The sequence below is a fragment of the Phenylobacterium sp. genome (assembly GCF_030681155.1).
In the GTDB taxonomy this organism is placed as follows: domain Bacteria; phylum Pseudomonadota; class Alphaproteobacteria; order Caulobacterales; family Caulobacteraceae; genus Phenylobacterium.
The window spans coordinates 56,291-110,249 of record NZ_JAUXXE010000071.1; the positions used below are offsets into that span (position 1 = coordinate 56,291).

The following is a 53,959-nucleotide window of genomic DNA, read 5'->3' on the forward strand; positions in this document are numbered from 1 at the left end:
CGAACAACTGACCTTGGGCGTCGAACGCGGCGAGCTTTCCCAAGAAGCAGAAGCCAAGCTTCGCAGTCAGATGCTGTTCGACTGCTATCTGTCCAATTTCAACGAAGCGATCTTCGGCGGCTGGAGCCTTGAAGCGCTTCAAGCCAAGGCGAAAGATCAGATTCGCGTGATCCTGGCCGGCGCTCGTCGCGGCTGAAAACTAGATTAGCTGAGGCCAGGGCGAGATTTGATCCAGCGAGATCAGATCTCGCTCTTGGTTTGCTCAGCAATTTCGGGCTTTTGCCCCGCGACGAACTGTCGCATCAATATCCACACTGCATTCCTGAGCCGGATTCGCCGTAACCAACAGGCGGGAGCGCACGCTTTTGATGTGGGCCGGGGAAAATACTTGAGCGCACGAAAGTCTCAGAAAGAAGCGACGCGTCAGCGCGTTCTCGACGCCGCCAGGGAGCTGTTCGAGTCGGACGGCTACGAGGCGACGACCGTGCGTGAAATCGCCAAGCGCGCCTTGGTGTCCGTGGGCAGCGTCTTCACCACCTTCTCGTCCAAGGGCGACATACTCAGCCAGGTCATGGCCGACCGGCTGGACGCGCTCTACGCCGAGCTCGACCGGGTCGTACCCCACCTGCGCGGCTCTACGCCCGACCGCCTGCGCTCGATCTTCGCGATCCACTACGCCTTCGAGACCCGCCGTACGCGGTTGTTCCTGGCCCATATCGCCGCGGCCTATAATTGGACGCTCAGCCCTACCAGCCGGCCCTATGGGCGCACGCCGCGCCTGAAGCAGGTCATCCGGGACTGCATCGCCGAAGGCGTGACCCGCGGCGACGTCGGCCCCAACATCAATCTCGACCTGGTGGTAGACGCCCTGCTGGCCTCCTACGCCTGGACCTACCGCCTGGCCGCCTGGGAGGACGCCGACGCCGAAACCATGAGCGCGGTGATGGACCGCCATATCGGCCTGCTGGCGGACGGATTCCGCCCGGCCCCAGCTTAAGCCGATAGGCCCGAGGCGGTGTTCCAGGCTAAACTAGCGGCATGAACCTCTTCACCTACCTCATTCCGATCAGCCTGGCGGCGGTGACCCTTACGCTGTTCGTCGGCCTCTTCGCCCTGTTCCGAGGCGGCGATTTCGGGCGTTCCTATTCGAACAAGCTGATGCGGCTGCGCGTGCTGCTGCAGGCCGTCGCGATTCTCGTCCTGGTCGGCGCCGTCTGGTGGCGGCACAACGCCGGCGGCTGATGTGGTCACGCTGAATAAAATCTACACCCGGACCGGCGACGCCGGCGCCACCCGTCTGGCCAGCGGCGAGCAGGTCTCCAAATCGTCGCTCCGGGTCGAGACCTACGGCGCGGTGGACGAGGCCAACGCCTGCGTCGGCATGGCGCGGTTGCACACCGCCGCCGACCCTGAGTTCGACGCCATGCTGGCGCGCATTCAGAACGAGCTGTTCGACCTGGGCGCAGACCTGGCGACCCCGCCGCTGAAGGACGAAACCCACACCCTGCGCATGGTCGATAGCCAGATCGAGCGGCTGGAGCGCGAGATCGACACGATGAACGCGCAACTGCCGCCGCTCACCTCGTTCATCCTGCCGGGCGGCACCGCCGCGGCCGCCAACCTGCACCTGGCGCGGACCGTCTCGCGACGCGCCGAGCGCGCCGCCGTCGCCCTGGCGGAGTCCGGGCAGCAGGTCAGCCCAGCCGCCATGAAGTATTTGAACAGGCTATCGGATTTCCTGTTCGTGGCCGCGCGTCACGCCAACGATCAGGGCCGCGCCGAGGTGTTCTGGAAGTCCGGCGCGACCCGCTAGTTCTTGGCGGCGGGCGCGGCCTCGGCCGCCTTGGCGGCCGGACGAGCTTCGGTATCGCCAGCGGCGCGCGCCTTGGCGGCGTCGGCCTTCGCCGCGTTGCGGGTCTCGTCGTTCTTGATGACCCGGCCGGTGATGTCGGAGATCAGCACCGGGCTCGCGCAGGTCCGGCTGCGCCAGTCCCACCAGTCACCCGCAGCTTCGCACTTCTGGCCCGGCCAGACCCAGCCGATGTGATAGGCGAAAGCGCCTGCGCTCAGGATGGCGAAAGCGGCGAGGAAGATCAGCTTAAGCCGGTCGATCGTACGGTTCATGGCGTCGTTCTATTCATCGATTAAGGCGGCTGCTAGCGATGCGATCCGCCGAAATTGGGGCGAAGTGTGACCCGCCACCGACTTGCAAAGCGCGTCGGAAGCGTTATGCCGCATCCGACCGATTTTTTCGCAATGCAAATTTGAGGCGCTAGCAACCCATGAAGGTGTTGGTCCCGGTCAAACGGGTGATCGATTCAAACGTCAAGGCTAGGGTGAAGTCCGACCAATCGGGCGTCGACCTCGCCAACGTCAAAATGTCCATTAATCCCTTCTGCGAAATCGCAGTCGAAGAGGCTGTTCGCCTCAAGGAAAAGGGCGTCGCCACGGAAGTGGTCGTCGTCTCGATTGGACCGGCACAGGCTCAAGAAACCCTGCGTCAAGCTCTGGCCATGGGCGCCGACCGTGGCGTCCTGATCCAGTCGGACCAGGATCTGGAGCCGCTGGAAGTCGCCAAGGTGCTCAAGGCGGTCATCGCCGAAGAAGCCCCCGGCGTCGTCATCATGGGCAAGCAAGCCATCGATGGCGACAACAACGCCACCGGCCAAATGCTGGCGGCCCTGCTCGACTGGCCCCAGGCGACCTTCGCCTCGGCCATCGAACTGTCGGCCGACAAGGCCAAGGTGACTCGCGAAGTCGACGGCGGTCTGCAGACCATCGAAGCGACCCTGCCGGCGATCATCACCGCCGACCTGCGCCTCAATGAGCCGCGCTACGCTTCGCTGCCGAACATCATGAAGGCGAAGAAGAAGCCGCTGGACGTCAAGGAAGTCGCCACGCTGGGCGTCGACCTGAAGCCGCACCTGAAGGTCCTGAAGGTCGCTGAGCCCGCCAAGCGCTCGGCCGGGATCAAGGTCGAAACTGCTGGCGACCTGGTCGCTAACCTGAAGACCGCGGGGGTGCTCTAATGGCTGTTCTCGTCATCGCCGATCACGACAACGCGTCGCTGAAGGACTCCACCAACAAGACCGTCACCGCCGCGCTGGTCCTCTCGGGCGACGTGGACGTGCTGGTCGCTGGTAAGGACGCCAAGGCAGCGGCCGACGCCGCCGCCAAGATCGCCGGCGTCCGCAAGGTGCTGCTGGCCGAAAGCGACGAGCTGGGCCAAGGCCTGGCCGAAGCTGTCGAAGCCACGGTCCTGCCGCTGATGGGGGGCTACGACGCCGTCCTGACCCCGGCCACCTCGCAAGGCAAGAACTTCAGCCCCCGCATCGCGGCCAAGCTGGACGTCGCGCAGATCTCGGAAATCGTCGAAGTCGTCAGCAACGACACCTTCGTGCGCCCGATCTACGCCGGCAACGCGCTGGAAACCGTCCAGTCGTCCGACGCCAAGAAGGTGATCACCGTCCGCGCCACCGCCTTCAAGGCGGCTGGTGAAGGCGGCTCGGCCTCGGTCGAGAACGTCGCCGCCGGCGCCGCTTCGGCCAAGATCAAGTTCGTCGATCAACAACTGGTCAAGTCGGCTCGTCCCGAGCTGGCCGGCGCCAAGATCGTCGTCTCCGGCGGCCGCGCCATGGGCTCGGCTGAAGAGTTCTCCAAGGTCATCGAACCGCTCGCCGACAAGCTCGGCGCGGCGGTCGGCGCCAGCCGCGCGGCGGTCGATGCGGGCTACGCCCCCAACGATTACCAAGTCGGCCAGACCGGCAAGGTCGTGGCTCCCGAGCTCTACGTGGCCATCGGCATCTCCGGCGCGATCCAGCATCTCGCCGGCATGAAGGACTCCAAGGTGATCGTTGCGATCAACAAGGACGCCGACGCGCCGATCTTCCAAGTGGCCGATTTCGGTCTGGTGGCGGACTACAAGACCGCCGTGCCGGAACTGATGGACGCCCTGACCGCGGCCGGAAAATAGCCGACAGCGCTCAACTACATTTTTGAAATGCGATCAGGGGCGGCTCCGCAAGGAACCGCCCCTTTTTCGCGCCTGCGCTGGTGTGGGGTCAGCGCTTTGCGATGGCAGATGTCGTCGCCGGCTGGCCGAGGGTGAGCATGACCTCGCGCCCGACAAGCTCCGGCGGCGCCTTGGTGGTGCGGACATTGCGCAACGCCGCAGCGACCTGGTCGTCGAGTTCGGCCGAACCGCTGGCGCCGACCACCTGGGCGCCGTTGAGGCGGTCAAGACCGACCCGAGCGCGCACGGTCACGGTCCGGCCGCCAAGGTCCACGCCACGGTCGGCCAGACGTTCATTGGCGTCGCCGGCCGCGGTCGCGACATATCGTTCGACATTGGCCGGCGCGGCCTGAGCAAGGAGAGGCGCGGCGGACAGCAGGCCAGCCACGCTCAGCAGGAGAAGCTGGGCTTTCATGAGGTCGTTCCTGGTAAACGAGGAGGGGAGCGGCGCCGCCCCATCGATATCGGCCTGATCGCCCCCTGTTACGAACGATGGTTATTGCCCAGGGCTGTTAGCGAGACTAACAACCCGACATGGCTCGCCTACCGCCGTTCTTCGCACTTCGCGCTCTCGCCATCGCTGCGCGCCTGCGCAGCTATAGCCGCGCGGCTGAAGAACTGTCGGTCACCCACGGCGCGGTCAGCCAGCAGATCCGGCGGCTGGAGGAAGACCTCGGCGCGCGGCTGTTCGCCCGCAAAGGCAACGCTATGATCCCGACGCCCGAGGCCGACCGGCTGGCAGGGGAAATCGAACGGGCGATGCACATCCTGCAGAATGCAGTCGAAGCATTTTCCCAGGCCGCCGAGCGTGACCCGCTGGTCGTCAGCCTTGATCCGCAGTTCGCCGCCCGCTGGTTGCCCACTCGCCTGCCGCGGCTGACCGCCGATCCGTCCGGGGCGAATGTCGATCTCGTGGTGGAATCCCGGCTGGCGAATTTCGTCACCGACGGGGTCGATATGGGGATTCGCTACGGGCCAGGCCCCGGACAGGACGTCGAAAGCGTCCTGCTGCTGCGGGAACAACTCTTCCCGGTCGCAAGCCCGGCCTTGGCGGCGAGGCATGATTTCCGGACCCCAGCCGACTTGCTCAAGGCGCCGCTGCTACGCCACCGCCACCGCGCCTGGAACCTCTGGTTCTCGGCCTATGGCCTGACCGATCCAGGCGACGGCCTGGAGTTTGAAGACTCCATCCTTGTGGTGGAATCCGCCGCTCACGGCATGGGGGTGGCCCTTGCCCGCAGCGGGTTGGTCGAACAGGATTTGGCCACCGGACGTTTGGTCCGACTGCTGCCGCACGCGGTTGAGAACGACCACGCCTTCTTCATCGCGTGGCGCTCGGATAACCCGAAACTTCGGCGCATACACGCCCTGCGCGACTGGTTGCGGGCTGAGGTCGAAGCCTCAGCTTCCTAAGGCTATTTTCACCGCCGCAGTTACGCTGCGACGCAGCAAAAACCTTGGCGACAGCGCCGCTCCCCATGTTAGAAACCCGTCACAAGCGGCTGCGGCTGAGACCGTATCCGTGTCATTCGAGGCAGTTTTCGGCATGGTTCAGATCAAGTCGGTCGGCGTCATCGGCGCGGGCCAAATGGGATCGGGCATAGCGCATGTTTGCGCACTCGCGGGCTACGACGTGCTGCTGCACGATGTCAGCGAAGACAAGATCGCATCGGGCCTGTCGCTGATCGAGCGCAATCTCAGCCGGCAGGTCGTGCGCGGCATCATCGACCAGGCCGCCATGGACGGCGCCATCGCCCGCATCAAGGGCGCCCCCGAGCTCCAGGCCATCGGCGCGACCGACATGGCCATTGAGGCGGCGACCGAAAATGAAGAGGTCAAGAAGGCCATCTTCAAGGCGCTGACCCCGCACCTCGGCCCGGACACCATCCTGGCCTCGAACACCTCCTCGATTTCGATCACCCGCCTGGGCGCGGCGTCCGACCGTCCCGAGCGCTTCATCGGCCTGCACTTCATGAATCCAGTGCCGCTGATGAAGCTCGTGGAAATCATCCGCGGCATAGCGACCGACGCGCCGACCTACGAGACCGCCGTCAACTTCGCCAAGTCGCTGGGCAAGACCACCGCCAACGCCGAGGATTTCCCCGCCTTCATCGTCAACCGCATACTGGTTCCGTTGATCAACGAGGCGATCTACACCCTGTACGAAGGGGTGGGCACGGTGGACGCCATCGACACCGCCCTGAAGCTGGGCGCCAATCATCCGATGGGTCCGCTGGAACTCGGCGACTTCATCGGGCTCGACACAGTGCTGTCGATCATGAACGTGCTCTACGAAGGCCTCGCAGATTCGAAGTACCGTCCCTGCCCGCTGCTGGTGAAGTACGTCGAGGCCGGTTGGCTGGGCCGCAAGGCCGGCCGCGGCTTCTACGACTATCGCGGCGAGACGCCGGTTCCGACGCGATAGAGGCGCCTTGGCGCCCAGGTTGGGCGCAAAGCCGTTAATCCATTCGACTTGTCCAGCTTCGCCGTCCGATACTCCGGGTGATTCGGACACGCGGGCTCATGCGGCAGTTCACCTCGGTGGCGCTTTCGGCCACCTACCTCTGTCTCGCTCTGATCGTCGCCCTGCTGCTGTGGCGGAACGGAGGAGGCTGGGCTGCGGGCGTCGCCGCTCTGGTCGGCGGTCTTGGCCTCTGCTTCGCCGTCCATGGTCTGGTCGCCCAATCCCTGAAATTGCGCGCCGTCCGCAAGGAATTGGAATCGCTGCGCGACGCCCAGCGGATCATGCTCGGCCAAATGGAACTGGTGGACGCGCGAATGAGCGAAGTCGCTGACGCGGTCAGCGACGACGTGAACCGTTCCGAGGCGCTGTCCGACGAAGTCCACATGCTGGAGGACTTGGTCGAGCGCATGGGCCACCGGCTGGAAGAGCGCGTCACGGTCGCGCCCTTCGCCGCTCGTCAGGACGCCAATACCCGGGCCCGCCAATCGGCGGCCCTGCTCGACACCGTTCGCGCGGCCCTGGCCGAGAACCGCGTCGATCTCTACCTGCAACCCATCGTCGGCCTGCCTCAGCGCCGGACCGTCTTCTACGAAAGCTATTCGCGGCTGCGCGATGAAAGCGGCCGCGTCTTGATGCCGGCCGAGTATCTGGCGGTCGCCGAGCCCGAAGGCCTGGTCACCTCGATCGACAACCTGCTGCTGTTCCGTTGCGTGCAGATCGTACGCCGGCTGGCCAAGCAGGACCGCAAGGTCGGCATCTTTTGCAACATCTCGATCGCCAGTCTCGCGGACGAGACCTTCTTCCCGCAGTTTCTGGAATTGCTCGCCGACAACCGTGACCTGGCCGGCGCCCTGATCTTCGAATTGGGACAAGCCGCCTTCGACGCGCGAGGCGCGGTCGAGGCCCGCAACATGGGCCGGCTGGCCGAGCTCGGCTTCCGCTTCTCCCTCGACAAGGTCCACGACCTCGACATCGACTTCCACGACCTGGCCCGCGCCGACGTGAAGTTCCTGAAGGTCAGCGCGCCCTTCCTGCTGGAAGAGCTGCTCGAGACCGAGGATGGCCTGGTGTTCCGCTCGATGCCCGACCTCGCGGCCCAGGATTTCGCCTCGCTGACCCGCCGCTACGGCGTCGATCTCATCGCCGAGAAGGTCGAGAGCGAGCGCCAGATCGTCGACATCCTCGAACTCGACATCGCCTTTGGCCAAGGCCACCTGTTCGGCGAGCCCCGCGCCATCCGCGACGCGGTCCTGGCCGAGACCGATCCCCCGGCTGAGTTCCTGCATCCGAACCCGCGCAGGCGGGTCGGGGCCAGGGGCTGACCGGCTTCGGCGCATTGACCTTCGTCGCACGGCCCGGTACCGCCCGAGCATGACCGCACCTGTCCTGATCTCCGGCCTCTCGGCCGTGGCCGACCGCTACGACGTGCTGCTCTCCGATGTCTGGGGCGTGATCCACAACGGACGCGAGAGCTTCCCCGCCGCCTGCGAGGCGCTGGCGCGCTGGCGCGCCGAGCGCGGCCCGGTGATCCTGATCTCCAACTCTCCGCGCCCATCGAGCGCCGTGCATGAGCAACTCGACGAACTCGGCGTTCCGCGCGAGGCGTGGTCGGCCTTCGTCTCGTCGGGCGACGCCACCCGCATCCTGTTGAGCGGCCGCGCGCCTGGGCCGGCCTGGGCCATCGGCCCTGATCGCGACTTCGTCCTCTATGAGGGTCTCGACCTGGCCTTCGCCGGTCCCGAGGACGCGGCCTTCATCTCCTGCACCGGCCCTGTCGATGACGAGGTCGAGGGCCCGGACGACTACGAAGAGCGCTTCAAGACGACCATCGCGCGCGGTCTGCCGATGATCTGCGCCAACCCGGACATCGTGGTGCAGCGCGGCGACAAGCTGATCTACTGCGGCGGCGCGCTGGCCCAGCGCTACGAGCAGCTCGGCGGCCAGGTGATCATGGCCGGCAAGCCGCACGCCCCGATTTATGATCTCTGCCTCGGTGAGGCCCAGGTCCTGCTCGGCAAGCATATCGACCGTTCGCGCGTGCTCTGCATCGGAGACGCCGTGGCCACCGACGCCAAGGGCGCGAACGACCAGGAGCTGGACGTGCTGTTCGTCGCCAGCGGCATCCATGGCGCCGAGACGATTGGCGAGGACGGTCTCGACGCCTCGGCGGTCGAGCGCCTGCTCGCCAAGGACGGCGCGCGGGCCACCTACGCCATCGCCGATCTGGCGTGGTGAGCAAAAGCCGCTAACTAGGGCTCGAACTGTCAGGAGTGGTGGGCGTGCAGGGGATTTTCTTCGAGGATCTGACCATCGGTCAGTCGGCCGAGACCACGAAGATCGTGGGCGCGGCGGACGTCGAGGCCTTTGCCGCTGTGTCTGGTGACACCAATCCGGTCCACCTGGACGAAGCCTATGCTCTGACAACGCCGTTCCAGGGCCGTATCGCCCACGGCATGCTATCGGGCGCCTATATCTCGGCGATGCTGGGCACGAGGCTGCCAGGTCCCGGCGCGATCTATCTCACCCAATCCCTGCGCTTCCGGCGCCCCGTCAAGATCGGCGACCCCGTGGTCACGCGCGTGACCGTCCAGGCGCTGGACGAGCGGCGCGCCCACGCCACCCTGACCACCGTCTGTCAGGTCGATGGCAAGACCGTCGTCGATGGCGAGGCCGTGGTGATGGTTCCCCGCCGCAACACCACGAAGGCCGGCTAGCCATGCGTATCGTTCACGGCTGGAAGGGTTTGGAGGCCACCGATCGCGGCGCCGCCGTCGCCTTCGGCAATTTCGACGGCGTCCATCGCGGCCACCAGAAGGTCATCGCCCAGGCGGCGAAAGCAGCCCAGGCGCTGAAGGCGCCACTCGGCGTCATCAGCTTTGATCCGCATCCCCGGCAAATCTTCCAGCCGGACGCTCCCACGTTCCGGATCATGAAGACCGACCAGCAGGCGCGCGCCCTCGCGGCGCTCGGCGTCGATTTCTTCCATGTGCTCCCTTTCGACCGCGAAATGGCCGACCTCACCGACTACGAGTTCGCAAGCCAGGTGCTGGCCCAGGGGCTGGGCGTTCGCCACGTCGCCGTGGGTTTCGACGTCTCGTTCGGCAAGGGCCGCACCGGCAGTCCGGAACTGATGGGGAAATATGGCAAGGAGCTCGGCTTCACGGTGTCGGTCGCCGAAGCCTTGGGCCAGGGCGACACCAAGTTTTCCTCGACCGGCGTGCGCGAGGCGCTGCGGGACGGATATCCGGAACAGGCCGCCTTCATCCTCGGCCGCCCGTTCGCCATTGAAGGCGCGGTCGAACGCGGTCGTCAGCTTGGCCGCACCCTGGGCTTCCCGACCGCCAATGTGGCGCTGACCGACTATGTGATCCCCAAGCTTGGAGTCTACGCCACGCGAACCCGCCTGCCCGATGGCCGCGAGATCGCCGGCGTCGCCAATATCGGGGTCAATCCGACCGTCGCCGGCGAGATCGCCCCGCGCCTGGAAGTCTGGCTGTTCGACTTCGACGAGGACATTTACGACCAGGTGATCGAGACCGACCTGATCGCCTTCCTGCGCCCGGAAGAGAAGTTCGACAGCCTCGAGACCATGACCGCTCAGGTCATGGCCGACGCCGCCCAGGCCCGGGCGCTGCTGTTGCCCGAGTTCTAGTCCTCGATCTGCAGCACCTCGATCTCACGCGGCTTTTCGTCGGGTCCCAGCCAGCGGAAGACGTCGCCGACCGACAGGCCCATCAAGGCCGCGCCCACCGGGGCGAGCACGGAGATGCGGTTCTCGTCGACATTGGCTTCCCCAGGCAGGCCGACGCGGACCGTGCGTTCGCGCTGGAGAACCAGATCGCGATAGGTCACCTGCGATCCGAGGCGGACGAACTTCGAGCGGCGCTCGCTCTGCTCGGAAACAATGGCGAAGCGCTCCAGCTCCTCAAGCAGCAGGGTCGCGCCGGGCATCGGTGAGCGCGAGGCACGGCCAATGGCGGCCAGCTTCTCGAAATCGGCTTCGGTCACCCGCACCTTTGGGCGGGCCTTGGTCTTGGTGGTCATGTTCAATTCCTTGAAATTGGGGTCAGGCCGCCGAAGGCGGCGGCTGGTCGTCGGGATCGGGGTCGGGGATTGCGGCCTCACGGCGCGGGCGGAACGGCACAACCTCGGCAGTAGGCTGGTCCGCATTTCGCGCACGGGAAAGAACACCCGCAGTATCTGCGGGAGACTTCTTCTGTTTCGACATGGTCACGATGCTCCGCGTGACGAAACGTCACGGTTATCGGGATAGTGATCAGGATTTTTGAGGAAGCATCCCCGAACCCTCGGCGCACAGCCGATATGAGTTCGGGGCTAGTCTCCTTGGACTAGGCGGCCCGCATGGTGCGCTCGGCGCGGCATGTTCATGCAAATACTCATCGCACCTAGATAGTGGGGGTGCGCGCCTCGGAAGTCAAATCCCCGGCCGGTGACCGTCTGGCGTCCATTGGGGGCTCGCGCGCGGCGGCGCCCTCTGCTACAGCCCGAACATGACTTCGGTTCGGAAAACCCTACGAATTATCCGCCCGGCGTGACGCCGCCGGACGATCGCTCCAGCGCGCGCCGGGTTCCACCCGTCTAAGTCCCCAAGTTCCGAGCCAAGCTGGAAAGTCCCATGGCCGACGACGCCGAAATGCCTTCGCGCGATTACCGCGAAACCGTCTTCCTTCCCGATACGGCGTTCCCGATGCGCGCCGGGTTGCCGAAGAAGGAACCCGAGATCCTGGAGAGCTGGGCGAAGCTCGACCTCTACAACGCCATCCGCGCCGAGCGGCAACGGGCCGGAGCCCCGCTGTTCGTGCTGCATGACGGCCCGCCCTATGCGAACGGCGCCATTCACATCGGCCACGCGCTGCATAAGACACTGAAGGACTTCGTGGTCCGTTCGCGGTTCCTGCTGGGCTACGATGTCGACTACGTCCCGGGCTGGGACTGCCATGGCCTGCCGATCGAGTGGAAGATCGAGGAAGAGCTGCGCGGCCAGGGTCGCCGCAAGGACGAGGTCTCCAAGGCCGAGTTCCGCACCCGCTGCCGTGAATACGCCTCCAAATGGATCGCCGTACAAATGGCCGGCTTCAAGCGCCTGGGCGTTCTAGGCGACTGGGAGCACCGCTACGCGACCATGGACTATTCGAGCGAGGCCGCGATCGTGGCCGAGTTCCACAAGTTCGTCGCCACCGACCAACTCTATCGCGGCTCCAAGCCGGTGATGTGGAGCCCGGTCGAGCGCACCGCCCTTGCCGACGCCGAGGTCGAGTATCATGACCATGTCTCGCCGACGATCTGGGTGAAGTTCCCCGTTGTGCAGGGCTCCGACGCCGCTGTCGGCGCCAGCGTGGTGATCTGGACGACCACGCCCTGGACCATCCCGGCCAACCGGGCGATCAGCTATTCAGAGTCGATCAGCTACGCCGTCTATCAGGTCGAAGCCATGGAAGAGGGCCTGGAGTTCGAGCCCTGGGCCAAGGCCGGCGACCGCCTGATCCTGGCCGAGAAGCTGGCCGAGGACGTCTTCAAGACCGCCAAGATCGCCAAGTGGCGCCGGGTCGAGGCTATCGATTGCCAGGGCATGGTCTGCGAGCATCCGCTGCACGCCTTGGACGCTCATTACGAATTTCCGGTGCCGCTGCTGCAGGGCGACCACGTCACCGATGACGCCGGCACCGGCTTTGTGCATACCGCGCCGGGCCACGGCGCCGACGACTATCTGGTCTGGCTGGCCCACGGCCACCGCGAAATCCCCGACACCGTCGACCAGGACGGCGCCTACTACCCGCACGTGCCGCTGTTCGGCGGGCTGAAGGTGCTGGAGACCGAAGGCAAGAAGGCCGGCAAGTTCGGACCGGCCAACGGCGCGGTCATGGACAAGCTGATCGAGGCCGGGCGCCTGCTGGCCCGCGGCCGGATGGAGCACTCCTATCCGCACTCCTGGCGCTCAAAGGCGCCGGTGATCTTCCGCAACACGCCACAGTGGTTCATCCGCATGGATGAGCCGATCGACACCCCCGCCAACGGCGGCCGGACCCTGCGCGAGACGGCGCTGGAATCCATCGAGGCGACGGCCTTCTATCCGGCCGGCGGCAAGAACCGCATCCGCTCAATGGTCGAGAGCCGCCCCGACTGGCTGATCAGCCGCCAACGCGCCTGGGGCGCGCCGCTGGCCATGTTCGTCGACAAGGAGACGAACCACCCGCTGCACGACCCGGAAGTCGATCGCAGGATCGTCGAGGCCATCAAGGCCGAGGGCGCTGACGCCTGGTTCAACCGCCCGGTGACCGACTTCCTGGGCAGCCACGATCCGGAACGCTTCGAGAAGATCGACGATATCCTCGACGTCTGGTTCGACAGCGGATCGACCCACGCCTTCACGCTCGAAAATCGCGAGCACACCCGCTGGCCCGCCGACCTCTATCTGGAAGGCTCCGACCAGCATCGCGGCTGGTTCCAATCCTCGCTGCTGGAAAGCTCCGGCACGCGCGGCCGCGCGCCCTACGACGCCATCCTCACCCACGGCTTCACCATGGACGAGGCCGGCGAGAAGATGTCGAAGTCCAAGGGCAACGTGGTCGATCCTGAGGTAGTGATCCGCGAGTCCGGCGCCGAGATCATCCGGCTGTGGGCCGCGATGATCGACTATTCGGACGACAGCCGCATCGGCAAGACCGTGCTGCAGACGACCTCCGACGCCTATCGCAAGCTCCGCAACACCGTGCGCTACATGCTCGGCGCCCTGGCTGACTACTCGCCAGACGAGGCGGTTGAGCTGGAGCAGATGCCGCCGCTGGAGCGGTTCGTCCTGCACCGGCTGTGGGAATTGGATGGACAGGTTCGCGCCGCCTACGAAGGCTACGTGTTCCAGGACGTGATCCGTCCGATCATCGAGTTCTGCCAGACCGACCTGTCGTCGCTGTTCTTCGACATTCGCCGCGACAGCCTCTATTGCGACCAGCCCGGCGAACTTCGTCGGCGCGCGGCGCGCACCGTGATGGACGCGGCGTTCGAGCGGCTCACCGCCTGGCTCGCCCCGCTGATGCCCTTCACCATGGAAGAGGCCTGGACCCTTCGCTACCCGGACGCCCATTCCAACTGCATGCGGGTGATACCGGAAACGCCGGCTGACTGGCGCAACGACGCCGAGGCCGCCCGCTGGGCCAAGGTCCAGCAGGTGACGTCGGTCGTCACTGGCGCGCTTGAGATCGAGCGTCGCGAAAAGCGCATGGGCGCGGCCCTGGAAGCAGCGCCACGCGTCTACGTGGCCGACGCCGACCTGCTCGCGGCCTTCGACGGCCTCGACGCCGCCGAGGTGTTCCGCACCAGCCAAGCGACCCTCGTTGCGGGCGAAGGTCCGGCCGGCGCGTTCGTTCTCGCCGACGTTCCTGGCGTCGCGGTCGAACCTTTGCGGGCGGAAGGCAAGAAGTGCGCCCGCTCGTGGCGCATCCTGCCGGAAGTCGGTTCCGATCCTCGCTACCCCGACCTCAGCCTGCGTGACGCAGAGGCTGTCGCGGCCTGGGACGCGGTTCGGGCTTGAGCATGAAGTCAGTCACGAAACTGGGCTGGACGGCCTACGCTCTGGCCGCCTTCGTCATCGTCGCCGACCAGTTGTCCAAGCACTGGATCCTGTTCGTCTACGACCTGCCGTCGCGCTTCTCCGTTCCGATCGCCGGACCGTTCTCGCTGACCATGGTCTGGAACAGGGGCGTCAGCTTCGGCCTGTTCCGGGCCGACGCGGACCTGGTCCGCTGGCTGCTGGCGGCCTTCTCGGTGATCGTGGCCATCGTGTTGGCGGCCTGGGCGCGCAAGGCCGAACGGCCGTTCATGGCCGTCGGTCTGGGTCTGGTGATCGGCGGGGCGCTGGGCAATGTCATCGACCGCATCCGCTTCGGTGCAGTCGCCGACTTCCTCGATTTCCAACGCCTGGGGTTCTTCCCCTGGGTGTTCAACGTGGCCGACAGCGCCATCACGATCGGCGTGGTCTTCTTATTGCTCGATTCCATGCGTAAGGAATCGGCGTCTTAATCGCATTGGCGGGTATCGCCCTATGCGCTATTCAACCATCCCTTACCGCCAGGGGCGGCTTTCGGAGCTTCGTTACATGAGTCTGAACCGTGTGCTTGTCGCGACCGCTCTGGTGGCGGCCGCCGGCGTGGGTCTCTCCAGCTGCAGCTCGACCCGCAATGCGCTCGGCATGAGCAAGGTCACGCCCGACGAATTCCGCGTCGTGTCCAAGGCGCCGCTCGTCGTGCCGCCTGACTATGCCCTGCGCCCGCCGGCTCCCGGCGAACCGCGCCCGCAAGAACTGCAGCCGGAAAGCGCCGCGCGCGTGGCCCTGCTCGGCCAACGCGAGGCCCAGGCTCGCTCGGACGGCGAAAAGGCGTTGGTCGCCAAGGCCGGCGCCGACAAGGCCGACCCGTTGATCCGCTACGTCGTCGATGACGAAACCGGCGCCCTGGCGCACAAGGAAAAGTCGTTCGCCGACAAGGTTATGTTCTGGAACAACGGCCAGCCGAGCGCGGCCTCGACCGCCGCGGCGGCCGACAACGTCCCGGCCCCGATCGATCCGGCCGCTGAAGAAGACCGCGTCAAGCCGCTCACCGGCGGTGGAGCCGTGGTCATCTCGCGCGAGAAGCAATCGCGCATCAAACTTCCGGGCCTGTAGGCTCCACGATCTATTCCTCTCCCCGGCGGGGAGAGGAACTTTCGGTCTCAATCCTCATCTCCAGGCGTCTTCACTTCGTAGCCCTTGGCGCGGAGCTGATCGAGCACGCCGCCTTGGGCCAGCAGGGTCCGCAACGGGGCCACGGCGATCGTGTGCCCTGGCGTCTTCAAGGCCGCTTCGATGTCGTTCGTCAGGTCGCGCTTCACGCGGGCGTCGAAGGTCAGCGCCCCCGGCGTGACGGCGATGCACCGCTCATAGCTGCGCTCGGCGCCCAGGGCCCCGCCCACGTCGCCCACGGCCCAGGCCCGCGAAGCCGCCAGGGTCCGGCCCGGCCCGGCCTCGATCTCGCCCATCACCTCGTCCAGACAGGCCGAGCCTGCGGCCTTCGAGGTGCGGGTAACAGCCCCCAGCAACGGGCCGAGGTCGTAGGAACGCTGCACGATCTTCACGCCGCTGCGCTGGGCCAGCAACTTGATCAGTTTGGTGGGGTCGGCGGTCGTCAGCCCCTCCTTCTCCCGATAGTCGTCGGTGAGCATCAGGGCCGCGGCCAATGGATGATTGGTCTTGTAGTGGTCGGCCGGCTGACCCAGCTTTGTCCGAACGGCGGCGAAACGTTCGCGCTGCGCCGGATCCTGGCTGTCCTCGAACGGCTTGCTCGACTTCAAGCGCAGATAGCTGATCGCCGCACCCGGCGCGCCGGCAAGCTTCACCTTCAGGCCCGTGAACGGCAAGATCACCGCATTGGCACCTTCCAGGCGGCGGTTGAATTGCAGTTGATCCCACTGCTGACGCTTGGGCGCCACGGTCGGCGCGCCCAGGACATAGACTGTCGAGTCGCCGTCAGAGACCCGCCACCAGGCCGGCCCAGGCAGCCGCGCGGTCACGACCAGTTCTTCGACAAGAGTCTCGTTGGGATCGACGGCGCCGGCGGGAAGCTGCGCGCTCGGCGTGAGCGGAACCTGAGCCAGCACTGGGGCCGGAGCCGCCGATGCGAAGAGAGCGGCGGCAAGCGCAATGCCGAGGACGCGTTTCACGAAGTCACCTTCCAGACTTGCCCCCCGGAATCGCCATATAGTGACGGCCTAACCAAAGCGTGACCATGCCTATACGCCGCCTTCCCCCAGAGACCGTGAACCGCATCGCCGCCGGCGAGGTGGTCGAACGTCCCGCCAGCGCCGTGAAGGAACTGGTGGAAAACGCTTTGGACGCCGGTTCTCGTTCCATCGAGGTGCAGGCCGACGGCGGCGGGCTGACCCGCATCCTGGTCGCCGACGACGGTTCGGGCCTCTCGGCCGACGAACTGGCGCTGGCCATCGAGCGCCATGCGACCTCCAAGCTCAGCCCGGACGACGCCGGCGACTACGACCTGTTGCACATCTCCACCCTCGGTTTCCGTGGCGAGGCCCTGCCCTCGATCGGCTCGGTGGCACGGTTGTCGATCTCCTCGCGGGCCAAGGGATCAGCCGACGCCCACGCCATACTGGTCGAAGGCGGCGCGGTCGGCGCGGTCTCGCCGTCTGGCTTCCCTGGCCCGCACGGAGCGCGGGTCGAGGTGCGTGACCTGTTCTACGCCACCCCCGCCCGCCTGAAGTTCATGAAGTCCGAGCGGTCCGAGGCGCTGTCGATCGCCGACGAGATCAAGCGCCAGGCCATGGCGCATGAGGATGTGTCGTTCGCCCTGGACCTGGACGGCCGCCGCACCCTGCGCCTGCCGGCGGAGAGCAAGGGGCCCGATGGCCGGCTGGCCCGCCTATCGGCGATCATGGGACGGGAATTCTCCGAGAACGCCCTGGCCATCGATCATGAACGCGAGGGCGTGCGGCTGACGGGGTTCGCGGGACTGCCGACCTATAATCGCGGCAACTCGGCCCACCAGTATCTGTTCGTGAACGGCCGGCCGGTGCGCGACCGCCTGTTGCAGGGCGCGCTGCGCGGCGCCTACGCCGATTTCCTCGCTCGCGACCGCCACCCGCTAGTGGCGCTCTATCTTGAGGTCGATCCCAGCTATGTCGACGTCAACGTCCACCCGGCCAAGGCCGAGGTGAGGTTCCGCGATCCGGCCCTGGTGCGCGGCCTGATCGTCGGCGGCCTGCGTCACGTCCTGGCCGGCGCCGGACACCGGGCGGCCACCACCGTCGCCAGCGAAACCTTGAACAACCTGCGCCCAGGCTGGTCGCCGCAGGCTCCATCGGCTCAAGGCTTCTCGGCCTGGCAGATGGGCGGTTGGGCGCAGAACGCCCAGGCCGCCGCCCAGACAATACCCGGCCTGACCGAGGTCTCGGCCCGCGCCGAACCGGCTCAGGACTGGCCCGCCGCCACGTCTTACAACCAACAGCCCGGGCTTCAAGAGGCCCCGGCCCCTTCGATGGCCTTCGATCCGGTCGACTTCCCGCTGGGGGCGGCCCGCGCCCAGGTCCACGAGACCTATATCGTCGCCCAGACCCGCGACGGCGTCGTGATCGTCGATCAACACGCCGCCCACGAGCGGCTGGTCTACGAACGGATGAAGGTGGAGATGGCGCAGGGCGGCGTCTCGCGCCAAGTTCTGCTGCTGCCCGAGGTGGTCGAGCTCGATCCCGCGGAGGCCGAGCGGGTCGCCGCCCGCGCCGACGAACTGGCCGCGCTCGGCCTGATGGTCGAGGCCTTTGGTCCCGGCGCGATTCTGGTCCGCGAAACCCCTGCCCTGCTGGGCGAAACCGACGTCGCCGGCCTGATCCGCGACATCGCCGACGATCTGGCCGAGAACGGCCAGGCCCTGGCGCTCAAGGAACGGCTGGAAGAGGTCTGCTCGACCATGGCCTGCCACGGCTCGGTCCGCGCCGGACGAAGGCTGAACGCACCGGAGATGAACGCTCTGCTGCGCCAGATGGAGGCCACGCCTCACTCGGGCCAATGCAACCACGGCCGCCCGACTTATGTGGAGCTCAAGCTCGCCGACATCGAGCGGCTGTTCGGGCGGCGGTAGCGGCTCACCACCAATCCAGATCGGTGCGCTTCCCGTCGAGGATGACGCCCTTCAGGCGGGCGCGGCCGTCATCTCCGACCGACACCACCGCGAAGGCCGGCGCGGCGGCCGGATCGCGACGATCCCGTAGAACCTTTTCCATCGCCTCGGCCTGATCCTGGCCGGCGTGGAAGCGGTCGACGCCGATATCGAGGGTCACGGCCTCGCGGCTCTGGCCGGCCTCGCCGACCGCCACCCGCGAACAATAGACCCCGCCCCGGATCAGCACGTCGCCGCCGCTGGCCGTGGCAGCCTCACCCGTTGGGCCAGCGCCCACGAACCGGTGGTGGGCGCCGTCGGCGCGCAAGGCCAACCACCCGCCTTCGCTGAACGGCTGGGTGCGCGGCGGGCAGGATTGGCCAGGCGGCAGCGCCTGGGTCAGACGCAGCGAGACATAGTGGCCGGTCAGCAAATTGCGCGGATCGATCGCCTCCATGGCCAGCACTACCTCCTTACCGGCCGTGCGGGCGCGGCTCTCGAAGATGACCAGACCGACGAGCATGGCGACCAGCAGCAGGCCGGCGCCAAGTATGCGGGCGGGGAACTGTCTGATCATGCCGCCACCTTGCGTGAGCGGGTCAGGAAGCCCGCGACCAGGGCGATCAGGGCGCAGGCGGCGAACAGGCCCGCCGCCGTCATCAGGCCAAGGCCAAGATCGAAGAGGATCGTGCAGACCCCGGCGATCATCGCCACCACGCCAGCCGCCGTGATCATGCTCTGGCGATCGTGCATGCCGAGCGCGATGACACCCGCCGCCAGCACCAGCCACGCGGCCCGGTGAGCGATCAGATAGCCGCCCTTGATCTCGTCGAAGCCGCCGACAGCAAACAGCGCCAGGGCGCCCCAGACAAACCACAGAAAGAAGATGTTCGCCGTGCTCCGGTCGGGCGCCTGGCGCGCCGCGCCCGCTAGGCAAGCCAGCACGACGCCGCCGCCGATCAAGCCTGCCGCGCCCCAGGTCTGTTCATAGAACGACAGCGCCGAGAGCAGGCCGACGATCAGGGAGAGAGCAGCCATGTGAGCCAGCGGCTTGGAATTCCAAAACCAAGCCAGGGCCATGCCGACCGGCGCGGCGAAGATCAGCCAGCGGCTGGTCCCCGTCTCGAACCCACCAGCGAACTCGCCAAGGCCGATCAGGGCCAGCGCCGCGACGCCCGCGCCGCTGGAGCGTCCGGCGACAGCGAGTAGCGCCGCCGCCAGCCCGGCGCTGCGCAAAGCCCGCTGTGGGTCGCCGGCGATGTCGAAAATCTGGCCGGTCAGGCCGATGGCGCCGGCATAGATCAGCGCCGCGACGCTGAGAAGGGTGTTGGTCAGGATCGGACGCGCGCCGTCCCTGGCCGACCAGGTCGCCGCCCCGATCACGGCCAAGAAGAGCGAAAGGATCAGGCCGAACCGCGCCAACCTCGGGATGACGTCCCAGTTGGCCGCGATAAAGGCGATGGCGGCCACGCCAAGCAGCAGAGCGCCGATCACCGCCAGGGCGACCGAGGCGTCCACGCGCCGGCCGTCGGCCACGCTGGACAAGATCGCGGTGCGATTGCCGGCCGGAACCAGCCCCTGGTCGATCCATCTGTCCAGATCGGCCTGCAGCCGATCCTTGTAGCCCGCCATCTGCGCCCTCCCGGCCGCTTCGAAGGCGCAGACCCTCGCCTAAGCCGCAGGCACGCGCAACCTCAGGCGGCCACCCGCCGGGTCTCGTCGGCGAACACGGCGTTGATGGCCGTAAGCAGGCGTTCGGCCTTGATCGGCTTCTCGATCACCCCGTCCATTCCCTGGGAAAGATAGCTCGCCGCGTCCCAGGGATCGGCGTTGGCGGTCAGAGCCAAGATTGGAACCTGGGCGGCCGGGCCGGCCATCGCGCGGATGCGACGGGTGGCGCCGACGCCATCGAGGTTCGGCATCTTGATATCCATCAGCACCAGATCGAACCGGCCGCTGGCGGCCGCGCTGACGGCCTGCTCGCCGTCCTCGACGGTTTCGCAGGTGCAGCCGAACATCGCGCACAGCGTCTCGGCCACCAGCCGGTTGGTGGCGTTGTCGTCGGCGATCAGGACATGCAGGCCACCAGGAGCGGCCACTGTCAGATCTTGCTCGACCGCCGCTTCCTCGCCGGTCGGCGCGGGCACGTCGAACAGCGGGAACTCGAACCGGAAGGTCGTGCCGGCGCTGACGTTGCCGCGCGCTTCGATCGTTCCGCCCATCTGGGCGACCAGTTGGCGGCAGATCGATAGGCCCAGGCCCGCCCCGCCCTCGCGCACGCCGGCCTCGGTCTGGCTGAAAGGTTCGAAGATGGTGGCCAGGCGCTGATCGGGAATACCGACCCCCGTGTCGCGCACCGCGCCCTCCAAGTGGACATGGATGTCCTCTCGCCGCACCCGTAGCGCCACCTCGACACCGCCCTGCCGGGTGAATTTCAAGGCGTTGCCGATCAGGTTGTTAAACACCTGCTTGATCCGCACCGCGTCACCCAGCGCCCACTGGCCTGGGGCTCCGTCATAGGAAAAGACCAGGCTCAACCCTTTCAGTTCGGCCCGCGCCGACCAAAGGGCTGCAAGGTCGTCGAGCAGGGCCGGCACGCAGAAGCCGTCCTCCGACAACTCCAGTTGCCCGGCGTCGGCTCGCGTCAGGTCAAGCGCATCGGTCAGCAGGCGCAGCAAGGTCTGGCCGGAGTCCTGGATCGTCGCCACATAGGGCTGCAGGCTTGCATCGCTCAGCTTACGCTCCAGGATGTCGGCGATGGCCAGCACCCCGTTCAGCGGCGTGCGGATCTCGTGGCTCATCACGGCCAGGAACTGCGACTTGGCGGTCAGGGCGCTCTGAGCCTCAAGCCTCGCCTGATTCAAGGTCTCGGCCAGCCGGGTCATCTCTTCGGCGTGGGCCCGGTTCGCTGCGCTGGTCGCCTTCAGCAACGACAGGGTGGAGCCGACGCCGGCGTAGCGTCCGCCGCTGACAACCACGAACCCCTTCATCACCTCGTCGGAGCGTTCGGCCAGCACCTCGCCGCAGAACTCCGCCACGTCGGTGTCGCCCTCGGCGGTCAGGGGATTGGGATTCATCAACAGCGAGACCGGGCGCAATCCGTAGAGCGCCCGGCCATAGTGCGCAGCCATGGCCACGAAGAACGCGTTGCGTTCCACCAGGCCCACGGGCCGCCCCTCAGCGTCCACGACCGCGATGGCCAGGGTCTCCGGCTCGGCCTGAAAGCGGTCGTAGACGTCCTGCCCCAGAGTCTGCGGCGAGATCGGCGCCACCGGCTGAATCAGGTCGAGGAGAATGGCGCTCATCAGGAAGCCTTCCGCGTTTCAAGCGGGGCTTTAGACAAGCTCGACTAATGACGAGTGAATCTCGCGCTCAATTATTATAACTCACCACAACTACACTGTTATAAAATGTACATATAAATGTCATTATCAATTGTATTGAATATACACTTTAAGCATTTCGATATCCAAGACGGCTCAATGAGAAAGCGGCCGCCAGGCGACCATGCCTTCCGTCCGCGCTCGCACCTCGTTGGGAGCAAGGCAGGTGGCGACGGCTTCGTAGCCTGGGGCGCCGGGATGGGGGATCACGCAGATCGGCGGACTGTGGTTGGCCGGGCAGAAGATGATCGTCTCGCCAGGCCCCACCGCCGCCAGGTCGAGAATCGCGCAGGATCGGGTCATCAGGAAAAGCGGACGGGCGTCTGGTCGGCGGCGGCGCAGGTAGGCGATCAGCGCTTCCTGGGTTGGCTCGTCCAACCCCTGCTCCACCATGTCGACGACCAGGGCGCCGGCTCCAGCGGGCTCCAGCTCGACCAGCAGCGCCAGCAAGGCCTCAGATATTGTGGCGCCGTCTTCAGTGAGCCAGGCCAGCACCTGATCGACCCGCGACTTCAGGTCCAGATCCGCAACGAGACGAGCCCGCGCGCCAGCCCCGCCATCCGCCGATCGCTCCAGACCCAGAAACGCGGCGCCGGGCAGGATCTCAGCCAGGCGCATGGCCAGCCGGGTCTTTCCGCAGCCCAGCGGACCAGTGATGTAGTTCAGCGGGCGGATGTCCCGCAGCTCAAACCGCTCGCCGCCCCAGGGCCAGGGGAGATCGAAGGCGACGCTCAGCCCGCTCTCCAGCAGCCGCGCCACCTCACCCGCGGCCGGCGCCTGCCCCAGCGCAAGATCCGCCCGCACGCCCCGGACCTTTTCGACGGTGTCGGCGATCTGGCGCAGCCGCTCTTCGAGGGTCGCCTGATGCGCGGCCAGGGCCGGCTCCAAACCTTGGGGATCACCGGCCAGCACCCGCGCCACCTGAGCCAGGCTTAGGCCAAGGGTGCGCAAGGCCACGATCTCATTGGCCCGCGCCATGTCATCTGGGCCATAGCCCCGCCAACCGGTGGCGGTGCGAGCCGGGTCGACTAGGCCGCGCTGTTCGTAGAGCCGCAGGGCTTTTGTCGAGACGCCGAGCCGCCGAGCGGCCTGCGACGGGTTCAGGAACTGGGCGGAAGAGCTCACGAATCACCTCGTTGTTGGCTGACCGCTCTGCTTATCGGGGCGGTCCCAGGGACCAGGTCAATCGGGTGTTTGCGCCGCGCGCCGCTGGAAACTGGACGTCGGCGCGCGGTTTCGCCATGATCGCAACCTCCGCCAGGAAAGAGATTATGTCTGAGATTGCGTTCGAGGCCCGGGCCTAACCGCCGAACCGGCGTCCTCGCCTAAAATCGGCTGTCAGGTCCGTTCGTTCGTACCCGCGGTCCCCAGGGACCTGGGCGGGTGCGTCTCGTCACGCCTGAACGTCGGACATTCCATTGAACATCTCGAAACCGCAGCAACGGACGCTGCACGCCCTGGCTCAAGGGGGCAAGATCGTCATTGAGCGCAATGAACGCGGCGATCTGATCGCCGCCGAGTGCATCACCCGCGACGGGTGGGCGCTGAGCGACTGCGATCTGCTTGTCTTCAAGAGCCTGAAGAAGAAGCGGCTGATCGCCAGCCGGGACGGCAAGCCTTACCTCATCACCAGGGAAGGCCTGCTCAATCTCCGCAGTCAGCTCGACAACCGGACCTCAATGAAAGCCTGGTGAGAACCTGAGGAAGTGGACGCGCGCGGCGCCATAGTCGCGCGCGTCCAATTTTTCGAAGCCATCGACCGCGAAATCCGGCTCGTCGGAGCCACGCTCGAACATCACCACAGCCCCATCAGCCAGCCAGCCGCCTTCGGCCAAACGGACCAACGAGGTTTCCCCCAGCCCCTTGCCATAGGGCGGGTCGAGGAAGGCCAGATTGAAGGCCGGACCGTCCGCGCCGGGGCGGACCCCCAAATCGGTCGCGTCGCGACGATGAACGCGCGTGCGGCCAAACAGTCCCAGGGCGTCGACATTCTGGCGGATCGCGCCGCGCGCCAGCTCGTCGGTTTCGACGAACAGGCAGAAGGCCGCGCCGCGCGACAGGGCCTCGAAGCCCAGCGCGCCGGAGCCGGCGAATAGGTCGATCACCCGCAGGTCGCGAACCCCAGGCGACCAGGCGGCGTGTTCAAGGATGTTGAACACCGCCTGGCGCGCGCGGTCCGACGTCGGACGTGTTTTGTCGCCGGCTGGCGTGGTGATCGCCTTGCCGCGAAATTCCCCGGAGACGATCCGCATCAGTCGCGCTTGGGTCCGCGCGGGCCAGACCTGGGCGGACCAGATTTGGGCGGGGCGGACCTAGGCGGACCGGAACGCGGAGCGCCCGACTTCGGGGGCCCCGAACGTGGCGCACCGGAGCGCGGCGGCCCGGACTTGTATGCGCCATCCTTGGGCGGTCCCGAACGCGGGGGACCAGATCTCGGAGGACCTGAGCGGGCGGCCCCGTCGCGGGGCGGCCCTGAACGCGGAGGGCCCGAGCGCGGAGCGCCATCCGAGGACGCCGAGCGCGGCGGCCCGGACCTTGGCGGGCCAGATCTTGCGGCGCCGTCGCGGGGCGGCCCCGAGCGCGGCGGGCCAGAACGGGAAGCACCATCCTCAGAACGTGGAGGCCCGGAACGGGCATAGCCTTCGCCGCTCGATGAGCGGGGTGGCCCCGATCTCGGCGGACCCGAGCGTGCGGCGCCGTCACGCGGCGGACCCGAACGCGGAGCCCCACCGGACGCTCCCGAACGGGGCGGACCCGAACGGGTATAGCTCGACGACTCGCCGGCCGCAGCGGAGCGGGGCGGACCTGAACGCGGGGGACCAGATCTCGGAGGGCCCGAACGTGCGGGGCCATCACGCGGGGGGCCCGAGCGGACATAGTCGACGCCGCTCGCCGAGCGGGGGGAACTCGAACGCTCGCCCCCGGACCGCGGCGGGGCGGACGAAAGCTTGGGTCCGCGCGCATTGCCTGAACGACCATCGTCGCGCTTGCCGTCAAAGCTCTTGGCGCGGCCATAGATGGGCTTGCCGGCGGCGCGCGGCGGGCGATCACGCGTAACGGCCGGAATCTGGCCCGGCGTGAAGGTCCGGATGCCGCCGGGCTTGTCTTCAGCCAGACGCGAGGAGCGCATGCGCGGCGCGACCGGAACCTGGGCGTCATCCTGGCCGGGACGCGGGGCGCGACGCGCCTTGCCGCTGTGGACCTTGACCTCGATCTTCGGGGTCGCCCAGCCGGCCTTGTAGACGGCTTTGGGCTTTGGCACGCCATCGGACGGAGCGCTGACGCCACGGCGGCCGGACGGGCCGGCCTTGCCGGTGAACAGCGGCCGGTCGCCGGTGGGCATGTCCTCGGGGTCGATATATTCGGCGAGCTGTTCGCGGATCACGCGGGGCCCCACCTCCTCAATGTGGCCCATCTCGAGCGTACCGAGCGAAAACGGACCGTAGGACAGGCGGATCAGCCGGCCGACCAGCAGGCCCAGCGACTTCAGCACCCGGCGGACTTCGCGGTTCTTGCCCTCGGCCAGCACCACGGTGAGCCAGATGTTGGCGCCCTGCGGACCTTCCTTGGCCTTGTCGATCTTGGCGTCGATCGGGCCGTACTGGACGCCCTCGACGACGACGCCGTCCTTCAGCTTGTCGAGTTCGGGCTGGGTGATGCGGCCCCGCGCGCGGACGCGGTAGCGGCGAACCAGGCCGGTCGTTGGCTGCTCCAGCGCGCGCGCCAGCTCACCGTCGTTGGTGAGCAGCAGCAGACCCTCGGAGTTGATGTCCAGGCGGCCGACCGAGATCAGCCGAGGCAGTCCAGGCGGCAGGGCGTCGAACACGGTCGGGCGCCCTTTCGGGTCCTTGTGCGTGGTCAGCAGATCGACGGGCTTGTGATAGCGGAACACGCGCGTCGGTTCGGCCTGTTCGACCACCTCGCCGTCCACAGTCAGGATATCGCCAGGTTCGACCTTGACGGCCGGGGTGGTGAGAACGGCGCCATTCAGGGCGACGCGGCCAGCTTCAATCAGCTTTTCGACATCGCGGCGGGACGCAACACCGGCTCTCGCCAAGGCTTTTGCGACGCGCTCACCTTGACCGGAGGCCGTCTCATCGTTTCGTTGGGGGTCGTGGATCATGATCAACGCACCATGCGCATCGCGCTTCGAGCCGCGCAAGCCGCCGCCGCAAATGGAGAGACTCCAGTTGGGGCGGTAATTGTGGATCCAACGACTGAGGAAGTCATCGCGGTGGGGGCCAATGGCCCGATCGGCAGCCACGATCCGACCGCCCACGCAGAGATCGTGGCCTTACGGGAGGCGGCCCGGAAGCTGGGAAACTACCGGCTGACAGACCTGACGCTGGTCGTCACCCTGGAGCCCTGCGCCATGTGTGCTGGGGCGATAAGCCACGCCCGCATCGGCCGCGTGGTGTTCGGCGCCGAGGACCCGAAGGGCGGCGCGGTGATCCATGGGCCGAAATTCTTCGAACAGCCGACCTGCCACTGGCGGCCGTCGGTGACCGGCGGGGTGCTGGCGGAAGAGAGCTCGGTCCTGCTGAAGGATTTCTTCCGCGCCCGGCGCAAGAAACGCGGACCGGTCGAATAAGCCGCCTCCAATCCCTCTGCCACGGGAGAGGTTAGGTGAGGGGGCGGCGCAAGCGCCGCTCTGGGGCCGCCTCTGATGCGCAGAATGCAGTTGGATAGGCCGCGCCCCCTCACCCGGCCTCTCGCCGAGGGGGAGAGGAGAATGGCTTGCCATCCCGAGACCCTCCGTCCGATGATGCCCGAAAATTAGATCATTAGGAGGAACCCCCATGGGTCTATTGGACGGTAAGGTCGCCATCATTACGGGCGCGGGCGGCGGATTGGGCGAGGCCTACGCCAAGCTCTTCGCCAAGGAAGGCGCAGCGGTCGTGGTCAACGACCTGGGCGGGCCGCGCGACGGCTCGGGCGCGGACACCTCAGCGGCGCAGAAGGTCGTCAACGACATCGTGGCCGCAGGTGGCCGGGCTGTCGCCAATGGCGACGACGTATCGACCATGCAGGGCGGCGAGAACATCCTGAAGACGGCCTTGGACAATTTCGGCCAGGTCGACATCCTCGTCTGCAACGCCGGCATCCTGCGCGACAAGAGCTTCGCCAACACCTCCGAACAGGACTGGGACCTGGTGGTGAAGGTGCACCTGAAGGGCACCTATTGCTGCACCATGCCGGTCTGGAAGTGGATGAAGGACAACGGCAAGCCCGGCACGATCATCATGACCTCGTCCACCTCGGGCCTCTACGGCAACTTCGGCCAGTCCAATTACGGGGCGGCCAAGGCCGGGATCTATGGCTTCATGCGCGTGCTCTCGATCGAGGGGCGCAAGTACGGCATCCGGGTCATGGGCCTGGCGCCGGGCGCCTTCACCCGCATGACCTCCGACCTGCCGGGCTTCCGCGACAAGGAACCGGACGCCATGGCCCTGCCCGAGAACATCGCGCCGGGCGTCCTCTACATGGCCTCCGACCTGGCGGCCGATCACACCGGCAAGGTGTTAGGCGTGTCCTCGCGCGGCGTGCGCGAGATCAAGATGGTGCAGACCGACGGCTTCCAGCCGGGCCGGCCCTACACCGCTCAGGATGTGGCCGAGCATGCTGCCGAGGTGTTCTTCCCGGCGGCGGCTGAAAAGACCGCAGCCAGCGCCTAAAACACCACCTCGTCATCCTCCGGACGTCTGCAAGACGATCCGGGGGATGACGATGACTAGGCTGCGAACGCCGCCAGCCGCGCGTCGAGGCCGTCGCGTACGCCTGGCCATTCGCTGTCGAGGACCGAGAAGAGCACCGTGTCGCGGATACGGCCCGTCCAGGTGATGCGGTCCTGCCGCAGCAACGCCTCCTCCACCGCCCCGAGCTTCAGCACCGCGGCGCGCGACCGCAGATTGATCGCATCGACCCGGTAGACGGCGCGCCTAGCGCCACACTCGAACGCGTGGCCCATCATCAGCCGCTTGGCGGCGGGATTGACCGCACCGCCGCGCACATCGGGCCGGTAATAGGTGCCACCGATCTCCAGCACGCCGTTGGCGCTATCCATGCTGCTGAAGCAGGTCAGCCCAACGCAACGCCCCTCCACCATCACCGCAAAGCTCACTGTCGTCCCATCGGCGATGTGGGCGGTCAACGTGGCCCATGTAGGATCAAAATGCTCGCCGGCCCAGGAGAAGGGGTAGAGCTCGGTCCAGATCGCCTGGTCTGCGTTGCAGGCCGCGCGCAGATCCTCGCGATGCTGCTCGCCCATCGGTTCGAGCCGCACGAAGCGGCTCTCCAGGATCTTGGTCTCGATCTTCATCCAACGCCTCGTGCGAACAATTGAGCCGCCTGGAGCAGATAGAGGAGGCCGATCGCAGTCACGATCCACTTCGTCCACTTCTTGAAGTCCACATCGTTCATGCGGTCGAGGATGCGGCCTCCCACCACCGTGCCCGCCATCGACAGCGGCACGGCCAGGGCGAACATCCACCAGGGCGGCATGTCGTGTGACGAGCTGGTCAGGAGCGGCGCCCCATAGACCAGGATCTTGGCCAGGTGGGCGAACACCTGGGTCGCGGCCTTGGTGGCGACGATGGCGTGACGGGTCAGACTGGTGCGGACGAAGAAGAGGTCCAGCAGAGGCCCGGCGACACCGGCCGTCAGGTTCAGGCCCGTGACCAGCAAACCGGACACGAATGCCTGCGGGGGGTGGGCGGCGTCCAGATTGATCATCCGCTGCGGCAGCCACAGCAGGCCCGGCACCAGGCCCATCAGCAGGTAGAGCACCGGCTTGGAAGGCACGAGCGAGATCAGGGCCACCGCCACGCCCGCCAAGGCCGAGGCCAGAGCGTACCAGCCGACAATGTCCCAACGTACGTGCTTGGCGTGCAGGATCGCGCGCCAACCGTTGACCACCAGTTGCAGTATGCCGTGGGTGACGAAAGCCGCCGACACCGGCAGGACTAGGGCCAGGCCGCCCATCAGAACCAGGCCGCCGGCCATGCCGAACACACCTGACAAGGTGGCCGTGACAAAGCCGAGTATGATGATGAAAAGAGCCGCGGGAATGCTCACAGGGGTCGTCCTCCGGGTTGCGGCCCGCCCCGATGGTGGACACAGGCCACCCACGGTCACGGACCCGCTGCGCGTCGCGCGCGAAAGAGTGCGGGTCCGCCCGCTCACCCTCCGGAGGAAGGCGCTCGTCTCCGAGCCAGGGATCGCGCCTTGGCGATCAGACCTGACATCCCAGGAACGTGGTTCGGTCTACACCCGCGCAAGCGTGGCCGTCGAGGGCTGAGCGCATGCAAAGAAAAAGGCCCCGGCGAACGCCAGGGCCTTTTCCACGAAACCGACAGGGTCGGATCGAAAGACTAGTTCCGGAAGACAGCCGCCGTGGACGGATCGGCCGGCATTTCGCGGTACTGGCGCACCTCGTTGCGGCCGACCACCATGTGGTGAACCTCATCCGGGCCGTCGGCCAGGCGCAGGGTGCGGGTGGAGGTGTACATGCGGGCGAGCGGAGTCTTCTGGCTGACGCCGAGGGCGCCGTGCATCTGGATAGCCTGGTCGATGATCAGGCAGACGCGTTCCGGCACCATGGCCTTGACCATGTGGATCCAGATCCGGGCCTCATCGCGCGGCAGCACGTCCATGGCCTTGGCGGCCTTCAGGACCATCAGGCGCATGGCCTCAATTTCAATGCGAGCGCGGCTGACGATCTCGATATTGCCGCCGAGCTGGATGATCGGCTTGCCGAACGCCTCGCGGGTCAGGCCGCGCGTGACCAGCAGGTCCAGGGCCTTTTCAGCCTGGCCGATGGCGCGCATGCAGTGGTGGATCCGGCCGGGGCCGAGGCGCAGCTGGCTGATCTCGAAGCCGCGGCCCTCGCCCAGCAGCATGTTTTCTTTCGGCACCCGCACATTGTCGAAGACGATGTGCATGTGGCCGTGCGGCGCGTCGGGATCGCCAAAGACGTTCATCGGGCCGAGGATCTTCACGCCGGGCGCGTCGGTGGGCACCAGGATCTGCGACTGACGCAGGTGGGGAGGACCGTCCGGGCTGGTCTGCACCATGGTGATCATGATCTTGCAGCGCGGGTCGCCAGCGCCGGAGATGTAGTGCTTCTCGCCGTTGATCACGTATTCATCGCCGACCAGGGTGGCGCGGGTGTTGATGTTCTTGGCGTCGGACGAGGCGGCGTTCACCTCGGTCATGGCGAAGGCCGAACGGATCTTGCCGGCCAGCAGCGGCTCCAGCCACTCCTTCTTCTGGGCCGGGGTGCCGACGCGTTCCAACACTTCCATGTTGCCGGTGTCGGGCGCGGCGCAGTTCATCACTTCCGACGACATCGGGTTCTTGCCAAGCTCGACGGCGATATAGGCGTAATCGAGGTTCGACAGGCCTTCACCGGTGTGGGCGTCAGGCAGGAAGAAGTTCCAGAGGCCCTCGGCCTTGGCCTTGTCCTTGGCGACTTCGAGCACTTCGAGCTGACCCGGCGCGTAGCTCCAGATGTCGGTCTTGCCTTCGCCAAGGCGATGGAATTCTTCGCTCATTGGCTGGACGGTTTCTTTGATGAACCGCTTCACATGCTCGAGCAGCGGCATCGCCTTCTCGCTCATCCGCAGGTCGTTGAGTTCGTCCATCGGGTTCAGCTTGAAGCTGGACTGCGCCTTGTCCTGGGCTTGGGTCATCTGGTCTCTCCCACTGCGGTTCATTCGCGCGGCCCCGTCTCGCCAGGGCCAAATTCGGTGTCATCAGTCTCGCGACAGACGATAGGCCGCTAGCTTTGGCGCATATTCGCCCAAAATCAAACAAGCGTTTCAATTTTTCACACAAGTCTGAACCGCGGCGGTCGATAGGCTGCGCTGAACCGCTCGGGCGGAGTCGATCGATGGCCGGGTCAAGCCCGGCCATGACACGTGTCGCCCTAGCTAGACTGTGTGACAGACAGCCTCGATATTGTGGCCGTCCGGATCGAGCACGAAGGCGCCGTAGTAGTTCGGGTGGTATTCGGCCCGCACGCCCGGCGGGCCGTTGTCGACGCCGCCAGCCGCCATGGCCGCGGCGTAGAAGGCGTCGACGCTGGCCCGGTCGGGCGCCGCCAACGCCAGGTGGACATGGCCGGGGGAGCTGCCCGTGCCGATCCAGAAATATGGCTTTCCGTCCGAGCCGTAGCCGGCATGAGATCCGCCGCCCGTCATTTCGGGCGTGACCTCCATCACCACGGCGACGCCGAGCGGCTTCAGCGCAGCATCGTAGAAGGCGCGGGCCTTGGCGAAGTCGCTGACCGTCAGTCCAACATGATCAAGCATATGATCTCCTCCAGCTTGGATGGCTGGAGAGACTAACGACCGACACGCCAGATCGTGTCAGCAACCCGCCAGGCCCGCCGCCCTATTTCGCCGTGAGCTGGTCGGCGCCCTGGCAGGCGCTCTCGACCAGCGCCTTGTCCTCGGCGCTCTTGGCCAGGGCGCTCGTGGCGGTGCGCCAGTTGCCCGACAGTTCCAAAGGCTTTTTCGGCGAATAGCCGCCGAGGCTGATCAGCGACTTGTTCTTGCAGTCGATCGCGGTGACGAAGCCGACGCCATCGGCCTTGCCAGGACCTGACGGCCCCATGCGCGGCTCGGCGCCGGGCTTGCCCACGGCCTGCATGACCACGACCTTGCCGGTCTGGGTGTCGCGATAGGAATAGTCGGTGTCATAGGACCATTCGAGACCCGTGGGGGTCTTGGCGTAGGACTTCCAAGTCTCGGCCTGGGCGGTCGTGGCGACAGCCATAGCCGACAGCGCGGCGAGCGCGATTAAGCGGCGCATGAAATATATCTCCTGGTGGTTCCCTCGCGCCGGACCCTATCTGGGTGGGGGCTGGAGAACAAAGCCGAATCCGAAACGCCCCGGCCTCGCTTGACTCCCAGCGTCCCTGTCCCTACCTCCGCCCTGCGTTAGCACTCAGGGGCCTCGGCTGCTAATGGTCGGCCCCGGGCGTTTTCGCACCGCATTTCAAACGTCCCGAACGGAGACTTTCAATATGGCGTTTCGTCCTCTGGGAGACCGCGTCCTCGTGAAGCGTGTCGAGGAAGAAGAAAAGACCAAGGGCGGGATCATCATCCCCGACACCGCCAAGGAAAAGCCGCAGGAAGGCGAAGTCGTCGCCGTTGGCCCCGGCGCCCGTGACGACTCCGGGAAGATCCAGCCGCTCGACGTCAAGGCTGGCGACCGCATCCTGTTCGGCAAGTGGTCGGGCACCGAGGTCAAGATCGACGGCAAGGATCTCCTGATCATGAAGGAAAGCGACGTCCTGGGCGTGGTCGAATAACCACCCCGACGCCTTCCCTCCCCAACAACAACATTCTGAAAGAGCAGGAAAATGGCCGCTAAAGACGTCTATTTCGGTTCCGACGCGCGCGACAAGATGCTGCGCGGCGTCAATACTCTCGCCAACGCGGTGAAGGTGACCCTGGGTCCTAAGGGCCGCAACGTGGTCATCGAAAAGTCCTTCGGCGCTCCGCGCTCGACCAAGGACGGCGTGTCGGTCGCCAAGGAAATCGAACTGTCTGATCGCTTCGAAAACCTCGGCGCCCAGCTGATCCGTGAAGTCGCCTCCAAGACCAACGACAAGGCCGGCGACGGCACCACCACCGCCACGGTCCTGGCCCAAGCCATCGTCGTCGAAGGCCTGAAGTCGGTTGCGGCCGGCATGAACCCGATGGATCTGAAGCGCGGCGTCGACAAGGCCGTTCTGAAGGTCATCGAGGAAATCAAGAATTCCTCGAAGAAGGTCACCACCAACTCCGAAATCGCTCAGGTCGGCACCATCTCGGCCAACGGCGACACCGAAGTCGGCGAAATGATCGCCAAGGCGATGGCCAAGGTCGGCAACGAAGGCGTCATCACGGTTGAAGAGGCCAAGAGCCTGGAAACCGAACTCGACGTCGTCGAGGGCATGCAGTTCGATCGCGGCTACCTGTCGCCGTACTTCATCACCAACGCCGACAAGATGGAAGTTGAGCTCGAAGAGCCCCTCATCCTTCTCTTCGAAAAGAAGGTCTCCTCGCTGCAGCCGCTGCTGCCGGTCCTGGAAGCCGTCGTTCAGTCGGGCCGTCCCCTGCTGATCATCGCCGAAGACGTCGATGGCGAAGCCCTAGCCACCCTGGTGGTCAACAAGCTGCGCGGCGGCCTGAAGGTCGCGGCCGTCAAGGCTCCGGGCTTCGGCGATCGCCGTAAGGCCATGCTGGAAGACCTCGCCATCCTCACGGGCGGCGAACTGATCAGCGAAGACCTGGGCATCAAGCTCGAGAACGTCACGATCGACATGCTCGGCCGCTCCAAGAAGGTCACGATCACCAAGGACGACACCACCATCGTCGACGGCGTCGGCGCCAAGGACGCGATCGAAGGCCGTATCAGCCAGATCAAGCGTCAGATCGAGGACACCACCTCGGACTACGACAAGGAAAAGCTGCAAGAACGTCTGGCCAAGCTGGCCGGCGGCGTTGCGGTCATCCGCGTCGGCGGTGCGACCGAAGTCGAAGTTAAGGAAAAGAAGGACCGCGTCGACGACGCCCTGAACGCGACCCGCGCTGCGGTCGAAGAAGGCATCGTCCCCGGCGGCGGCGTTGCTCTGCTGAAGGCTTCCAAGATCCTGGACGGCTTCAAGGGCGACAATGACGACCAAGAAGCTGGCGTCGCCATCGTGCGTCGCGCCCTGCAGGCTCCGATCCGTCAGATCTCGGAAAACGCGGGCGTCGAAGGTTCGATCGTGGTCGGCAAGGTGATGGAAAACAACTCCCCCACCTTCGGCTTCAACGCTCAGACCGAAGAGTATGTGGACATGGTCCAAGCCGGCGTCATCGACCCGGCGAAGGTTGTCCGCACGGCTCTGCAGGACGCGGCCTCGGTCGCCGGCCTGCTGATCACCACCGAAGCGGCGATCGTCGAAGCCCCCAAGAAGGGTGGCGCGGCCGCCGGCGGAATGCCGGGCGGCATGGGCGGCATGGGCGACATGGACTTCTAAGTCCTACGCTCAAGCGTTCAGACGCTTGAAGAAGATCGAGGGCGGAGCCGCAAGGCTCCGCCCTTTTTCTATGGCCGCAGTCTAGAGCGGCTGCTTGCGCGTATCGCCGATGACGATGGCGGCGATCCAGCTGACGACGCCGGTGATCATCGCTGCGCCCACGCCGCTCCAGAACCCGGCGACATGGAAGCCGGGAAGCATCCAGGCGACCAGCATGATCATCAGGGCGTTGAGGACCAGCAGGAACAGGCCCAGCGTGACGACCGTGAGCGGCAAGGTCAGGATGAACAGCACCGGCCGCAGGAAGGCGTTGACCACCCCCAGCACGACGGCTGCAATCAGCAGATCGACGAAGCCGTCATAGCTGACGCCCGCCAGCATGTAGGCCGCGAGCGCCAGGCCGAGGGCGGCGACGACGGCGCGGACGAGAAATCGGACCATGCGGAAACTCCATGAAGCTTGCAGCGAAGCTACGCGCCCTTAACTGTCGGCCGCAACCTTGCGAGGAGATCCCATGCCCTACGTCAACATCCGCATCACCGCCGGCGCCACCGACGAACAGAAGGCGGAGCTGATCGCCGGGGCAACCGACTTGCTGGTCAGGGTCCTGAACAAGAACCCTGCCGCCACCTTCGTGGTGATCGACGAAGTGCCGCCGGAAAACTGGGGCGCGGCCGGGATCAGCGTCGCCGAGCGCACCAAGCGCGCCGCCGCTGGCGGCTGATGCATTTCAGGGCGGTTACACGCCCGCCCCGCTTTAGCCGCACCGGCCGATCAGCTTGACCTTGAGCGTCGGACGGGCGCGCAGGAATCCAATTGATGTATCGTTTTGTCGTCGTCGCAGCGACCCTGGTCGCCATGGCGTCTCCAACCCTTGCTCAACCGATGGGCCCGCCGCCGGGCGGGTCGCATCGCGGCGGCCCTCCAGTCGGCGAGCGCCCTCAGCAGGGCCAGTCTCCAGCCATAGACTCCGGCGCGCGTCTGTTCATCAGCCCGGCGGGCGAGCCGTTCCGTAGCCAGGACGGCTTGGCCGAATGGTTCGCGGGCGCCGACGCCAATCACGATGGCGCTCTGACGCTGCCGGAATTCCGCGACGACGCCATGCGGTTCTTCAAGGTGCTGGACGTGGATGGCAGCGGCTCGATCGAAGGCCCCGAAAACAGCCGGTACGAGACCAGAATCGCGCCGGAGATCACCCGACCGGACTTCGGCCTCGGCGGCCCGATGGGCGGACCGCCGCCAAAAAAGCCGCTCATTCACAAGTCGGTTCGCAAAGAGCCCAAGGTCGGCGCGGCGCGCTTTTCGCTCCTGAACGAAGCCCAGCCCGTGCGTGGCGCCGACGCAGATCTCAACCAACGGGTCAGTTCGGAGGAATGGGCCAAGGCCGCCCGCCGCCGGTTCGAGATCCTCGACACCGACAAGGACGGCAAGCTCACGATCGAAGCCCTGCGTCCGCGGCTGTAACGGCCGTTCTTCTCTCCCCTTGGGGAGAGGAATGAATTAGCCGACCAACACAGCCGCTGGCTCGGGAATGGTCTCGCTCAACCGGCCGCCCATGCGGATCGGCTCCACGCGGGTCGCCAGGCCGGTCTTGTCGTCGGTCTCGACATAGACGCCGCAGATTGTGGCCGGGCCTTCAGCGGGCTTATAGCGACCGCCGGAGATGCGGGTTGTGAAGCGCCGCAGCGGCTCTTCCTTCTGGTTGCCGATGACGCTGTCATAGTCGGCGCAGGCGCCGGCGTCGGTCTGGTAGGCGGTGCCGCCGTTCAGGATCTGGCAGTCGGCGGTCGGTACGTGGGTATGGGTGCCGACGACCAGGCTGGCGCGGCCGTCGCAGAAGTGGCCCATGGCCATCTTCTCGGACGTCGCTTCGGCATGCATGTCGACCACGACGGCGTCGGCGACCATCCCCAGCGGCGCCTTGTCCAGTTCGCGATCGACGGCCGCGAACGGATCGTCCAGCGAGTCCATATGGACCCGGCCAAGCAGATTGATGACCACGATGCGCTTGCCGTCCTGGGTCTCGAACAGGTTCGAGCCCCGGCCCGGCGCATCGGCCAGGATCGGGTAGTTGAGCGGCCGGATCAGACGAGGCTCGCGGACGATGTAGGTCATCGCCTCCTTCTGGTCCCAGGAGTGGTTGCCCAGCGTCAGGCAGTCAGCCCCGGCGTCGAAGAGTTCGCGCGCGGTGTTCTCGGTGATCCCGAAGCCGGCGGCGGCGTTCTCGGCGTTGACGATGACGAATTCGAGCCCGAGCCGACGACGCAGACCGGGCAGATGGTCGGCAAGGCCCTCGCGACCCGAGCGGCCCACGACATCCCCGAAGAAAGCAAAGCGCATTTGAATTTCAGTCCTTTGACACGGGCCTATACCCGTTTTCCGTCAAAATGGCGTCCAGCCTTTGATCATGATCTTCGGCGGCGATCGCCTCGACCTCCTGGCCGGCATAGGCCAGGCCGAGCACGAACACCGGCTTGATCGCTCGGAGCGCCTCAATGGTTCGATCATAGTGGCCTCCCCCCTGCCCCAGCCGCGCGCCGGTGCGATCAAAGGCTAGCAGCGGGCAGACGATCAGGTCCGGGTGCAGGATCGAGGCGGAGGGCGGCGGCGCCGGCACGCCGAAGCGGTCGGTTATGGGCGTATCGCGGCTGTCCCAAGCCCGAAAGATCAGGGGCGCATCGGCGAAATCGGCGACCGGCAAGGCGAACATAGCGCCCGTCCCCGCCAACCGGCGGATCAGCGGGCTTGGATCAAGCTCGTCGCCCAGCGCGTGATAGCCGCTGAAGCAGGCGAAGGCCGGCAGCACCTCCAGGGGCAGATGCTCGGCGGCGCGTTCGGCGGCGTCCGGAAACGCCCGCGCCAGTTCGCGACGACGCGCCCGCATCGCCGCCCGCAGTTTCGACTTGGATATGGGAGTGCTCACCTGTTCGCTATAGGCGAACGGTGGCGGCGCCGCGAGAGCCGTGAAGGACGGTTTTATCCCCTCGGACCTGGATAACCAGGTGGGCGCCGTTTGCCTGAACCCACGGGTCCAGACAGGGACAGCTCCCTTAGAGACGATTAAGGTCGCTGGGATAGATTGCCTTCGACGAGAGCCGCAGCAGACCCGCCGTTACGCAAGGTAGGGCCGCGAGGTCCCAGTAACAAGCGGCGCTTAAATTCATCCCCGCTCATGAGGGATGAACTTTAGCCCGCCGCGAGCTTTTCGATGCGTTTGGCGGCGTTCTCGAGCGCGCCGACAGCCCGGGTTTCGACGCGGGCATGGTCCGATTGCACGCGGGCGAGTTCGGCCTGCACGACCGAAAGCCGAGCCCGAAGGTCCGTCAACTCGTCGGCCAGCAGCAGCGAGCCCATCAGGAACAGGCGGGTTTCGCCCAGTTGCCCCATGTCCTGCGAGACTTGGCGGACCTGGCGGTCGAAGGTCCGGGCGAGTTCGATCAGATGAGCCTCCTGACCATCTTCGCAGCCGACGGCGTAAGGCCGGCCGTTCACGGTGATGTTGACCTGAGCCATGGGGGTTTAAGCCTCCTCGGTCTGGGACTGAGTATTTTCGTCGGCGTCGTCACTGGAGAGCGCCGCCTTGATTTCGGCGATCGCGCGACCCAGCGCCGCAGACGCTTCGGCGCCAGCTTCCTCCAGCGCTTTTTCGCGCTGGCGGGACTGATCGAGTTCGGCGGCCAATTTGGCGCTATCCTGATCGAACAGGCCGCCAATCTCCGCGCCTGGCTTGCCCGCCTGCCCCGACAGGCGTTGCTCCAACTGGGAGATCGCCCGTTCCAGACGTTTCACAGCTTGATCGAGGGGGTTGTCGCCCGCCGGCTCCCGCATGATTCGACGCTCCGAAAGTGTGTCCGTTAATCTATAGACTGCGCCGGGCGCGCACTGAAACCCGCCCTGTGGCGTGACGCTTCCTTGATTCTTCAGGCCGTGCGTGCGACGCCGCGCGCAAATCCCGCCCAGATTGACCGGAAAAGATAATGTCCGCACCGCAGCACACCATGGCCGACGCGATCCGCGTGCTCTCGATGGACGCCGTCCACAAGGCTAAGTCGGGGCACCAAGGCATGCCCATGGGCATGGCCGATGTCGCCACGGTGCTCTGGACCAAATTCCTGAAGTACGACGCCAACCGCCCCGACTGGGCCGACCGCGACCGCTTCGTGCTCTCGGCGGGCCACGGCTCGATGTTGCTCTACTCGCTGCTGCACCTGACCGGCTTCAAGGCCGTGACGATGGACCAGATCCGCGACTTCCGTCAGTGGGGCTCCAACACCGCCGGCCACCCGGAGTACGGCCACACCCCCGGCGTTGAAACCACCACCGGTCCGCTGGGCCAGGGCATCGCCACCGCCGTCGGCATGGCCATGGCAGAACGCCACCTGGCTTCGCGCTTCGGTGACGACCTTGTCGACCACCGCACCTGGGTGATCGCCGGCGACGGCTGCCTGATGGAAGGCGTCAGCCACGAGGCCGCCTCGATCGCCGGCCGCTTCAAGCTGGCCAAGCTGACCGTGCTGTTCGACGACAACAACACCACCATCGACGGGGAAGCTACGATCTCCGAGACCGGCGACCAGCTCGCCCGCTTCAAGGCCTATGGCTGGGCCGTGAAGGAAGTCGACGGCCACCACCCCGGCAAGATCGCCGCGGCCATGAAGTGGGCCACCCGCCAGAACCGCCCGACCTTCATCGCCTGCAAGACCAAGATCTCGAAGGGCGCGGGCCGCAAGGAAGGCGACCCCCACAGCCACGGCTACACGCTGTTCGACGACGAGATTGCCGACGCCCGTCTGGCCATGGGCTGGACCGCCGAGCCCTTCGTGGTGCCGGAAGAAGTCCTCAAGCCTTGGCGCGCCGCCGGCAAGAAGGGCGGCAAGGTCCGCAAGAAGTGGGAAGCCCAGCTTTCCAAGTCGGCGCTGAAAGGTGAGTTCGAACGCGCCATGCGCGGCGACCTGCCGGCCGGCGCCTTTGAGCGCATCGACGCCCATATCGCCGAAGCCGCGGCCACCAAGCCCGCCGCCGCCACCCGCCAGCACTCCGGCTCGGCCCTGGACCACCTGGTCCCGGCGATCCCGGAACTGGTCGGCGGCTCGGCCGACCTGACTGGCTCCAACAACACCTTCGTCAAGGGCACCAAGGCCTTCGACCTGCCTGACTATGACGGCCGCTACGTCCACTACGGCGTGCGCGAGCACGGCATGGCCGCAGCGATGAACGGCATGGCGTTGCATGGCGGCGTGATCCCGTTCTCGGGCACCTTCCTGGTGTTCTCCGACTACAGCCGTCCGGCGATCCGCCTCGGCGCCCTGATGGGGACCCGCGTCGTCCACGTGATGACCCACGACTCGATCGGCGTCGGTGAAGACGGCCCGACCCACCAGCCGGTGGAACATGTCGGCTCGCTGCGGATGATCCCGAACCTGAACGTCTATCGTCCGGCCGACGCGGTGGAAGCCGCCGAATGCTGGAAGCTGGCGCTCTCGACCAAGAAGACGCCTTCGGTGATGGCCCTGTCACGGCAGAAGGTGCCGGCGGTGCGCGACTCCGCCCCTGAGAACCTCTGCGCCAAGGGCGCCTATGAGCTGGTCGCCGCCAGCGGCCCGGCCAAGGTGACGATCTTCGCCTCCGGCACCGAGGTCTCGATCGCCGTCGCCGCCCGCGCGACCCTGGAAGCTGAAGGCGTCGCCACCCGCGTCGTCTCGACCCCCTGCTGGGAATTGTTCGGCTTCCAATCGCCCAGCTACCAGGCCGAGGTTATCGGCACGGCGCCGGTCCGCGTCGCCGTCGAGGCCGGTCTCGGCTTCGGCTGGGAGCGGTTCATCGGTGAGGACGGCGCCTTCGTCGGCATGAAGGGCTTCGGCGCCAGCGCCCCGGCCGAGCGGCTCTACAAGGAATTCGGCATCACCGCCGAAGCCGTTGTCGCCGCCGCCAAAGCCAAGCTGGGCTAAGCACCATGCGCCTCGGTACGCCGCTCTCGCCCACCGCCGTGAAGGTTATGCTGCTCGGCTCGGGCGAGCTCGGCAAAGAGGTCGCTATCGAGCTGCAGCGGCTCGGCTGCGAGGTCATCGCCGTCGACCGCTACCCGAACGCCCCGGCCCATCAGGTCGCCCACCGCAGCCACGTCATCGCGATGACTGACGCTGCGGCGCTGCGGGCGCTGGTGGAGCTCGAGCGTCCGCACCTGATCGTGCCGGAGATCGAGGCGATCGCCACCGACGAGCTGGTGGCGATCGAGGCTGAAGGGCTGGCGACTGTCATCCCGACGGCCCGCGCCGCCCAACTGACCATGAACCGCGAGGGCATCCGCAAGCTGGCGGCCGAGCAACTTGGCCTGCCGACCTCGCCCTACGCTTTCGCGTCCTCGGAAGCCGAACTGGCCGCCGCCGCGGCGCAGGTCGCAGGCTTCCCCTGCTTCGTGAAGCCGGTGATGTCCTCGTCCGGCAAGGGCCAATCCTACGTCGAGGGGCCCGAGGGGATCACTGAGGCCTGGCGCTATGCCATGGAGGGCGGCCGGGTCGAACAGACCCGCGTCATCGTCGAGGGCAAGATCGATTTCGACTTCGAGATCACTCTGCTGACCGTACGCTCGGTCGGTGCGGACGGTCAGGTGGGCGTCAGCTTCTGCGAACCCATCGGCCACCGCCAGGTGAAGGGCGACTATGTCGAAAGCTGGCAACCCCAGGCGATGAGCCCGGCCGCCCTGGACCGAGCCCAACAGATCGCCCGCGACGTCACCACCGAACTGGGCGGTCTTGGCCTGTTCGGCGTCGAACTCTTCGTACGCGGCGACGAGGTCTGGTTCTCCGAGGTCAGCCCGCGCCCGCACGACACCGGGCTTGTCACCCTGGTCACCCAGAACCTCAGCGAGTTCGCCCTGCACGCTCGCGCGATCCTCGGACTGCCGGTCAGCACCGATCTGCGTGAACCCGGCGCCAGCGCGGTGATCTATGGCGGGATGGACGCGCAAGGAATCGCCTTCGAAGGCGTCGCCGAGGCGCTCAGCGTCCCCGGCGCGGACCTGCGTCTGTTCGGCAAGCCCGAGGCCTTCGAACGCCGCCGCATGGGCGTGGCCCTGGCGCGCGGCGCCGATGTCGATTTGGCCCGCGAGCGCGCACGCACGGCCGCCGCCTGCGTAAAGCCTGTCGCCGGCTAGCCGCCCGGCGAGGGCTTGAGGGCCGTGTCGGCGATGTGCCAGCTCAGCTGGTCCGCGGTCGCGCCCGGCACGTCATTGACCCGGCGCAGACGCACCTTGCCCTTCATGTTCACCGGCTCGCCGGTCTTCATGGTCCCGTAGACCACGACCGGAACCTCGACGAACAACGAGCCCGCCGCGCCCTCGATCTCACCAGGCGCGCCGATCTGCGCATTGTAGCTGGCGTACTTGGCGAAGCTGGCGGCGAAGTCCTTGGCGCTCATCCCGCTGGCTTTGCCGCTGTCGCTCCAGAGCTTCCAGGCGTCATCGAACTTCTTGTCGGCGACGAGGGCGAAATAGGTCTGCACCACATTGGCCGCCCCCTGGGCGCTCTGCGGCGTGAACCCGGCCTCGGAGACCGGGGTCCGGTCGTCAGGCAAGCCGCCGGGGCTGCCAGGCGGCGGAGGCGTGACGGCTGCGGCCTCGCCCGCGGCCTTCACACGGCAATTGACGCCCGGCGCCGTGGCGATGTCCTCGCCGGCCGCCAGCGGACTGAGCTGGCCCTGGTCCATGCCCTTTGACCACCACTGGACGCCTTCGCCGATATAGCGGGCGCCGCTGGCCGAGATGGCGATCTTCAGAGTTCGCTTCACCCCGCCGACATCAACGATGGCGGTGTCCGGATCGGGATAGGTCGCCCGCACGGTGCGGCCGTCCTCGCAGACATAGGTGATGAAGGTCGTGTCAGCCGGTGGGCTGACCTCCGCCGCCTTCTCCGGCGCACGGTTACAGGCGCTCAGGGCGACCAAGGCCGCAGCGCCAACGGTCGTCAGAATATGTAGTTTCGCCACGCCAGCGATCCCCGATCGGCGCCGGGCGAGATCAGGTCCCGGCGTTGGAAGGAGCGCTCTAGGCGCGATCCCGTTCCCACAGATTGCGCCAGTTCGGCGTCTGAAACGCCCAGAAAGCCGCCTAGGGCTTGACTCCCCGTGCCCTGACCTCAAGAAACCGACCCAAATCAATTGGCTCAGGAGTTTCTCGATGACCGTTCGCGTCGCCATCAATGGTTTCGGCCGTATCGGCAGGTTGGTCCTGCGTTCGATCGTCGAGCATGCGCGACAAGACATCGAGGTCGTCGCGATCAACGACCTGGGCCCGGTCGAGACCAACGCCCACCTGCTGCGCTACGACAGCGTCCACGGCCGCTTCCCGGGCAAGGTCGTCGTTGACGGCGACACCATCGACGTGGGCCGCGGCAAGATCAAGGTGACGGCGGTCCGCAATCCGGCGGAACTGCCTCACAAGGAACTGGGCGTCGATATCGCCTTGGAATGCACCGGCATCTTCACCGCCCGCGACAAGGCCAAGGCTCACCTGGAAGCCGGCGCCAAGCGCGTGCTGATCTCCGGCCCGTCCGGCGACGCCGACAAGACCATCGTCTACGGCGTGAACCACCAGACCCTGACCGCCGAAGACCTGATCGTCTCCAACGCCTCATGCACCACCAACTGCCTGGCTCCGGTGGCCAAGGTCCTGCACGAGCTGGCCGGCATCGAGCGTGGCTACATGACCACGATCCACTCCTACACTGGTGACCAGCCGACCCTGGACACCATGCACTCCGACCTCTACCGCGCCCGCGCCGCGGCCATGTCGATGATCCCGACCTCGACCGGCGCAGCCAAGGCTCTGGGTCTGGTGATGCCGGAACTGCAGGGCAAGTTGGACGGCTCCTCGATCCGGGTGCCCACCCCGAACGTTTCGGTTGTGGACCTGACCTGGGTGCCCGGCCGCACCCTGACCAAGGAAGAGATCAACGCCGCCCTGATCGCCGCGGCGACCAGCGGCCCGCTGAAGGGAATCCTGGACGTCAGCGACGAGCCGCTGGTGTCGATCGACTTCAACCATGCTCCGGCCTCCTCGACCGTGGCTCTGGCCCAGACCCAAGTGATCGACGGCGGCCTCGGCCGCGTGCTGAGCTGGTACGACAATGAGTGGGGCTTCTCGACCCGCATGAGCGACACCGCCCTCGCCATGGCCAAACTGATCTAAACCCTGGGACGGGCGCCTCGAGAGACGGCGCCCGTTTCGTTTTTCGGATCCAACTGCCCCCCGGGGATAGACCTCCCCCCTGGGCGGCCGGAGCCTATCGCATGACCTTCGAGACCCTCGACGACGCTGATTTGGCCGGCAAACGCGCCCTTGTCCGCGTTGACCTCAACGTGCCGATGCACGACGGCGAAGTTTCGGACGACACGCGCTTGCGGGCCGCAGTGCCGACCATCGAAAAACTGCGCGCCGGCGGCGCCACAGTGATCCTGCTGGCGCACTTCGACCGCCCCAAGGGCAAGCGTGTGCCGGAGATGAGCCTGGCGCCGATCGCCATCGCGCTGGCCAAGGTGCTGGGCTCGCCGGTCGGCTTCGCCAATGATTGCGTAGGGCCGGTGGCCGCGGACGCTGTCGCCGCCCTGAAGCCGGGCGACGTGCTGCTGCTCGAAAACGTCCGCTTCCATGCGGGCGAGGAAAAGAACGATCCGGACTTCGCCAGGGCTCTGGCCGCCAACGGCGATCTTTATGTGAATGACGCCTTCTCGGCCGCGCACCGCGCTCACGCCTCGACCGAAGGCCTGGCCCATCTGCTGCCGGCCTATGCTGGCGAGCAGATGCGGCTGGAGCTGACCGCGCTCGACAAGGCGCTGGGCAATCCTGAGCGCCCGGTGATGGGGATTGTCGGCGGCTCCAAGGTGTCGAGCAAGCTCGACCTGCTACGCAATCTGGTGACCAAGCTGGACAAGCTGGCCATCGGCGGCGGCATGGCCAACACCTTCCTCTACGCCCAAGGCCACGACGTCGGGGCGTCCTATTGCGAGAAAGACCTGGCCGAAACCGCGCGCGACATCATTCGCCTGGCCGGCCAGAACAACTGCAAACTCTTCCTGCCGGTCGACATCGTGGTGGCCGAGAAGATGGCGCCCGGCGCTGCGGCGCGCGTTCGCGGCCTGGGCGAGGTCGATGAGGATGAGCGGATCCTGGACGCCGGCCCGGAGAGCGTTGAGCGTCTCTGCCGCGCCATGGCCAACTCCAAGACCTTGATCTGGAACGGTCCGCTTGGCGTGTTCGAGATCCCGCCCTTCGACAAGGGCACCATGGCCGCCGCGCGCTACGCCGCGCAATTGGCCAAGGAAGGCAAGCTGGTGGCCGTCGCCGGCGGGGGTGATACAGTCGCCGCCCTCAACGCGGCAGGCTGCGCCGACGATTTCACGTTCGTCTCCACGGCGGGCGGCGCGTTTCTTGAATGGATGGAAGGCAAGGAGCTGCCCGGCGTGGCGGCGCTTGCCAGTTAACTGATTTACGGAGGGCAGGGCATGGCCCGGGTTACCTTGAGACAACTTCTGGATCACGCGGCCGAGCAAGGCTACGCGGTCCCGGCGTTCAATATCAACAACATGGAACAGGCGCTGGCGATCATGGAGGCCGCTGAGGCCACCGACTCGCCGGTGATCATGCAGGCTTCCCGCGGCGCCCGCTCCTACGCCAACGACATCGTGCTGAAGCACCTGATCGACGCGATGGCCGAGCTGTATCCGCACATCCCGATCTGCATGCACCAGGACCACGGTAATAACGAAGCCACCTGTGCGACGGCGATCCAGTACGGCTTCACCTCGGTGATGATGGACGGCTCGCTGATGGCCGACGCCAAGACCCCGGCCGACTATGACTACAACGTCCGCGTCACCCGCAGCGTCGTGGACATGGCCCACTGGGTCGGCGCCTCGGTCGAGGGCGAGCTCGGCGTGCTGGGCAGCCTCGAGACCGGCATGGGCGAGAAGGAAGACGGCCACGGCTTCGAGGGTAAGCTCGGCCACGACCAACTGCTGACCGATCCCGACCAGGCCGTCGACTTCGTGAAGGCCACCCAGGTCGACGCCCTGGCCATCGCCATGGGCACCAGCCACGGCGCCTACAAGTTCACGCGCAAGCCGGACGGCGACGTCCTGGCCATGAACGTGATCGAGGAAATCCACCGCCGTCTGCCCAACACCCACCTGGTGATGCACGGCTCCTCCTCGGTGCCGCAGGACCTGCAGGACCTGATCAACAAGTACGGCGGCGAGATGCCCCAGACCTGGGGCGTGCCGGTCGAAGAGATCCAGCGCGGCATCAAGCACGGCGTGCGCAAGATCAACATCGACACCGACAACCGGATGGCCATCACCGCGGCGATCCGGAAGGTCTTCGTCGAAAAGCCGGGCGAGTTCGATCCGCGCGGCTACCTGAAGCCTGCCAAGGAAGCCATGCGCGCCATCTGCGTCCAGCGCTTCGAGGAGTTCGGCACGGCCGGCCAGGCTCACAAGATCAAGGCGATCCCGCTGTCTGAAATGGCCAAGCGCTACGCCTCGGGCGAACTGGCGCCCAAGATCGACCTCTCGCGCCAAGCGGCCGAATAGTCGTCGCCCCACATCGAACTAAAGCAAAGCCGTCGCCCGCAAGGGCGGCGGCTTTCTGCGTGGCGGAACCACTCGTGCCCCTCGCAGCTTCCTAGGGAATGAAGAACGGCCTCATCGTGCTGGCCTCCCTCGTGTGCGTCGCCGCCCTGGCGGGACTGGCGGGCTGGACGTTCTATGCGGGTTCCAGGATCGGGGGCGGCTGGGGCGCTCTCTCCCCGGTGTTGCTGTACGTCATTGGGGGACTGGTCGTGGTGGGCGCCTTGACCGGCGGCCTGATGTGGCTGGCCTTCTACTCATCGCGGCGGGGCTATGACGAGCCCTATGATGTGAACCATCCCCCGCGTCGAAAGCCCTAGTCCACGTTCGCCCCGCGCATCTCACGCACGAACAGTCCGCCGATCACTACGGTCACCGCCGCCACCACGATCGGGTACCAGAGCCCGAAATAGATGTTGCCGGTCGCCGCCACCATGGCGAACGCCGTGGTGGGCAGGAAGCCGCCGAACCAGCCGTTGCCGATATGATAGGGCAAGGACATCGAAGTGTAGCGGATCCTCGCCGGGAACATCTCCACCAGGGCCGCGGCTACTGGGCCGTAGACCATGGTCACATAGAGCATCAACAGGAACAGCAGGCCGACCACCGCCGGCTTGTGCACCTGGTCAGGGTCGGCCTTGGCTGGGTAGCCCGCCTGATGCAGGGCGGCGGACAAGCCCTTCGTCCAGTCGGCTTTCTTCGCCGCGAACTCGGCCTTCGGCAGGGCTTCGCCTCGGAAGCTCGGAACCTGCACCTCGCCGATCTTGACGACGGCGACAGTCCCGGTGGGCGCGGCGACGTTCTCATAGGTGACGCCGGCGCTGGCCAAGGCGGCCTTGGCCACATCGCAGGAGGTGGAGAAAGCGGTCTTGCCAACCGGATCGAACTGGAACGAACAATCGGCGGGATCGGCGATCACCCGCACCGGAGCGCTGGCCGAGGCGGCCGCCAGCGCGGGGTTGGCCGCGGCGGTGAGCGCCTTGAAGATCGGGAAGTAGGTCAAGGCGGCCAACAGGCAGCCGGCCAGGATGATCGGCTTGCGGCCGATCTTGTCCGACAGCCAGCCGAACACCACGAAGAACGGGGTGCCGAGGATCAGGGCGCAAGCGACCAGGGTGTTGGTCAGCGCCCCATCGACCTTCAGCGTCTTCTCCAGGAAGAACAGGGCGTAGAACTGGCCAGTGTACCAGACCACCGCCTGGCCCGCGGTCAGCCCGACCAGCGCCAGCAGCACGATCTTCAGGTTGGGCCACTTGGCGAAGGATTCGGTCAGCGGCTTCTTCGAGGTGGTGCCCTCATCGACCATCTTCTGGAAGACCGGGCTCTCGTTCAGCTTCAGGCGGATCCAAAGCGAGACACCGAGCAGCACCGCCGAAACCAGGAATGGGATGCGCCAGGCCCAGGCCTTGAACACTTCCTCGCCGGTCATCGAGCGCACAGCCAGGATCACCAACAAGCTGAGGAACAGACCGAGCGTCGCGGTGGTCTGGATCCAGCTCGTATAGAGGCCGCGCTTACCGGGCGGGGCGTGTTCGGCGACATAGGTCGCCGCGCCGCCATACTCGCCGCCGAGGGCCAGGCCCTGAATCAAGCGCATGACGATCAGAAGGATGGGGGCGAGAACGCCGATCTGGTCGTAGCCGGGCAGCAGGCCGACCGAGAAGGTCGAGACCCCCATCAGCAACATGGTTACCAAGAAAGTGTTCTTGCGGCCCCAGAGGTCGCCTAGCCGTCCGAACACCAGCGCCCCAAAGGGTCGCACGGCGAACCCAGCCGCGAAGGCCAGGAGGGCGAAGATGTAGCCCGTGGTCTCATTGACCCCGGAAAAGAAGTGTTGGGTGATGAACCCGGCCAGCGAGCCGTAAAGATAGAAGTCGTACCACTCGAAGACCGTGCCGGCAGACGCCGCGCCGATCACCAATCGGTGGTTCGTCTTCTCGACGACGCTGTCGCCCGCCACCGCCTCGGCCATCCTATCCCCCGCCTCTTCTTGTTGGGGGAGAGCCTAGCGGGATTTCGGGGAAATCTGGAAGCGGTTCGTCGGGGACGGCGTCCGTTGGCGCCGAAGCTCTTGTTCCGGCCGACGGTGGGTAACCTCTACCCCAAGATGCGGTGTCTATGGATGGCCGGGTCAAGAGCCCGGCCATGACGATCCGCGGGGGGAGTGACCAATCGCGGCTGGGGCACATGCGTAGACCCCACCAGTTCGTCATGGCCGGGCCCTTGTCCCGGCCATCTATACGCACCAAGCTTGGCCATGGATCCCGTGCATGCCAACAACGCGGTCTACATTCTGGCGAGCGGCAAACATGGCACGCTCTACGTCGGCGTGACCGCAAACTTGCTCCGACGCATACATGAGCACCGCGAGAGCACGACGCCGGGATTCACCAGCCGTTACGGCGTGACACGCTTGGTCTGGTTTCGACGCTGCTTCACGGTGGTTGAGGCCATCCGTTGGGAGAAGCGGCTGAAGAAGTACAAGCGCGACTGGAAGATCGCATTGATTGAGCAAGACAATCCGCACTGGGACGACCTGTTTCCCGGCCTGCTCTGACAGAGTCTATGGATGGCCGGGACTTCGCCCGGCCATGACGATCCGTGGGGTGGTAGACCGCCCTAGTGGCCGCCGCCGCCTTCGAGTTCGCCGAGCGCACTCTGCAGATAGTTCTGCTCGCCGAGCGACTTCACCAGCGACAGTTGCGTCTCCAGGAAATCGATGTGCTCCTCGGTGTCGGTGAGGATTTCGCGCAGGATCTGACGGGTGACGTAGTCTTCCGCAGCCTCGCACTCCTTGATGCCGGCAATTTGATCGACCCGGCCGGTGACCTCGACTGACAGGTCGGAGGTCATGCACTCGGGCACGTTCTCGCCGATCTTCAGCTTATGCAGGTCCTGCAGGTTCGGCAGGCCGTCGAGGAAGAGGATGCGCTTGATGAGCTTGTCGGCGTGCTTCATCTCGCCGATGGACTCGTCATAGGTGATCTTGGCGAGCCGGGTGAAGCCCCAGTTTTCATACATGCGGGCGTGCAGGAAATACTGGTTCACCGCAGTCAGCTCATTGGTGAGCACAGCGTTCAAACGCCGAATGATGGCTTTGTCGCCTTGCATGGGAACCTCCTCGAATCCGTTTTCGAGGGGCAAACTCTTACTCGGGGCGAGACGAGTCAAAGCCTATGTTTGCAAGTGATTCCGCGTTTCGTTCGCAAGCTTGCGAATAGTTCGGCGTTCCAGATGAACGCCCTATTCGGCGGCGAAGCGAAGAGCCTGATCCTGCTCGCTGATCATCTTGCGCATGTCGCAGACGCAACGAGCGCATTGGGCTTGAGAACCGCATGCGCGGAAGACCTCGGCCGGACGGCTGGCGCCGGCCTCGATGGCGGCGCGGACTTCGCGCTCCCGGATCCCGTTACAGTTACAAACGTACAAGACGGACTTCTCCCGACCAGGAGTCCTATTTAGCAACTGCGAACGCCGTTGCAAATCATTTGCAAGTTGTAACCCGACGCCATGCGTCAGTTTGTCGCATGCTTGGAGCTTGGCCCGGCACGTTGTTCGGCATGATGTGATGACAACCGCAGTCAATCGCGATTGCAGTTTCAGAGCTGGGGACCGAACGTCATGGACGTCGACGCCTTGATGCTGTCGCGACTGCAGTTCGCGTTCACTATCGCCTTCCACATCATCTTTCCCAGTTTCACCATTGGTCTGGCCAGTTACCTCGCGGTTCTGGAGGGGCTGTGGCTGACGACACGGAACGAGGTGTTCAAGACCCTCTATCTTTTCTGGGTGAAGATATTCGCGATCTCATTCGGCATGGGCGTCGTGACCGGCGTGGTCATGAGCTACCAGCTCGGGTCCAACTGGAGCGTGTTCTCCACGGTGGTCGCCCCGGTCATTGGGCCGCTGCTGGCCTTCGAGGTGCTTACAGCCTTCTTCCTGGAGGCGAGCTTCCTGGGGATCATGCTGTTCGGCTGGAAGAAGGTCGGGCCAGGCCTTCACTTCACCGCCACGGTGCTGGTCGCCGTCGGCACGCTGATCTCCGCCTTCTGGATCATCTCGGCCAATAGTTGGATGCAATATCCAACCGGGTTTGCGCGCACGCCCGAGGGTGGTCTGATCGCGACCGACTGGATGGCGGTGATCTTCTCGCCGAGTTTCGCTTCGCGGCTGATGCACATGACGCTCGCTGCGTACCTGACCACCGCTCTCGTCGTGGGGGCGGCCTCGGCCTGGCGCCTGCTGAAGCGGCCCGAGGAGCCAGAGTCCCGAATGAGCCTGCGGATGGCGGTCGGCATGCTGGCCATTGTGGCCCCCATGCAGCTGCTGGTCGGCGACCTTTCGGGCAAGGATGTGCTGCGCCTGCAGCCGGCCAAGCTGGCGGCGATCGAGGCCTTCTGGGAAACCGGCCCCGAACAGGCCTTCCACATCGTCGCCTGGCCCGATCGCGCGACCGAAAGCAACCGGTGGGAAGTCTCCATCCCCAAGGTTGGCAGCCTGATCACCGCCGGCTCGACCAAGGCCGAGGTCAAGGGCCTGAAGGCGTTCGCCCCGGAAGACCGACCACCGGTCGCGATCGTCTTCTGGTCCTTCCGGGTGATGGTCGGGCTCGGCATCGCGATGATCGCCCTGGGCGCCTGGGGGGTCTGGCTGTGTTGGCGCGCGGCGCCTGAACAATCCCGGCCCTTCCTTCATGCCTGCGTCGCCATGGGGCCGGCTGGCTTCGTAGCGGTGATCTCCGGCTGGATTGTCGCAGAGGTCGGACGCCAGCCCTGGGTGGTCACTGGCGTCTTGCGCACCGCCGATGCGGTGTCACCGGTTGGGGCGGGCCAAGTCTCGGCCTCGCTCCTGGGCTTCCTGGTGGTCTACGCGGTGATCTTCTCGGTCGGTGTTCTCTACATCATACGGCTGATGGCCGAGGGACCGGTGGCAGGTTCCGACGAGCCGCCTCCCGCCGGCGCCCGAGCCCCCGGCTCGGCCTTGGCCGCCGCGCCGGAAGATCCAGGCCACAACTCCGCGAGCTGGGGAGACCGGCCATGACTCTCGACCTCCCGCTGATCTGGGCCGTCATCATCGCCACGGCCGTGTTGCTCTACGTGCTGCTGGACGGCTTCGACCTCGGCGTCGGCATCCTCTTTCCCTTCGCGGCCACGCCCGCCGACCGCGACGCGATGATGGATTCCATCGCCCCGGTCTGGGACGGCAACGAGACCTGGCTGGTGCTGGGCGGCGGCGGCATGTTCGCCGCCTTCCCTCTCGCCTATTCGGCGATCCTGCCGGCGCTCTACATCCCCGTCATCCTGATGTTGCTGGCCTTGATCCTCCGGGGCGTGGCCTTTGAGTTCCGGCTGCGGGGCCGTCGGCGCGGCAAAGCCTTCTGGACGGCGGCCTTCGCGGGCGGTTCGATCTGCGCGACCTTCGCCCAGGGCCTGATCCTCGGCGGCTTCATCCAGGGCATCACGCTGGACGAGAACTTGGCCTTTGGCGGCGGCCCGTTCGACTGGCTAACGCCCTACACCCTGCTGGTGGCCGCCGGCCTGGTCGCCGGCTACGCCGTGCTCGGCGCGACCTGGCTGGTCTGGAAGACCGAGGCCGAACTGCATGGCGACGCCCGGCGCTGGGCCTGGATCGCGGGCGGCGCCACCGCCGTGCTGCTTGGCGCGGTGAGCTTGGCTACGCTGCTCGTCCATCCGCGGGTGGCCGAACGCTGGGGCTATGTGGATGGAGCCTTGGACATGGCCAGGTTCCTGCCCCACCTGCCGATCCCGCTGCTGGGGCTGGCGGGCTTGGCGATCATCGCGATCGGCCTGTCGCGTCGCTCGCACGGCTGGCCGCATCTGGGCGCGAGCCTAGTGTTTCTGTCCGGCTATTTTGGGCTGGCGGCGGGCTTCTTCCCCAACATCGTGCCCTACGACATGACCTATCGTCAGGCCGCCAACCAGGACAACGCCCTGGCCCTGATGCTGGTTGGGGTGGCGATCCTGCTGCCGGTAATCCTGGGATATACGATCTGGGTCTATTGGCTGTTCAGAGGCAAGGTGACGGCCGATGCGGGATATCATTGAGCCCCCGCCCGAGCCGGGCGATCCCCTGCCCCCGTGGTACAAGCGCCTCGCCTGGTTCTTCGGCATCGCTGTGGCCGCAACCAGCGTCACCGCCATCGTGGCCTATACGATGAAGGCGCTGTTGCCGGACTATCCGCAGGGTTAGAAGGCGGTCATGACCGCCGATTGCCGCCTCTATCTGATCACCCCGCCGCGCCTGGACGACCTCGCCGCCTTCGGCCGGCTGCTCGCCCAGACCCTGGACGCCGGAGATGTCGCCGCCCTGCAGATCCGCCTGAAGGATCAACCTGATCAGGTGATCGCCGCGGCGGTCGACGCGCTCTCGCCCATCGCCCAGGCGCGCGGTGTGGCGGTCATCCTGAACGACCGCCCGGACCTGGCCGCCAAGCTCGGCTGCGACGGGGTCCATGTCGGCCAGTCGGACACGCCGCTAAAGGACGCGCGCAAGATCATGGGGCCGGACGCGATGATCGGCGTCACCTGCCATGACAGCCGCCACCTGGCGATGGAAGCGGCCGAGGGCGGCGCCGACTATGTCGCGTTCGGCGCCTTTTTCCCGACCACCACCAAGGAAGCCCCCACCCAGGCCGAGCCGGAAATCCTGACCATCTGGCAGCAGTTCATGGAGACCCCATGCGTCGCCATCGGCGGGATCAACGCCGACAACGCTGCAGGCCTAGCCAAGGCCGGCGCCGACTTCCTGGCGGTTTCGGCCGGCGTCTGGGCGCACCCGCAAGGCCCGGCCGCGGGGGTGAAGGCCATCGAGGCGGCCATCGCCCAGGGCTTGTCGGAACGCGGTTGAGGCCTATCCTTGCCTTGAGGCCCTGCTCCCACTAGGTTCCGCGCCTCGAATTTCCGCCTTTCCGGCGCGTTTAGCGCACCCTTGGCGCTAGAACTGGAACCACCTGTGTCGACGCAAACCGCCCTTCTGAAAGTGATGTCCGACGCCGCCCGCAAGGCGGCCCGGGGCCTGAACCGTGATTTCGGCGAGCTTTCCGAGCTGCAGGTGTCGCGCAAGGCGCCGGCTGATTTCGTCTCGGCCGCGGACATCAAGGCCGAGCAGGCGGTGTTCGAAGCGCTGGAAAAGGCCCGCCCCGGCTACAGCTTCCTCGGCGAGGAACGCGGCCTGATCGAAGGCACCGACAAGACCCACACCTGGATCGTCGATCCGCTGGACGGCACCACCAACTTCCTGCACGCCATCCCGCACTTCGCGATCAACATCGCCCTGCAGCGCGAAGGCGCAATCGTGGCGGCGGTGACCTACAACCCCGTCACCAACGAGTTGTTCTGGGCCGAAAAGGGCAAGGGCTGCTTCGTCAACGACAAGCGCCTGCGCGTCGCTGGCCGCAAACACCTGGACGAAAGCGTGCTGGGCACCGGCATCCCGTTCCTCGGTCACGGCCAGCACGCCCGCTTCCTGAAAGAGCTGCACCAGATCAGCCAGCGCGTGGCCGGCGTTCGTCGCTTCGGCGCGGCGTCCCTGGACCTGGCATATGTCGCCGCCGGTCGCATGGACGGCTTCTGGGAGCGCGACCTGAAGCCCTGGGACATGGCTGCGGGCCTGCTGATGATCCAGGAAGCTGGCGGCAAGGTCACCGACATGGACGGCGGCGAGGACATGCTGACCAAGGGTTCGATCTGCACCGCTAATCTTGAGCTGCACCCGCTGATGCTCGATAAACTGAAAGCGGCCGGCTAGGGCGCCCAGCCGCACGTGGAGGCTGAGCTCAAAGCTTGGCCTTGACGAAAGCGGCGCCGAGGACGGCTAGATCGTTCTCATGCATCTGACGCGCCGCGCCTTCACCGCCGCCACCGCCGCCCTTACGGCCACCCCCGCCATGGCCAAGCCCGTGCAAAAGCCGATCGTCATCGCCCATAGGGGCGCGAGCGGCGAGCGCCCTGAGCACACGCTGATGGGCTATCGCCTGGCCATTGATCAGGGCGCCGACTTCATCGAGCCCGACCTTGTCCTGTCGATGGACGGGGTCCTGGTCGTTCGCCACGAGAATGAAATCGGCGGAACCACAGACGTGGCCTCGCGGCCGGAGTTCGCCGCCCGCCAGACCGTCAAGTTCATCGACGGCGAAAAGATCACAGGCTGGTTCGCCGAGAACTTCACGCTCGCCGAACTGAAGACCCTGCGTGCACGCGAGCGCATGCCCGACCTGCGTCCGGGCAGCGCCAAGTTCGACGGCCGCGAACCGATCGCGACGTTCCAGGAAGTCATCGACCTCGCCAGGACGGAAAGCCGCCGCGTGGGCCGCACCATCGGCCTCTATCCGGAGATGAAGCATCCGGCCTTCCTGGCCAGCATCGGTCTGCCGATCGAGGCGCGGCTCGCGGCGGCGTTGAAAAGCAATGACTTGGACAGCGCCAGCGCCCCAGTCTTCGTCCAGTGCTTCGAGCCGGCCGCCCTGGTGAGCTTCAAGACGCTCTCCAAGGCCCGGCGCGTGCAGTTGGTCGGGGCCGGCAGCCCGGCCATGATCAGCGCGCAGGGCCTGAAGGCTATCGCGGCCTATGCCGACGGCGTCGGCCCCGACTGGTCGATGGTCCTCCCGACCGTGGACGGCGCTTTAGGTCCCGCGAGCGCCTTGGTGAAGGACGCCCATGCCGCCGGCCTGCTCGTCCATCCCTGGACCGTCCGAGCGGAGAACCGCTTCCTGCCGGCCAAGCTGCGCCGCGGAACTTCACCGGCCGAGCACGGCGACGCCCAAGCCGTGTTCCACGCCCTCTACGCCGC

Annotated in this window: 60 protein-coding genes and 1 other RNA gene (2 of these 61 cut by a window edge); 36 read left to right on the forward strand and 25 right to left on the reverse strand. The window is 66.2% G+C overall.

Annotated elements, in window-relative coordinates; genetic code table 11:
• From Q8M13_RS18815 to Q8M13_RS18830, 4 genes are all read left to right on the forward strand, one after another.
• Positions 1–196, forward strand: the 3' end of a protein-coding gene (locus Q8M13_RS18815; RefSeq protein ID WP_305301707.1) for a TetR/AcrR family transcriptional regulator. Its footprint begins 458 nt before the window's first position; only the last 196 of its 654 coding nucleotides appear in the window; the start codon falls outside the window, past its left edge; its stop codon occupies positions 194–196.
• A gap of 192 nt (positions 197–388) precedes the next feature.
• The gene (locus tag Q8M13_RS18820; RefSeq protein WP_305301708.1) at positions 389–997 is read left to right on the forward strand and encodes a TetR/AcrR family transcriptional regulator; all 609 of its coding nucleotides are present in this window, start codon (positions 389–391) and stop codon (positions 995–997) included.
• 41 nt (positions 998–1,038) lie between these two features.
• Positions 1,039–1,242 carry a twin transmembrane helix small protein gene (locus Q8M13_RS18825; protein WP_305301709.1) on the forward strand — a complete coding sequence of 68 codons (204 nt, stop codon included), beginning with the start codon at positions 1,039–1,041 and terminating at the stop codon, positions 1,240–1,242.
• 1 nt (position 1,243) lies between these two features.
• On the forward strand, positions 1,244–1,813 hold the full coding sequence (locus tag Q8M13_RS18830; RefSeq protein WP_305301710.1) for a cob(I)yrinic acid a,c-diamide adenosyltransferase: 570 nt from the start codon (positions 1,244–1,246) through the stop codon (positions 1,811–1,813).
• On the opposite strand, the gene Q8M13_RS18835 is transcribed toward Q8M13_RS18830, so the two are convergent.
• Entirely contained in the window at positions 1,810–2,124 is a 315-nt protein-coding gene (locus Q8M13_RS18835) for a hypothetical protein (protein ID WP_305301711.1), read from the reverse strand. The genes Q8M13_RS18830 and Q8M13_RS18835 overlap by 4 nt on opposite strands.
• Positions 2,125–2,282: 158 nt before the next feature.
• On the opposite strand from Q8M13_RS18835, the gene Q8M13_RS18840 reads away from it, so the two are divergent.
• Positions 2,283–3,029, forward strand: a complete 747-nt coding sequence (locus Q8M13_RS18840; protein WP_305301712.1) for an electron transfer flavoprotein subunit beta/FixA family protein — start codon at positions 2,283–2,285, stop codon at positions 3,027–3,029.
• Positions 3,029–3,973, forward strand: coding sequence for an electron transfer flavoprotein subunit alpha/FixB family protein (locus Q8M13_RS18845; protein WP_305301714.1), 945 nt, complete (start codon positions 3,029–3,031; stop codon positions 3,971–3,973). The genes Q8M13_RS18840 and Q8M13_RS18845 overlap by 1 nt, the downstream gene beginning before the upstream one ends.
• A gap of 88 nt (positions 3,974–4,061) precedes the next feature.
• On the opposite strand, the gene Q8M13_RS18850 is transcribed toward Q8M13_RS18845, so the two are convergent.
• Positions 4,062–4,427 (reverse strand): hypothetical protein, encoded by a 366-nt coding sequence (locus tag Q8M13_RS18850; RefSeq protein WP_305301715.1) that lies wholly within the window; start codon positions 4,425–4,427, stop codon positions 4,062–4,064.
• Between the two features lie 119 nt (positions 4,428–4,546).
• Here Q8M13_RS18850 and Q8M13_RS18855 point away from each other — a divergent pair, with 119 nt between their 5' ends.
• The 6 genes from Q8M13_RS18855 (at position 4,547) to Q8M13_RS18880 (ending at position 10,128) form a co-directional block, all read left to right on the forward strand.
• Complete coding sequence (locus tag Q8M13_RS18855; RefSeq protein WP_305301717.1) at positions 4,547–5,425, forward strand: LysR substrate-binding domain-containing protein; 879 nt, start codon at positions 4,547–4,549, stop codon at positions 5,423–5,425.
• Positions 5,426–5,558: 133 nt separating this feature from the next.
• Positions 5,559–6,437: a 3-hydroxybutyryl-CoA dehydrogenase gene (locus tag Q8M13_RS18860; RefSeq protein ID WP_305301719.1), complete on the forward strand. Its 879-nt coding sequence runs from the start codon at positions 5,559–5,561 to the stop codon at positions 6,435–6,437.
• A 98-nt stretch (positions 6,438–6,535) separates the two neighbouring features.
• On the forward strand, positions 6,536–7,798 hold the full coding sequence (locus tag Q8M13_RS18865; protein ID WP_305301720.1) for an EAL domain-containing protein: 1,263 nt from the start codon (positions 6,536–6,538) through the stop codon (positions 7,796–7,798).
• 49 nt (positions 7,799–7,847) lie between these two features.
• Positions 7,848–8,711 (forward strand): TIGR01459 family HAD-type hydrolase, encoded by an 864-nt coding sequence (locus Q8M13_RS18870; protein WP_305301721.1) that lies wholly within the window; start codon positions 7,848–7,850, stop codon positions 8,709–8,711.
• A gap of 44 nt (positions 8,712–8,755) precedes the next feature.
• Positions 8,756–9,190: a MaoC family dehydratase gene (locus Q8M13_RS18875; RefSeq protein WP_305301722.1), complete on the forward strand. Its 435-nt coding sequence runs from the start codon at positions 8,756–8,758 to the stop codon at positions 9,188–9,190.
• Between the two features lie 2 nt (positions 9,191–9,192).
• Entirely contained in the window at positions 9,193–10,128 is a 936-nt protein-coding gene (locus tag Q8M13_RS18880; protein ID WP_305301723.1) for a bifunctional riboflavin kinase/FAD synthetase, read from the forward strand.
• Here the strand turns inward: Q8M13_RS18880 and Q8M13_RS18885 are convergent.
• Positions 10,125–10,520 (reverse strand): GreA/GreB family elongation factor, encoded by a 396-nt coding sequence (locus tag Q8M13_RS18885; protein ID WP_305301724.1) that lies wholly within the window; start codon positions 10,518–10,520, stop codon positions 10,125–10,127. The two genes, Q8M13_RS18880 and Q8M13_RS18885, sit on opposite strands and share 4 nt — an antisense overlap.
• 592 nt (positions 10,521–11,112) lie before the next feature.
• Here Q8M13_RS18885 and ileS point away from each other — a divergent pair.
• The 3 genes from ileS to Q8M13_RS18900 all read left to right on the forward strand — a co-directional run bounded on the left by ileS (position 11,113) and on the right by Q8M13_RS18900 (position 15,153).
• A complete protein-coding gene (gene ileS / locus Q8M13_RS18890; protein WP_305301725.1) occupies positions 11,113–14,025 on the forward strand; it encodes an isoleucine--tRNA ligase in 2,913 nt (970 codons plus the stop codon).
• Between the two features lie 2 nt (positions 14,026–14,027).
• Complete coding sequence (gene lspA, locus Q8M13_RS18895) at positions 14,028–14,513, forward strand: signal peptidase II (RefSeq protein ID WP_305301726.1); 486 nt, start codon at positions 14,028–14,030, stop codon at positions 14,511–14,513.
• A gap of 76 nt (positions 14,514–14,589) precedes the next feature.
• Positions 14,590–15,153 carry a DUF3035 domain-containing protein gene (locus Q8M13_RS18900; protein ID WP_305301727.1) on the forward strand — a complete coding sequence of 188 codons (564 nt, stop codon included), beginning with the start codon at positions 14,590–14,592 and terminating at the stop codon, positions 15,151–15,153.
• Positions 15,154–15,200: 47 nt separating this feature from the next.
• On the opposite strand, the gene Q8M13_RS18905 is transcribed toward Q8M13_RS18900, so the two are convergent.
• Positions 15,201–16,187 (reverse strand): TraB/GumN family protein, encoded by a 987-nt coding sequence (locus Q8M13_RS18905; RefSeq protein WP_305301728.1) that lies wholly within the window; start codon positions 16,185–16,187, stop codon positions 15,201–15,203.
• A gap of 65 nt (positions 16,188–16,252) precedes the next feature.
• On the opposite strand from Q8M13_RS18905, the gene mutL reads away from it, so the two are divergent.
• Positions 16,253–18,118, forward strand: a complete 1,866-nt coding sequence (mutL, locus tag Q8M13_RS18910) for a DNA mismatch repair endonuclease MutL (RefSeq protein WP_305301730.1) — start codon at positions 16,253–16,255, stop codon at positions 18,116–18,118.
• A gap of 4 nt (positions 18,119–18,122) precedes the next feature.
• On the opposite strand, the gene Q8M13_RS18915 is transcribed toward mutL, so the two are convergent.
• The 4 genes from Q8M13_RS18915 to Q8M13_RS18930 all read right to left on the reverse strand — a co-directional run bounded on the left by Q8M13_RS18915 (position 18,123) and on the right by Q8M13_RS18930 (position 22,644).
• Positions 18,123–18,713: a GDYXXLXY domain-containing protein gene (locus tag Q8M13_RS18915; protein ID WP_305301731.1), complete on the reverse strand. Its 591-nt coding sequence runs from the start codon at positions 18,711–18,713 to the stop codon at positions 18,123–18,125.
• Positions 18,710–19,768: a DUF2157 domain-containing protein gene (locus tag Q8M13_RS18920; protein ID WP_305301732.1), complete on the reverse strand. Its 1,059-nt coding sequence runs from the start codon at positions 19,766–19,768 to the stop codon at positions 18,710–18,712. Before Q8M13_RS18920 ends, Q8M13_RS18915 begins: the two co-directional genes overlap by 4 nt.
• Before the next feature lie 62 nt (positions 19,769–19,830).
• Positions 19,831–21,441 carry an ATP-binding protein gene (locus tag Q8M13_RS18925; protein ID WP_305301733.1) on the reverse strand — a complete coding sequence of 537 codons (1,611 nt, stop codon included), beginning with the start codon at positions 21,439–21,441 and terminating at the stop codon, positions 19,831–19,833.
• 174 nt (positions 21,442–21,615) lie between these two features.
• Positions 21,616–22,644 (reverse strand): MerR family transcriptional regulator, encoded by a 1,029-nt coding sequence (locus tag Q8M13_RS18930; RefSeq protein ID WP_305301734.1) that lies wholly within the window; start codon positions 22,642–22,644, stop codon positions 21,616–21,618.
• Between the two features lie 293 nt (positions 22,645–22,937).
• Here Q8M13_RS18930 and Q8M13_RS18935 point away from each other — a divergent pair, with 293 nt between their 5' ends.
• The gene (locus Q8M13_RS18935; RefSeq protein WP_305301735.1) at positions 22,938–23,213 is read left to right on the forward strand and encodes a YjhX family toxin; all 276 of its coding nucleotides are present in this window, start codon (positions 22,938–22,940) and stop codon (positions 23,211–23,213) included.
• Here Q8M13_RS18935 and rsmD read toward each other — a convergent pair.
• Together rsmD and Q8M13_RS21090 are read right to left on the reverse strand one after the other, a co-directional pair.
• Entirely contained in the window at positions 23,196–23,771 is a 576-nt protein-coding gene (gene rsmD, locus Q8M13_RS18940; RefSeq protein ID WP_305301736.1) for a 16S rRNA (guanine(966)-N(2))-methyltransferase RsmD, read from the reverse strand. The genes Q8M13_RS18935 and rsmD overlap by 18 nt on opposite strands.
• A complete protein-coding gene (locus Q8M13_RS21090) occupies positions 23,771–25,642 on the reverse strand; it encodes a pseudouridine synthase (RefSeq protein WP_370870105.1) in 1,872 nt (623 codons plus the stop codon). The genes rsmD and Q8M13_RS21090 overlap by 1 nt, the downstream gene beginning before the upstream one ends.
• A 12-nt stretch (positions 25,643–25,654) precedes the next feature.
• Here Q8M13_RS21090 and tadA point away from each other — a divergent pair, with 12 nt between their 5' ends.
• Together tadA and Q8M13_RS18955 are read left to right on the forward strand one after the other, a co-directional pair.
• Positions 25,655–26,110 carry a tRNA adenosine(34) deaminase TadA gene (gene tadA, locus Q8M13_RS18950; RefSeq protein WP_370870106.1) on the forward strand — a complete coding sequence of 152 codons (456 nt, stop codon included), beginning with the start codon at positions 25,655–25,657 and terminating at the stop codon, positions 26,108–26,110.
• Between the two features lie 208 nt (positions 26,111–26,318).
• Complete coding sequence (locus tag Q8M13_RS18955; RefSeq protein ID WP_305301737.1) at positions 26,319–27,194, forward strand: SDR family oxidoreductase; 876 nt, start codon at positions 26,319–26,321, stop codon at positions 27,192–27,194.
• A gap of 56 nt (positions 27,195–27,250) precedes the next feature.
• On the opposite strand, the gene Q8M13_RS18960 is transcribed toward Q8M13_RS18955, so the two are convergent.
• The 5 genes from Q8M13_RS18960 to Q8M13_RS18980 all read right to left on the reverse strand — a co-directional run bounded on the left by Q8M13_RS18960 (position 27,251) and on the right by Q8M13_RS18980 (position 31,332).
• Complete coding sequence (locus Q8M13_RS18960) at positions 27,251–27,838, reverse strand: GNAT family N-acetyltransferase (RefSeq protein WP_305301738.1); 588 nt, start codon at positions 27,836–27,838, stop codon at positions 27,251–27,253.
• Positions 27,835–28,593, reverse strand: a complete 759-nt coding sequence (locus Q8M13_RS18965) for a sulfite exporter TauE/SafE family protein (RefSeq protein WP_305301740.1) — start codon at positions 28,591–28,593, stop codon at positions 27,835–27,837. The genes Q8M13_RS18960 and Q8M13_RS18965 overlap by 4 nt, the downstream gene beginning before the upstream one ends.
• A gap of 296 nt (positions 28,594–28,889) precedes the next feature.
• On the reverse strand, positions 28,890–30,209 hold the full coding sequence (locus Q8M13_RS18970; protein WP_305301742.1) for an acyl-CoA dehydrogenase family protein: 1,320 nt from the start codon (positions 30,207–30,209) through the stop codon (positions 28,890–28,892).
• A 240-nt stretch (positions 30,210–30,449) separates the two neighbouring features.
• Entirely contained in the window at positions 30,450–30,830 is a 381-nt protein-coding gene (locus Q8M13_RS18975) for a VOC family protein (protein WP_305301743.1), read from the reverse strand.
• 82 nt (positions 30,831–30,912) lie between these two features.
• Complete coding sequence (locus tag Q8M13_RS18980; RefSeq protein WP_305301744.1) at positions 30,913–31,332, reverse strand: hypothetical protein; 420 nt, start codon at positions 31,330–31,332, stop codon at positions 30,913–30,915.
• 214 nt (positions 31,333–31,546) lie between these two features.
• Between Q8M13_RS18980 and groES the strand changes: the two genes are divergently transcribed.
• On the forward strand, positions 31,547–31,834 hold the full coding sequence (gene groES / locus Q8M13_RS18985) for a co-chaperone GroES (RefSeq protein ID WP_293405745.1): 288 nt from the start codon (positions 31,547–31,549) through the stop codon (positions 31,832–31,834).
• A 51-nt stretch (positions 31,835–31,885) separates the two neighbouring features.
• Entirely contained in the window at positions 31,886–33,532 is a 1,647-nt protein-coding gene (groL, locus tag Q8M13_RS18990) for a chaperonin GroEL (protein WP_305301747.1), read from the forward strand.
• Between the two features lie 81 nt (positions 33,533–33,613).
• On the opposite strand, the gene Q8M13_RS18995 is transcribed toward groL, so the two are convergent.
• On the reverse strand, positions 33,614–33,973 hold the full coding sequence (locus Q8M13_RS18995) for a phage holin family protein (protein WP_305301749.1): 360 nt from the start codon (positions 33,971–33,973) through the stop codon (positions 33,614–33,616).
• A gap of 73 nt (positions 33,974–34,046) precedes the next feature.
• On the opposite strand from Q8M13_RS18995, the gene Q8M13_RS19000 reads away from it, so the two are divergent.
• Both Q8M13_RS19000 and Q8M13_RS19005 read left to right on the forward strand, forming a co-directional pair.
• Positions 34,047–34,256 (forward strand): 4-oxalocrotonate tautomerase family protein, encoded by a 210-nt coding sequence (locus Q8M13_RS19000; RefSeq protein WP_305301750.1) that lies wholly within the window; start codon positions 34,047–34,049, stop codon positions 34,254–34,256.
• A 95-nt stretch (positions 34,257–34,351) separates the two neighbouring features.
• Positions 34,352–34,996, forward strand: a complete 645-nt coding sequence (locus Q8M13_RS19005) for a hypothetical protein (protein WP_305301751.1) — start codon at positions 34,352–34,354, stop codon at positions 34,994–34,996.
• Positions 34,997–35,032: 36 nt separating this feature from the next.
• Here the strand turns inward: Q8M13_RS19005 and Q8M13_RS19010 are convergent, their stop codons facing one another.
• The 5 genes from Q8M13_RS19010 to Q8M13_RS19030 form a co-directional block, all read right to left on the reverse strand.
• Positions 35,033–35,872: a TIGR00282 family metallophosphoesterase gene (locus Q8M13_RS19010; protein WP_305301753.1), complete on the reverse strand. Its 840-nt coding sequence runs from the start codon at positions 35,870–35,872 to the stop codon at positions 35,033–35,035.
• A 7-nt stretch (positions 35,873–35,879) separates the two neighbouring features.
• Positions 35,880–36,455 carry a 5-formyltetrahydrofolate cyclo-ligase gene (locus tag Q8M13_RS19015; RefSeq protein WP_305301754.1) on the reverse strand — a complete coding sequence of 192 codons (576 nt, stop codon included), beginning with the start codon at positions 36,453–36,455 and terminating at the stop codon, positions 35,880–35,882.
• 23 nt (positions 36,456–36,478) lie between these two features.
• A non-coding RNA gene (gene ssrS / locus Q8M13_RS19020) (6S RNA) lies at positions 36,479–36,639 on the reverse strand.
• 79 nt (positions 36,640–36,718) lie between these two features.
• Positions 36,719–37,045, reverse strand: a complete 327-nt coding sequence (locus Q8M13_RS19025) for a cell division protein ZapA (protein WP_305301756.1) — start codon at positions 37,043–37,045, stop codon at positions 36,719–36,721.
• A gap of 6 nt (positions 37,046–37,051) precedes the next feature.
• A complete protein-coding gene (locus Q8M13_RS19030; protein WP_305301758.1) occupies positions 37,052–37,360 on the reverse strand; it encodes a DUF4164 family protein in 309 nt (102 codons plus the stop codon).
• Positions 37,361–37,509: 149 nt separating this feature from the next.
• On the opposite strand from Q8M13_RS19030, the gene tkt reads away from it, so the two are divergent.
• Both tkt and purT read left to right on the forward strand, forming a co-directional pair.
• Entirely contained in the window at positions 37,510–39,480 is a 1,971-nt protein-coding gene (tkt, locus tag Q8M13_RS19035; protein WP_305301759.1) for a transketolase, read from the forward strand.
• 5 nt (positions 39,481–39,485) lie between these two features.
• A complete protein-coding gene (purT, locus tag Q8M13_RS19040; protein ID WP_305301760.1) occupies positions 39,486–40,685 on the forward strand; it encodes a formate-dependent phosphoribosylglycinamide formyltransferase in 1,200 nt (399 codons plus the stop codon).
• Here purT and Q8M13_RS19045 read toward each other — a convergent pair.
• Positions 40,682–41,515, reverse strand: coding sequence for an MliC family protein (locus tag Q8M13_RS19045; RefSeq protein WP_305301761.1), 834 nt, complete (start codon positions 41,513–41,515; stop codon positions 40,682–40,684). The two genes, purT and Q8M13_RS19045, sit on opposite strands and share 4 nt — an antisense overlap.
• A 190-nt stretch (positions 41,516–41,705) precedes the next feature.
• Here Q8M13_RS19045 and gap point away from each other — a divergent pair, with 190 nt between their 5' ends.
• The 4 genes from gap (at position 41,706) to Q8M13_RS19065 (ending at position 45,471) form a co-directional block, all read left to right on the forward strand.
• A complete protein-coding gene (gene gap / locus Q8M13_RS19050) occupies positions 41,706–42,716 on the forward strand; it encodes a type I glyceraldehyde-3-phosphate dehydrogenase (protein ID WP_305301762.1) in 1,011 nt (336 codons plus the stop codon).
• Between the two features lie 101 nt (positions 42,717–42,817).
• Entirely contained in the window at positions 42,818–44,008 is a 1,191-nt protein-coding gene (gene pgk / locus Q8M13_RS19055; protein ID WP_305301763.1) for a phosphoglycerate kinase, read from the forward strand.
• A 21-nt stretch (positions 44,009–44,029) separates the two neighbouring features.
• Positions 44,030–45,115 carry a class II fructose-bisphosphate aldolase gene (gene fba / locus Q8M13_RS19060; protein WP_305301764.1) on the forward strand — a complete coding sequence of 362 codons (1,086 nt, stop codon included), beginning with the start codon at positions 44,030–44,032 and terminating at the stop codon, positions 45,113–45,115.
• A 98-nt stretch (positions 45,116–45,213) separates the two neighbouring features.
• Positions 45,214–45,471, forward strand: a complete 258-nt coding sequence (locus tag Q8M13_RS19065) for a hypothetical protein (protein WP_305301765.1) — start codon at positions 45,214–45,216, stop codon at positions 45,469–45,471.
• On the opposite strand, the gene Q8M13_RS19070 is transcribed toward Q8M13_RS19065, so the two are convergent.
• Entirely contained in the window at positions 45,468–47,123 is a 1,656-nt protein-coding gene (locus Q8M13_RS19070) for an MFS transporter (RefSeq protein WP_305301766.1), read from the reverse strand. The genes Q8M13_RS19065 and Q8M13_RS19070 overlap by 4 nt on opposite strands.
• Positions 47,124–47,408: 285 nt before the next feature.
• Between Q8M13_RS19070 and Q8M13_RS19075 the strand changes: the two genes are divergently transcribed.
• Positions 47,409–47,708, forward strand: a complete 300-nt coding sequence (locus Q8M13_RS19075) for a GIY-YIG nuclease family protein (protein ID WP_305301767.1) — start codon at positions 47,409–47,411, stop codon at positions 47,706–47,708.
• Positions 47,709–47,770: 62 nt separating this feature from the next.
• Here Q8M13_RS19075 and bfr read toward each other — a convergent pair whose 3' ends face one another.
• Entirely contained in the window at positions 47,771–48,262 is a 492-nt protein-coding gene (bfr, locus tag Q8M13_RS19080) for a bacterioferritin (protein ID WP_305301768.1), read from the reverse strand.
• 132 nt (positions 48,263–48,394) lie between these two features.
• The gene (locus Q8M13_RS19085; protein ID WP_305301769.1) at positions 48,395–48,580 is read right to left on the reverse strand and encodes a bacterioferritin-associated ferredoxin; all 186 of its coding nucleotides are present in this window, start codon (positions 48,578–48,580) and stop codon (positions 48,395–48,397) included.
• 192 nt (positions 48,581–48,772) lie between these two features.
• Here Q8M13_RS19085 and Q8M13_RS19090 point away from each other — a divergent pair, with 192 nt between their 5' ends.
• The 6 genes from Q8M13_RS19090 to Q8M13_RS19115 all read left to right on the forward strand — a co-directional run.
• A complete protein-coding gene (locus Q8M13_RS19090; protein ID WP_305301770.1) occupies positions 48,773–50,191 on the forward strand; it encodes a cytochrome ubiquinol oxidase subunit I in 1,419 nt (472 codons plus the stop codon).
• Positions 50,188–51,216 carry a cytochrome d ubiquinol oxidase subunit II gene (gene cydB / locus Q8M13_RS19095; RefSeq protein ID WP_305301771.1) on the forward strand — a complete coding sequence of 343 codons (1,029 nt, stop codon included), beginning with the start codon at positions 50,188–50,190 and terminating at the stop codon, positions 51,214–51,216. Before Q8M13_RS19090 ends, cydB begins: the two co-directional genes overlap by 4 nt.
• A complete protein-coding gene (locus tag Q8M13_RS19100) occupies positions 51,200–51,361 on the forward strand; it encodes a hypothetical protein (RefSeq protein WP_305301772.1) in 162 nt (53 codons plus the stop codon). Before cydB ends, Q8M13_RS19100 begins: the two co-directional genes overlap by 17 nt.
• 9 nt (positions 51,362–51,370) lie before the next feature.
• Positions 51,371–52,018 (forward strand): thiamine phosphate synthase, encoded by a 648-nt coding sequence (thiE, locus tag Q8M13_RS19105; protein ID WP_305301773.1) that lies wholly within the window; start codon positions 51,371–51,373, stop codon positions 52,016–52,018.
• 105 nt (positions 52,019–52,123) lie between these two features.
• The gene (locus Q8M13_RS19110; protein ID WP_305301774.1) at positions 52,124–52,918 is read left to right on the forward strand and encodes an inositol monophosphatase family protein; all 795 of its coding nucleotides are present in this window, start codon (positions 52,124–52,126) and stop codon (positions 52,916–52,918) included.
• Between the two features lie 79 nt (positions 52,919–52,997).
• Positions 52,998–53,959, forward strand: partial view of a glycerophosphodiester phosphodiesterase gene (locus Q8M13_RS19115; protein ID WP_305301775.1) — the 5' portion only. The gene runs 58 nt beyond the window's last position; the window shows 962 of its 1,020 coding nt (coding positions 1–962); it begins with the start codon at positions 52,998–53,000; the stop codon falls past the right edge of the window.

Excerpts from the sequence above, each read along its gene's own strand:
- Q8M13_RS18825 (WP_305301709.1), top strand. The coding sequence starts at position 1,039 with ATGAACCTCTTCACCTACCTCATTCCGATCAGCCTGGCGGCGGTGACC.
- Q8M13_RS18835 (WP_305301711.1), bottom strand. The coding sequence starts at position 2,124 with ATGAACCGTACGATCGACCGGCTTAAGCTGATCTTCCTCGCCGCTTTC.
- Q8M13_RS18840 (WP_305301712.1), top strand. The coding sequence starts at position 2,283 with ATGAAGGTGTTGGTCCCGGTCAAACGGGTGATCGATTCAAACGTCAAG.
- Q8M13_RS18845 (WP_305301714.1), top strand. The coding sequence starts at position 3,029 with ATGGCTGTTCTCGTCATCGCCGATCACGACAACGCGTCGCTGAAGGAC.
- Q8M13_RS18850 (WP_305301715.1), bottom strand. The coding sequence starts at position 4,427 with ATGAAAGCCCAGCTTCTCCTGCTGAGCGTGGCTGGCCTGCTGTCCGCC.
- Q8M13_RS18855 (WP_305301717.1), top strand. The coding sequence starts at position 4,547 with ATGGCTCGCCTACCGCCGTTCTTCGCACTTCGCGCTCTCGCCATCGCT.
- Q8M13_RS18860 (WP_305301719.1), top strand. The coding sequence starts at position 5,559 with ATGGTTCAGATCAAGTCGGTCGGCGTCATCGGCGCGGGCCAAATGGGA.
- Q8M13_RS18865 (WP_305301720.1), top strand. The coding sequence starts at position 6,536 with ATGCGGCAGTTCACCTCGGTGGCGCTTTCGGCCACCTACCTCTGTCTC.
- Q8M13_RS18870 (WP_305301721.1), top strand. The coding sequence starts at position 7,848 with ATGACCGCACCTGTCCTGATCTCCGGCCTCTCGGCCGTGGCCGACCGC.
- Q8M13_RS18880 (WP_305301723.1), top strand. The coding sequence starts at position 9,193 with ATGCGTATCGTTCACGGCTGGAAGGGTTTGGAGGCCACCGATCGCGGC.
- Q8M13_RS18885 (WP_305301724.1), bottom strand. The coding sequence starts at position 10,520 with ATGACCACCAAGACCAAGGCCCGCCCAAAGGTGCGGGTGACCGAAGCC.
- ileS (WP_305301725.1), top strand. The coding sequence starts at position 11,113 with ATGGCCGACGACGCCGAAATGCCTTCGCGCGATTACCGCGAAACCGTC.
- lspA (WP_305301726.1), top strand. The coding sequence starts at position 14,028 with ATGAAGTCAGTCACGAAACTGGGCTGGACGGCCTACGCTCTGGCCGCC.
- Q8M13_RS18900 (WP_305301727.1), top strand. The coding sequence starts at position 14,590 with ATGAGTCTGAACCGTGTGCTTGTCGCGACCGCTCTGGTGGCGGCCGCC.
- mutL (WP_305301730.1), top strand. The coding sequence starts at position 16,253 with ATGCCTATACGCCGCCTTCCCCCAGAGACCGTGAACCGCATCGCCGCC.
- Q8M13_RS18915 (WP_305301731.1), bottom strand. The coding sequence starts at position 18,713 with ATGATCAGACAGTTCCCCGCCCGCATACTTGGCGCCGGCCTGCTGCTG.
- Q8M13_RS18920 (WP_305301732.1), bottom strand. The coding sequence starts at position 19,768 with ATGGCGGGCTACAAGGATCGGCTGCAGGCCGATCTGGACAGATGGATC.
- Q8M13_RS18925 (WP_305301733.1), bottom strand. The coding sequence starts at position 21,441 with ATGAGCGCCATTCTCCTCGACCTGATTCAGCCGGTGGCGCCGATCTCG.
- rsmD (WP_305301736.1), bottom strand. The coding sequence starts at position 23,771 with ATGCGGATCGTCTCCGGGGAATTTCGCGGCAAGGCGATCACCACGCCA.
- Q8M13_RS21090 (WP_370870105.1), bottom strand. The coding sequence starts at position 25,642 with ATGATCCACGACCCCCAACGAAACGATGAGACGGCCTCCGGTCAAGGT.
- tadA (WP_370870106.1), top strand. The coding sequence starts at position 25,655 with ATGCGCATCGCGCTTCGAGCCGCGCAAGCCGCCGCCGCAAATGGAGAG.
- Q8M13_RS18955 (WP_305301737.1), top strand. The coding sequence starts at position 26,319 with ATGGGTCTATTGGACGGTAAGGTCGCCATCATTACGGGCGCGGGCGGC.
- Q8M13_RS18960 (WP_305301738.1), bottom strand. The coding sequence starts at position 27,838 with ATGAAGATCGAGACCAAGATCCTGGAGAGCCGCTTCGTGCGGCTCGAA.
- Q8M13_RS18970 (WP_305301742.1), bottom strand. The coding sequence starts at position 30,209 with ATGACCCAAGCCCAGGACAAGGCGCAGTCCAGCTTCAAGCTGAACCCG.
- Q8M13_RS18975 (WP_305301743.1), bottom strand. The coding sequence starts at position 30,830 with ATGCTTGATCATGTTGGACTGACGGTCAGCGACTTCGCCAAGGCCCGC.
- Q8M13_RS18980 (WP_305301744.1), bottom strand. The coding sequence starts at position 31,332 with ATGCGCCGCTTAATCGCGCTCGCCGCGCTGTCGGCTATGGCTGTCGCC.
- groES (WP_293405745.1), top strand. The coding sequence starts at position 31,547 with ATGGCGTTTCGTCCTCTGGGAGACCGCGTCCTCGTGAAGCGTGTCGAG.
- groL (WP_305301747.1), top strand. The coding sequence starts at position 31,886 with ATGGCCGCTAAAGACGTCTATTTCGGTTCCGACGCGCGCGACAAGATG.
- Q8M13_RS18995 (WP_305301749.1), bottom strand. The coding sequence starts at position 33,973 with ATGGTCCGATTTCTCGTCCGCGCCGTCGTCGCCGCCCTCGGCCTGGCG.
- Q8M13_RS19000 (WP_305301750.1), top strand. The coding sequence starts at position 34,047 with ATGCCCTACGTCAACATCCGCATCACCGCCGGCGCCACCGACGAACAG.
- Q8M13_RS19005 (WP_305301751.1), top strand. The coding sequence starts at position 34,352 with ATGTATCGTTTTGTCGTCGTCGCAGCGACCCTGGTCGCCATGGCGTCT.
- Q8M13_RS19010 (WP_305301753.1), bottom strand. The coding sequence starts at position 35,872 with ATGCGCTTTGCTTTCTTCGGGGATGTCGTGGGCCGCTCGGGTCGCGAG.
- Q8M13_RS19025 (WP_305301756.1), bottom strand. The coding sequence starts at position 37,045 with ATGGCTCAGGTCAACATCACCGTGAACGGCCGGCCTTACGCCGTCGGC.
- Q8M13_RS19030 (WP_305301758.1), bottom strand. The coding sequence starts at position 37,360 with ATGCGGGAGCCGGCGGGCGACAACCCCCTCGATCAAGCTGTGAAACGT.
- tkt (WP_305301759.1), top strand. The coding sequence starts at position 37,510 with ATGTCCGCACCGCAGCACACCATGGCCGACGCGATCCGCGTGCTCTCG.
- purT (WP_305301760.1), top strand. The coding sequence starts at position 39,486 with ATGCGCCTCGGTACGCCGCTCTCGCCCACCGCCGTGAAGGTTATGCTG.
- gap (WP_305301762.1), top strand. The coding sequence starts at position 41,706 with ATGACCGTTCGCGTCGCCATCAATGGTTTCGGCCGTATCGGCAGGTTG.
- pgk (WP_305301763.1), top strand. The coding sequence starts at position 42,818 with ATGACCTTCGAGACCCTCGACGACGCTGATTTGGCCGGCAAACGCGCC.
- fba (WP_305301764.1), top strand. The coding sequence starts at position 44,030 with ATGGCCCGGGTTACCTTGAGACAACTTCTGGATCACGCGGCCGAGCAA.
- Q8M13_RS19065 (WP_305301765.1), top strand. The coding sequence starts at position 45,214 with ATGAAGAACGGCCTCATCGTGCTGGCCTCCCTCGTGTGCGTCGCCGCC.
- Q8M13_RS19070 (WP_305301766.1), bottom strand. The coding sequence starts at position 47,123 with ATGGCCGAGGCGGTGGCGGGCGACAGCGTCGTCGAGAAGACGAACCAC.
- Q8M13_RS19075 (WP_305301767.1), top strand. The coding sequence starts at position 47,409 with ATGGATCCCGTGCATGCCAACAACGCGGTCTACATTCTGGCGAGCGGC.
- bfr (WP_305301768.1), bottom strand. The coding sequence starts at position 48,262 with ATGCAAGGCGACAAAGCCATCATTCGGCGTTTGAACGCTGTGCTCACC.
- Q8M13_RS19090 (WP_305301770.1), top strand. The coding sequence starts at position 48,773 with ATGGACGTCGACGCCTTGATGCTGTCGCGACTGCAGTTCGCGTTCACT.
- cydB (WP_305301771.1), top strand. The coding sequence starts at position 50,188 with ATGACTCTCGACCTCCCGCTGATCTGGGCCGTCATCATCGCCACGGCC.
- Q8M13_RS19100 (WP_305301772.1), top strand. The coding sequence starts at position 51,200 with ATGCGGGATATCATTGAGCCCCCGCCCGAGCCGGGCGATCCCCTGCCC.
- thiE (WP_305301773.1), top strand. The coding sequence starts at position 51,371 with ATGACCGCCGATTGCCGCCTCTATCTGATCACCCCGCCGCGCCTGGAC.